Source organism: Fusibacter sp. QWL-12, assembly GCF_058683495.1.
Genome location: NZ_CM178745.1, coordinates 3,398,846 through 3,456,516 on the forward strand (window position 1 = coordinate 3,398,846; position 57,671 = coordinate 3,456,516).

52 protein-coding genes and 1 tRNA gene (2 of these 53 running past the window's edge) are annotated in these 57,671 nt (G+C 36.5%); 47 read left to right on the forward strand and 6 right to left on the reverse strand.

From position 1 onward, the window contains the following. From hisG to AC4PID_RS16415, 15 genes are all read left to right on the forward strand, one after another. Nucleotides 1-195, forward strand: the final stretch of a protein-coding gene (hisG, locus tag AC4PID_RS16345; protein WP_492133057.1) for an ATP phosphoribosyltransferase. The gene continues 414 nt to the left of window position 1, outside the view; the window shows 195 of its 609 coding nt (coding positions 415-609); its start codon lies beyond the left edge, outside the window; the stop codon is at nucleotides 193-195. Between the two features lie 4 nt (nucleotides 196-199). After that, nucleotides 200-1,477, forward strand: coding sequence for a histidinol dehydrogenase (hisD, locus tag AC4PID_RS16350; RefSeq protein ID WP_492133058.1), 1,278 nt, complete (start codon nucleotides 200-202; stop codon nucleotides 1,475-1,477). Next, entirely contained in the window at nucleotides 1,443-2,477 is a 1,035-nt protein-coding gene (locus tag AC4PID_RS16355; RefSeq protein ID WP_492133059.1) for a pyridoxal phosphate-dependent aminotransferase, read from the forward strand. Before hisD ends, AC4PID_RS16355 begins: the two co-directional genes overlap by 35 nt. Nucleotides 2,478-2,481: 4 nt before the next feature. Continuing rightward, nucleotides 2,482-3,087 carry an imidazoleglycerol-phosphate dehydratase HisB gene (gene hisB, locus AC4PID_RS16360; protein ID WP_492133060.1) on the forward strand — a complete coding sequence of 202 codons (606 nt, stop codon included), beginning with the start codon at nucleotides 2,482-2,484 and terminating at the stop codon, nucleotides 3,085-3,087. After that, a complete protein-coding gene (gene hisH, locus AC4PID_RS16365; protein WP_492133061.1) occupies nucleotides 3,084-3,677 on the forward strand; it encodes an imidazole glycerol phosphate synthase subunit HisH in 594 nt (197 codons plus the stop codon). The genes hisB and hisH overlap by 4 nt, the downstream gene beginning before the upstream one ends. Nucleotides 3,678-3,701: 24 nt before the next feature. Further along, nucleotides 3,702-4,424, forward strand: a complete 723-nt coding sequence (locus AC4PID_RS16370; protein WP_492133062.1) for a 1-(5-phosphoribosyl)-5-[(5-phosphoribosylamino)methylideneamino]imidazole-4-carboxamide isomerase — start codon at nucleotides 3,702-3,704, stop codon at nucleotides 4,422-4,424. After that, nucleotides 4,421-5,188 carry an imidazole glycerol phosphate synthase subunit HisF gene (gene hisF, locus AC4PID_RS16375; protein ID WP_492133063.1) on the forward strand — a complete coding sequence of 256 codons (768 nt, stop codon included), beginning with the start codon at nucleotides 4,421-4,423 and terminating at the stop codon, nucleotides 5,186-5,188. Before AC4PID_RS16370 ends, hisF begins: the two co-directional genes overlap by 4 nt. A 3-nt stretch (nucleotides 5,189-5,191) precedes the next feature. Beyond that, a complete protein-coding gene (hisIE, locus tag AC4PID_RS16380) occupies nucleotides 5,192-5,950 on the forward strand; it encodes a bifunctional phosphoribosyl-AMP cyclohydrolase/phosphoribosyl-ATP diphosphatase HisIE (protein WP_492133064.1) in 759 nt (252 codons plus the stop codon). Nucleotides 5,951-6,030: 80 nt separating this feature from the next. Then, nucleotides 6,031-8,226 (forward strand): bifunctional alpha,alpha-trehalose-phosphate synthase (UDP-forming)/trehalose-phosphatase, encoded by a 2,196-nt coding sequence (locus tag AC4PID_RS16385; RefSeq protein WP_492133065.1) that lies wholly within the window; start codon nucleotides 6,031-6,033, stop codon nucleotides 8,224-8,226. Between the two features lie 2 nt (nucleotides 8,227-8,228). Then, on the forward strand, nucleotides 8,229-8,732 hold the full coding sequence (locus AC4PID_RS16390) for an acyl-CoA thioesterase (RefSeq protein WP_492133066.1): 504 nt from the start codon (nucleotides 8,229-8,231) through the stop codon (nucleotides 8,730-8,732). Between the two features lie 190 nt (nucleotides 8,733-8,922). Further along, nucleotides 8,923-10,371 (forward strand): MBOAT family O-acyltransferase, encoded by a 1,449-nt coding sequence (locus tag AC4PID_RS16395; RefSeq protein WP_492133067.1) that lies wholly within the window; start codon nucleotides 8,923-8,925, stop codon nucleotides 10,369-10,371. A gap of 8 nt (nucleotides 10,372-10,379) precedes the next feature. Beyond that, nucleotides 10,380-11,483 (forward strand): hypothetical protein, encoded by a 1,104-nt coding sequence (locus tag AC4PID_RS16400; protein ID WP_492133068.1) that lies wholly within the window; start codon nucleotides 10,380-10,382, stop codon nucleotides 11,481-11,483. Between the two features lie 10 nt (nucleotides 11,484-11,493). After that, nucleotides 11,494-12,507: a GDSL-type esterase/lipase family protein gene (locus AC4PID_RS16405; RefSeq protein ID WP_492133069.1), complete on the forward strand. Its 1,014-nt coding sequence runs from the start codon at nucleotides 11,494-11,496 to the stop codon at nucleotides 12,505-12,507. A gap of 11 nt (nucleotides 12,508-12,518) precedes the next feature. After that, complete coding sequence (locus tag AC4PID_RS16410; protein WP_492133070.1) at nucleotides 12,519-12,986, forward strand: DUF4358 domain-containing protein; 468 nt, start codon at nucleotides 12,519-12,521, stop codon at nucleotides 12,984-12,986. Nucleotides 12,987-13,139: 153 nt separating this feature from the next. Continuing rightward, nucleotides 13,140-14,579, forward strand: a complete 1,440-nt coding sequence (locus tag AC4PID_RS16415; RefSeq protein ID WP_492133071.1) for an aldehyde dehydrogenase family protein — start codon at nucleotides 13,140-13,142, stop codon at nucleotides 14,577-14,579. A gap of 8 nt (nucleotides 14,580-14,587) precedes the next feature. Here the strand turns inward: AC4PID_RS16415 and AC4PID_RS16420 are convergent, their stop codons facing one another. Then, nucleotides 14,588-15,430, reverse strand: coding sequence for a class B sortase (locus tag AC4PID_RS16420; protein ID WP_492133072.1), 843 nt, complete (start codon nucleotides 15,428-15,430; stop codon nucleotides 14,588-14,590). A 63-nt stretch (nucleotides 15,431-15,493) separates the two neighbouring features. On the opposite strand from AC4PID_RS16420, the gene AC4PID_RS16425 reads away from it, so the two are divergent. The 3 genes from AC4PID_RS16425 (at nucleotide 15,494) to clpB (ending at nucleotide 19,772) form a co-directional block, all read left to right on the forward strand. Beyond that, complete coding sequence (locus tag AC4PID_RS16425) at nucleotides 15,494-16,528, forward strand: DUF2804 domain-containing protein (protein WP_492133073.1); 1,035 nt, start codon at nucleotides 15,494-15,496, stop codon at nucleotides 16,526-16,528. Between the two features lie 100 nt (nucleotides 16,529-16,628). Beyond that, nucleotides 16,629-17,021, forward strand: coding sequence for a DUF302 domain-containing protein (locus AC4PID_RS16430; protein ID WP_492133074.1), 393 nt, complete (start codon nucleotides 16,629-16,631; stop codon nucleotides 17,019-17,021). 144 nt (nucleotides 17,022-17,165) lie between these two features. Continuing rightward, nucleotides 17,166-19,772: an ATP-dependent chaperone ClpB gene (clpB, locus tag AC4PID_RS16435; protein WP_492133075.1), complete on the forward strand. Its 2,607-nt coding sequence runs from the start codon at nucleotides 17,166-17,168 to the stop codon at nucleotides 19,770-19,772. Nucleotides 19,773-19,861: 89 nt separating this feature from the next. On the opposite strand, the gene AC4PID_RS16440 is transcribed toward clpB, so the two are convergent. Continuing rightward, complete coding sequence (locus AC4PID_RS16440; protein WP_492133076.1) at nucleotides 19,862-20,629, reverse strand: TPM domain-containing protein; 768 nt, start codon at nucleotides 20,627-20,629, stop codon at nucleotides 19,862-19,864. Nucleotides 20,630-20,646: 17 nt separating this feature from the next. Further along, nucleotides 20,647-21,216 carry a LemA family protein gene (locus AC4PID_RS16445; protein ID WP_492133077.1) on the reverse strand — a complete coding sequence of 190 codons (570 nt, stop codon included), beginning with the start codon at nucleotides 21,214-21,216 and terminating at the stop codon, nucleotides 20,647-20,649. Nucleotides 21,217-21,390: 174 nt separating this feature from the next. Between AC4PID_RS16445 and AC4PID_RS16450 the strand changes: the two genes are divergently transcribed. From AC4PID_RS16450 to AC4PID_RS16475, 6 genes are all read left to right on the forward strand, one after another. Beyond that, nucleotides 21,391-23,199, forward strand: coding sequence for an SLC13 family permease (locus tag AC4PID_RS16450; RefSeq protein ID WP_492133078.1), 1,809 nt, complete (start codon nucleotides 21,391-21,393; stop codon nucleotides 23,197-23,199). 11 nt (nucleotides 23,200-23,210) lie between these two features. Beyond that, entirely contained in the window at nucleotides 23,211-23,609 is a 399-nt protein-coding gene (locus tag AC4PID_RS16455; RefSeq protein ID WP_492133079.1) for an ATP-binding protein, read from the forward strand. A gap of 13 nt (nucleotides 23,610-23,622) precedes the next feature. Then, complete coding sequence (locus AC4PID_RS16460; protein ID WP_492133080.1) at nucleotides 23,623-23,928, forward strand: STAS domain-containing protein; 306 nt, start codon at nucleotides 23,623-23,625, stop codon at nucleotides 23,926-23,928. A 14-nt stretch (nucleotides 23,929-23,942) separates the two neighbouring features. Beyond that, entirely contained in the window at nucleotides 23,943-25,109 is a 1,167-nt protein-coding gene (locus AC4PID_RS16465) for a SpoIIE family protein phosphatase (protein ID WP_492133081.1), read from the forward strand. 197 nt (nucleotides 25,110-25,306) lie between these two features. After that, entirely contained in the window at nucleotides 25,307-26,659 is a 1,353-nt protein-coding gene (locus AC4PID_RS16470) for a TldD/PmbA family protein (RefSeq protein WP_492133082.1), read from the forward strand. After that, nucleotides 26,659-27,975: a TldD/PmbA family protein gene (locus AC4PID_RS16475; protein ID WP_492133083.1), complete on the forward strand. Its 1,317-nt coding sequence runs from the start codon at nucleotides 26,659-26,661 to the stop codon at nucleotides 27,973-27,975. The genes AC4PID_RS16470 and AC4PID_RS16475 overlap by 1 nt, the downstream gene beginning before the upstream one ends. Before the next feature lie 152 nt (nucleotides 27,976-28,127). On the opposite strand, the gene AC4PID_RS16480 is transcribed toward AC4PID_RS16475, so the two are convergent. Next, nucleotides 28,128-29,237 carry an HD-GYP domain-containing protein gene (locus tag AC4PID_RS16480; protein WP_492133084.1) on the reverse strand — a complete coding sequence of 370 codons (1,110 nt, stop codon included), beginning with the start codon at nucleotides 29,235-29,237 and terminating at the stop codon, nucleotides 28,128-28,130. 250 nt (nucleotides 29,238-29,487) lie between these two features. On the opposite strand from AC4PID_RS16480, the gene AC4PID_RS16485 reads away from it, so the two are divergent. Continuing rightward, nucleotides 29,488-30,219: a phosphatase gene (locus tag AC4PID_RS16485; protein ID WP_492133085.1), complete on the forward strand. Its 732-nt coding sequence runs from the start codon at nucleotides 29,488-29,490 to the stop codon at nucleotides 30,217-30,219. Nucleotides 30,220-30,227: 8 nt separating this feature from the next. On the opposite strand, the gene AC4PID_RS16490 is transcribed toward AC4PID_RS16485, so the two are convergent. Next, nucleotides 30,228-30,998, reverse strand: a complete 771-nt coding sequence (locus tag AC4PID_RS16490; protein WP_492133086.1) for a nitroreductase family protein — start codon at nucleotides 30,996-30,998, stop codon at nucleotides 30,228-30,230. An 85-nt stretch (nucleotides 30,999-31,083) separates the two neighbouring features. Between AC4PID_RS16490 and AC4PID_RS16495 the strand changes: the two genes are divergently transcribed. From AC4PID_RS16495 to AC4PID_RS16570, 16 genes are all read left to right on the forward strand, one after another. Then, the gene (locus AC4PID_RS16495) at nucleotides 31,084-31,434 is read left to right on the forward strand and encodes a phage holin family protein (protein WP_492133087.1); all 351 of its coding nucleotides are present in this window, start codon (nucleotides 31,084-31,086) and stop codon (nucleotides 31,432-31,434) included. Between the two features lie 18 nt (nucleotides 31,435-31,452). Next, nucleotides 31,453-32,247, forward strand: a complete 795-nt coding sequence (locus AC4PID_RS16500) for an AAA family ATPase (RefSeq protein ID WP_492133088.1) — start codon at nucleotides 31,453-31,455, stop codon at nucleotides 32,245-32,247. A 23-nt stretch (nucleotides 32,248-32,270) separates the two neighbouring features. Next, nucleotides 32,271-33,110, forward strand: a complete 840-nt coding sequence (locus tag AC4PID_RS16505) for a mechanosensitive ion channel family protein (RefSeq protein WP_492133089.1) — start codon at nucleotides 32,271-32,273, stop codon at nucleotides 33,108-33,110. Between the two features lie 145 nt (nucleotides 33,111-33,255). Beyond that, nucleotides 33,256-33,672, forward strand: a complete 417-nt coding sequence (locus tag AC4PID_RS16510; protein WP_492133090.1) for a PTS sugar transporter subunit IIA — start codon at nucleotides 33,256-33,258, stop codon at nucleotides 33,670-33,672. A 36-nt stretch (nucleotides 33,673-33,708) separates the two neighbouring features. Next, a complete protein-coding gene (locus AC4PID_RS16515) occupies nucleotides 33,709-34,176 on the forward strand; it encodes a PTS sugar transporter subunit IIB (protein WP_492133091.1) in 468 nt (155 codons plus the stop codon). Then, on the forward strand, nucleotides 34,173-36,104 hold the full coding sequence (locus AC4PID_RS16520) for a BglG family transcription antiterminator (RefSeq protein ID WP_492133092.1): 1,932 nt from the start codon (nucleotides 34,173-34,175) through the stop codon (nucleotides 36,102-36,104). Before AC4PID_RS16515 ends, AC4PID_RS16520 begins: the two co-directional genes overlap by 4 nt. 25 nt (nucleotides 36,105-36,129) lie before the next feature. Next, nucleotides 36,130-37,749, forward strand: coding sequence for a phosphoenolpyruvate--protein phosphotransferase (gene ptsP / locus AC4PID_RS16525; RefSeq protein WP_492133093.1), 1,620 nt, complete (start codon nucleotides 36,130-36,132; stop codon nucleotides 37,747-37,749). A gap of 212 nt (nucleotides 37,750-37,961) precedes the next feature. After that, nucleotides 37,962-39,326, forward strand: a complete 1,365-nt coding sequence (locus tag AC4PID_RS16530; protein WP_492133094.1) for a M15 family metallopeptidase — start codon at nucleotides 37,962-37,964, stop codon at nucleotides 39,324-39,326. A 54-nt stretch (nucleotides 39,327-39,380) separates the two neighbouring features. Next, a tRNA-Gly gene (locus AC4PID_RS16535) sits at nucleotides 39,381-39,454 on the forward strand. Nucleotides 39,455-39,467: 13 nt separating this feature from the next. Continuing rightward, nucleotides 39,468-41,837, forward strand: coding sequence for an ABC transporter permease subunit (locus AC4PID_RS16540; protein WP_492133095.1), 2,370 nt, complete (start codon nucleotides 39,468-39,470; stop codon nucleotides 41,835-41,837). Nucleotides 41,838-41,839: 2 nt separating this feature from the next. Further along, on the forward strand, nucleotides 41,840-44,005 hold the full coding sequence (locus AC4PID_RS16545) for an ABC transporter permease (protein ID WP_492133096.1): 2,166 nt from the start codon (nucleotides 41,840-41,842) through the stop codon (nucleotides 44,003-44,005). Nucleotides 44,006-44,014: 9 nt separating this feature from the next. Further along, nucleotides 44,015-44,968: an ABC transporter ATP-binding protein gene (locus tag AC4PID_RS16550; RefSeq protein WP_492133097.1), complete on the forward strand. Its 954-nt coding sequence runs from the start codon at nucleotides 44,015-44,017 to the stop codon at nucleotides 44,966-44,968. Further along, entirely contained in the window at nucleotides 44,961-45,731 is a 771-nt protein-coding gene (locus AC4PID_RS16555; protein ID WP_492133098.1) for an ATP-binding cassette domain-containing protein, read from the forward strand. Before AC4PID_RS16550 ends, AC4PID_RS16555 begins: the two co-directional genes overlap by 8 nt. A gap of 217 nt (nucleotides 45,732-45,948) precedes the next feature. Beyond that, a complete protein-coding gene (locus AC4PID_RS16560; protein WP_492133099.1) occupies nucleotides 45,949-46,971 on the forward strand; it encodes a TAXI family TRAP transporter solute-binding subunit in 1,023 nt (340 codons plus the stop codon). A gap of 75 nt (nucleotides 46,972-47,046) precedes the next feature. Then, complete coding sequence (locus AC4PID_RS16565) at nucleotides 47,047-47,616, forward strand: DUF1850 domain-containing protein (protein ID WP_492133100.1); 570 nt, start codon at nucleotides 47,047-47,049, stop codon at nucleotides 47,614-47,616. Nucleotides 47,617-47,631: 15 nt separating this feature from the next. Next, entirely contained in the window at nucleotides 47,632-49,596 is a 1,965-nt protein-coding gene (locus AC4PID_RS16570; RefSeq protein WP_492133101.1) for a TRAP transporter permease, read from the forward strand. 86 nt (nucleotides 49,597-49,682) lie between these two features. Here AC4PID_RS16570 and AC4PID_RS16575 read toward each other — a convergent pair whose 3' ends face one another. Then, entirely contained in the window at nucleotides 49,683-50,090 is a 408-nt protein-coding gene (locus AC4PID_RS16575) for a VOC family protein (protein WP_492133102.1), read from the reverse strand. A gap of 220 nt (nucleotides 50,091-50,310) precedes the next feature. Here AC4PID_RS16575 and AC4PID_RS16580 point away from each other — a divergent pair, with 220 nt between their 5' ends. From AC4PID_RS16580 to AC4PID_RS16605, 6 genes are all read left to right on the forward strand, one after another. Further along, nucleotides 50,311-51,795 carry a methyl-accepting chemotaxis protein gene (locus AC4PID_RS16580; RefSeq protein WP_492133103.1) on the forward strand — a complete coding sequence of 495 codons (1,485 nt, stop codon included), beginning with the start codon at nucleotides 50,311-50,313 and terminating at the stop codon, nucleotides 51,793-51,795. Between the two features lie 88 nt (nucleotides 51,796-51,883). After that, nucleotides 51,884-52,564 carry an HAD family hydrolase gene (locus AC4PID_RS16585; protein WP_492133104.1) on the forward strand — a complete coding sequence of 227 codons (681 nt, stop codon included), beginning with the start codon at nucleotides 51,884-51,886 and terminating at the stop codon, nucleotides 52,562-52,564. A 135-nt stretch (nucleotides 52,565-52,699) separates the two neighbouring features. After that, nucleotides 52,700-53,572, forward strand: coding sequence for an efflux RND transporter periplasmic adaptor subunit (locus AC4PID_RS16590; RefSeq protein WP_492133105.1), 873 nt, complete (start codon nucleotides 52,700-52,702; stop codon nucleotides 53,570-53,572). Continuing rightward, entirely contained in the window at nucleotides 53,565-56,615 is a 3,051-nt protein-coding gene (locus AC4PID_RS16595) for an efflux RND transporter permease subunit (RefSeq protein WP_492133106.1), read from the forward strand. The genes AC4PID_RS16590 and AC4PID_RS16595 overlap by 8 nt, the downstream gene beginning before the upstream one ends. Before the next feature lie 64 nt (nucleotides 56,616-56,679). Continuing rightward, entirely contained in the window at nucleotides 56,680-57,042 is a 363-nt protein-coding gene (locus AC4PID_RS16600) for a rhodanese-like domain-containing protein (protein WP_492133107.1), read from the forward strand. Between the two features lie 185 nt (nucleotides 57,043-57,227). Next, nucleotides 57,228-57,671, forward strand: partial view of an NAD(P)-dependent oxidoreductase gene (locus tag AC4PID_RS16605; protein WP_492133108.1) — the 5' end (the start) only. It continues 879 nt past the right edge of the window; 444 of the gene's 1,323 nt are visible here — the first part of the coding sequence; its start codon is at nucleotides 57,228-57,230; the stop codon falls past the right edge of the window.

The following is a 57,671-nucleotide window of genomic DNA, read 5'->3' on the forward strand; positions in this document are numbered from 1 at the left end:
GAAATTGCACCACTGATTTCGCTTTCAGATTATATCGTTGATATCGTTCAAACGGGGGATACCTTAAGAGAGAATGGCCTTAAGGTTTATGAAAGCTATTTAAAAATTAAACCGCTTATCATTTCAAACCAAGTGAGCTTTCGTACAAAATCTGCTGAAATACAGTCATTTATAAAACTATGTGAGGAGAAATAAAGCGATGAAAATCATACAAACAGATAGGCTTAATGAATTAATGACTGAACTGAGCTTTAGAAGAGTATCTCAACTGGATCAGGATGAGAGTACCATAAAAAACATATTAACTAATGTGCGAATGAAGGGTGATGAAGCAGTTAAGTCTTATACATTACAGTTTGATGGACTCGATATTAATTGTCCAAGAATTCCAACGAATCAATTAAAAATAGCATATGAGAGTCAATCAGATGATTTTATCGATGCAATGAGAACGGCAATTCAAAATATTAAAAGATTTCATGAAATGCAAGCTTCTCAAAGCTATGAAATAAAGGACGAATCAAAATTTATGGGCCAGAGAGTATTACCGATAAGACGTGTTGGGCTTTATGTGCCAGGTGGTGAAGCGCTATATCCATCTACCTTACTCATGAATGTCATTCCAGCTCAAATAGCAGGTGTTAATCAAATCGCCATATTTACACCCCCTCAAGCATCTGAAGAAGCATTGAACTCGGTGTTGGCGGCAGCCTATCTTTTGGGAGTAGAAGAGGTTTATCAAATAGGTGGTGTACAAGCAATTGCGGTAATGACATATGGTACGCAAAGCATTGAAAGAGTAGATAAAATCTTCGGACCAGGCAACCAATACGTGACTTTAGCTAAGAAAATGGTTTTCGGTGAGGTCGGGATCGATATGCTGGCAGGGCCGAGTGAAATCCTAGTATTATCAGATGAAACAGTTGACTCAGAAATTGTCGCGTCAGACCTCTTGTCTCAACTTGAGCACGACACTTCGGCAATGGCGATTTTGTTAACTAAAAGTGAAGCAAATGGTAATCGCGTCGTTGAAGCGTTAAAGAGACAAATAGAGTCGTTGGCAAATCCCAGCATTGCGAAACAGTCCTTTGAAAAGGGTCTATTTGTTTACTTATATGATTCACTTGATCAAGCGATTACAATCATCAATGCTATTGGACCAGAGCACTTGGAACTGCTAGTAGAAAACGCGAATGATGTGTTTGAGAGATTTATAAATGCCGGAACGATCTTTATCGGTGCATCGACGCCTGAAGCACTTGGGGATTACTTGGCTGGACCAAATCATACTTTGCCGACAAACGGCAATTCAAGATTTAGTTCTTCACTTGGCGTATATGATTTCCAGAAAAGAGTCAATTATTTAAATTATACAAAAGAGGCATTAGATAGAGTGGCAAGTCAGGTAATAAAATTTGCGGAGATGGAGGGGCTAGAAGCACATGCAAATGCGATTAGAAGAAGAAATGGCAATTAAATTAGATGCAAATGAGGCGGATGAATCACTGTGGGATTATAGTGAGTTATGGCAAATTGGTGAACTATTAAAAGGAATGAATCGATATCCTGATCCTTATAATATCAAGTTCAAAGAAAAGTTAAGCAATCGTATTTCACGTAAAGAGGGACTGACCTTTACTGTAGATCAAATGATTATTGGCAATGGTTCTGATGAGCTAATCAAGCTCGTCATGGAGAGTTTTTTCACAGCTAAAAAGTTATCTTTTGCTGCTGATCCAGCTTTTTCAGAATATGAACGGTTAACGAGAATCGTGGGTGGCAATATTGAAAAGCTTGTTTTCGATAATTTGTTAATTGATGTTCCTGAATTTATATCTGAAATAAAAAAGGTCAATCCAGACGTCGTATTCTTTACTAATCCACAAAATCCAACGGGACAAATCTTCAATCTAGATGAAATTGAGAGTGTGGTTTCAGCAGTGCAAGGGATGGTCGTAATTGATGAAGCCTATATTGAATTTTCAAATGAAAGTGCGTTGGGATTGGTGTCGAAGTACGATAATCTGATCGTTATCAGAACTTTGTCAAAGGCGTTTGGACTGGCTGGCCTTAGACTTGGCTATGCAATTTCAAATGCGAAAAACATAAATAAGATGAATGATAATAAATTGGCGTATAACATATCGTGTTTATCAGAGACCGTAGGTATTTATGCACTAGATTATGAGACGAGAATTGAAAACTACATCGATCAGGTGATAAAAGTTAGAGATCTAGCAGTGGCACAACTAGATGAGATACAAGAATTAGAAGTCTATCCAAGTAGTGCTAATTTTGTGTTATTTACATTTGATGAATGGGAAAAGTATCAAAGCTTCAAAAATAGAGTTGAAAGGACCCCGATTCGTTTGCGTTTTTTTGATGATGGTCCAGAAAAATTGAAAAGGTCTGTACGAATAACGATTACCAATCTTGAATCCTATGAGGCTTTTTACAAGATTTTAAAGGAGTGCTGAATCGATGAGAGTTGAAGTAAAACGCAAAACGAAAGAAACGGATATCCAGTTAGCTTTAAGTCAAATTGAATTGGGTGAAAAAGATCAGTCAAATAAGATAGAGATAGAATCAAATGGTGGACCAGCCGTTGAATCGATCGGTTTATTTAGTCATTTTCTGAACGCATTTTTATTTTATGCAGGTTTGAAAGTTGAACTAATAGTCGTTGGAGACCTTTGGGTAGACGCACACCATACCATTGAGGATATAGGCATCTGCATCGGTCAAGCCTTTAGAAAATTATATTTGGAAATTGGTAGCTTCGAGCGATTTTCTGAATGCCTTTTACCGATGGACGAAGCTTTAGTAAGAAGTGCTTTAGACATAAGTGGCAGACCTTTTCTGTATATGGGTGGTTTCGAATCAAATACACTGAGCAATATTGAACAAAGCTATCTGGAATTTTGGAATGCCTTTGTCAGAGAAAGTCGTGTTTGCTTACATGTGGATGTCCTAAGGGGCACCAATCGTCACCATATGTTTGAAGGGGTGTACAAATCTGTCGGTAGATGTATCAAACGTGCGTTGGTCACTCAAACCAATATTCAAAGTACAAAGGGTGTCATATGATTATAGGAATCGTAAATTATGGGTTAGGTAATATAAGAAGTATAAAAAACGCTTTAAGTGATTATAAGGTTATACTCGTCGATAACGAAGAGAGTCTTATGGCTGTAGACGTTTTAATTTTACCCGGCGTGGGCGCGTTTGGATTTGCTATGGAAAATCTCAGATCACTTGGGCTTGTAAATGCCATTAGAGGTTTTGCGAAATCGGGTAAAAGGCTGATCGGGATTTGTCTTGGTATGCAGCTTTTGTATGAAAGTAGCTTTGAACACGGCGAGTTTGAAGGCCTGGGCATATTAAAGGGAAAGGTTATTGAACTCCCCAATACAGAAGTTATCCCACATATGGGGTGGAATCGATTGACGGTAGCCCAACCAAGTGAGGGGCTTTATACCAATCAATACATGTACTTTGTGCATTCCTATTACGTCGTCGAAGAAGATGAAGACCAAATCGTTGCAAGTACCTTCTATGGTGCAAAGATTCCCGCAATCGTTAAAAAGGACAATATCATTGGATTTCAAGGACATCCTGAAAAAAGTGGTAACGAAGGGCAACAGTGGTTGAAAATGGCGGTTGAAGGAAAGTTTTAATAAATGAAGCAAGGAGAAGCGTAGATGAAGCCATTAAACATAGAGATTATACCTGCAATCGACCTTAAGGGTGGTAAGGTAGTGCGTTTAAAGCAAGGCAATTATTCTGACGAGACCCTTTATGATTCAACGCCACAGGCTTTCATAGATCAGTGGTTAGAAATGGGTGTAAAAAGGTTGCATATTGTTGATTTGGATGCGGCGGTAAATGGGCAAAGTTCAATAGAAAATACGAAAAGCATTGAGGCAATTGCAAGTCGATATAAGAATCAGCTAAAAATTCAAGTGGGCGGTGGTATTAGAGATGAAACAACCCTCCAAAAATACTTCGATTTAGGGGCAGAAAAGGTAATCATTGGCACTTTGTTTTTTAAAGATTTTGTGCTATATGAGCAATTGTTTAATACCTACGGCGAAAAGATCATCCTTGCCTTGGATACGAATAACGGTTACGTGTGTCATAGCGGTTGGCAAACCAGTTCAAACGAAAAACTAATGCGTGTTTTAGAACAATATCGTGCAGTGTTACCCGTAGAGATAATGGTGACCGATATACAAAAAGATGGTATGCTCGAAGGTCCGAATTTTGAATTGATGTCACAGCTCGTTGCATTTGGCAAAAACAACAGGATTAATTTCATCGCTTCTGGTGGTATTAGTTGCTCGGCAGATATTGAAAAATTGGATGAGCTTTCAGTAAAGTCAGTGATTGTTGGGAAAGCATTATTGGAAAGGAGAATTGTATGAGTGATTTAGCAAAACGAATTATACCGTGTTTGGATATCGTTAATGGAAATGTAGCAAAAGGGATAAAATTTGAAGCTGTTAAAGCAATTGGTGATCCAATTGAACTAGCGGTTTACTATCAAAATGAAGGCGCAGACGAGCTTGTCTTTTATGACATCAATGCGACAGTCGAGATGCGATCAACGTTTATTAATCTTGTAGAAAGAATCGCCGAAACGATAAAAATCCCATTCACTGTCGGTGGTGGTATAAGAACGGTTGATGATATTTATAATGCACTTTTAAGTGGTGCAGATAAAGTTTCAGTCAATTCGGCAGCGATCCTTAATCCTGAAATCATCTATCAAGGTGCCAAAAGATTTGGCAATCAATGTATGGTTGCTTCTATGGATGTGAGAAAACTTGGAGAAGATTACTTTGTCTATACTCACGGCGGTAAAAACAGAACGACTTATAATGCTATCAACTGGGCAAAAAGATGTGAAGAGTTAGGCGCTGGTGAACTTGTGATTAATGCCATCGATCAAGACGGCGTTAAAAAGGGTTATGATTTAGCCTTGATGCAACAAATTAGAGAAGTGGTAAATATCCCAATTATTGCTTCAGGAGGCGCAGGTAATATGAAAGACTTTGAAGATTTGTTTGAGCTAGATGCAGCAGATGGTGCTATTGCGGCAAGTATTTTCCACTATAAGACACTTGCGATTCCAAGTTTAAAGTCGAGGCTTAGTAGAAGTGGCATCGTTATAAGAGAGGTGATGTAAAAGATGCAAGAGAAACAAGAGTCACAAGAGATGCGAGAAAATCAAAAATTGCAAGTTACGAATGATATAAGCGAAAGAAAATTGGGTTTATCTGATATTGAAATAACAGATAGTTTGAAATGGTCTAGCGATGGGCTGATCCCCTGTATTGTCGTAGATCAAAGATCCAAACAGGTTTTAATGCTTGCGTATATGAACTCTGATGCATTAAGCCAAACTTTAGACACGAATGTGATGACCTTTTATTCAAGATCACGAGCAGAGTTGTGGGTGAAGGGCGAAACTTCTGGGAATACTCAGAAGTTAGTAAGACTTTCAACTGACTGTGATAGAGATACACTAATCGCCTATGTGACCCCTAAAGGTCCAGCCTGTCATACGGGTGCCGTCTCTTGCTTTGAGACACAAGAAGACATCTATCGCAGTCAAGAAAATATATCAGAGATTTTACCGAATAATGATTCATATAGTATGCCCACTTTCTTATATGAACTAGAGTCTGTTATAAAGGAGCGTTACAACGAGAGAAAAGAAGGGTCATATACAACCTATCTATTTAATAGTGGTGTTGATAAAATACTAAAAAAAGTAGGCGAAGAAGCCTCGGAAGTTATTATTGCGGCTAAAAATATTGAAAAAGGGTCTAAAGAATTAATCAGTGAAGTTGCGGATTTAACTTATCATGTTATGACGCTTCTCGTACAGTCCGGTGTGTCAGTTTCATCTGTTTTAGAGGAACTTAAACAAAGGCATAAAGAGTAAAAATGTTTAAAATGCTTACTTTTTGGTATATATAGTTATGTCATTATATTAAATAGAATCGTAAAAGTAAGGAGTTAATTATGCAAAAGACAATCTTCGTATCAAATCGATTGCCTGTCACCTTGAAAAAAGAGGATGGGCATATTTCATATCATATGAGTATTGGTGGACTGGCGACCGGTTTAAAGAGCTATCACGAAAGCTCTTCGGCCTTATGGGCGGGATGGACTGGATTGCCATCTGAAGAAATAGATCAAAAGGAACATAAAGTTATTAATGAAAAATTGATTAACGATTATAAGTGTATACCAATTGATTTAAGCCAAAACGACATTGACCTATATTATTTTGGATTTTCCAATAGTACGATTTGGCCGCTTTTCCATTATTTCAATAATTATGTTGAACACAATCTAGCTCAGTGGGAAGCATATAAAGCAGTTAATGTTAAGTTTTATGAAACCATTAAACCCTATATAAACGAAAATGACATCATTTGGGTTCATGACTATCAACTGATGATGTTACCAGGTTTAATAAAAGAAAATCATCCTAATGTTAAAGTTGGATTCTTTCTTCATATTCCTTTTCCATCATATGAAATTTTTAGGACCGTTATGTGGCGAGAGGATATACTCAAAGGTATCTTAGGTGCGGATCTAATTGGATTTCATACTTTTGATTATGTGAGACATTTTCTTTCCAGTGCAAGACGATTGCTAGGCTGTGAACATCATCTTAACCAGATTACTTATGATGAACGTTATATTAAGGTTGATGTATTTCCGATGGGCATTGATTATGATTTCTTCACTAAGGTATTTGATGATGAGGAATATGAAAATAAGATCTCGGAGATTGAAGTTTCCCTTTCAGATCAAAAAATGATTCTTTCTATCGATCGATTGGACTACACGAAGGGTATACCGGAACGGATAAAAGCCTTTAGAAGATTTCTAGAGCTTAATCCAGATTATATGGGAAAAGTACGTTTAACACTGATCGTCGCACCATCCAGAGAAGCGGTTGACAGCTATAAGGAACTCCTCAAGGAAATACAAATACTCGTTAGTGAAACAAATGGCGAACTAGGTACGATTAAATGGCAGCCAATCATATTTTTCTTTCAGTCCTTTACTCAAAAGGAGCTCATCGCATTTTATCGTAAAGCGGATTTACTTTTGGTTACACCAATCAGAGATGGCATGAACCTAGTCGTTAAAGAGTATATTGCGGCGCGTACAGATCTGAAAGGTATGGTCGTTATCAGTGAAACAGCGGGCGCCGCCAGTGAACTGGGCGAATATTTCATCGTTAATCCTAACGATATTGATGAAATCGCAGTCGCTATTAAAGATGCAATGGAAATGATGCCATCAGAAAGAGAATCGATCAATAAAACCATGCACAAGAGGTTAAAACGCTATAATGTAAAGTTTTGGGCGGATGAGTTCATGAATACGCTTTCAGCAATTGAACCTGATCCGATTCAGCTATTGACACAAGTGGATCTAGATAAAAGCGCACAGCCCGTTATAACGAGCTATCAAGAAAGTAAAAAACGATTGATACTACTAGATTACGATGGGACGTTAGTCGGTTTTAAATCAATTCCAGAAAAGGCAAAGCCAGATAAGGAGCTAAAACAACTTTTAGAGAGATTAGCACAAGATGATAGAAATACCGTTGTAATCGTGTCTGGTAGAGATCATGTTACGCTTGATAAATGGCTAGGAGACCTAGATTTACATTTAATTGCTACACATGGACTCTGGATCAAGGAATTAAGTAAAGACTGGGAGATGACTCTGACACTAAACAATGACTGGAAGAACTCTATCTACCACGTTATGGAGGTTTATGCCGATCGTATGCCCGGTTCTATAATAGAAGAAAAAGATTATTCTTTGGCATTCCATTATAGACTTTGTGATCCAGATCTTGTTATGACCAAACTCCATGAGGTGAGGGAAGCACTTGCAGCTATGACACATTCAATGACCATAGGACTACAGGAAGGCAATAAAGTTTTAGAGGTCAAAGACAAACGTGTTAATAAAGGATATGGTGCGTCAGTTTTTCTTAAAAATACTGATTATGACTTTATAATGAGTATAGGGGACGATGTTACAGATGAAGATTTATTTGAAGTTTTAAATGATTCGCATTATAGTATTAAAGTGGGGCTTGGAAATTCAAAAGCAAGATATCGTTTAAGATCATGGCAATCCGTTAGAAAACTTCTCTCCAAGCTTTCAAACATAGAAAGGAATTAAGTATGACGAATCATTTATACGAGGCAATTGACTTTTCAAATATTGGGTTTTCTAGAGCAGAGACCTGCATGGTAACGGAACCAAATCATAGCAATATTTTTGGTAATGTACATGGTGGCGAACTGATGAAATTAATGGATAACATCGCTGGCATAGCTGCAGCAAAACACGCTAAGGGTATGGTTGTAACTGCAAGAGTAGACGAGCTGGAGTTTCATCGTGCTGTAAAAATCGGAGAGCTAGTAACTTGTGTTGGCCAGTTGGCATATGTAGGGAATGCTTCTATGCAGGTTTTAGTTACGGTATTGGTTTTAGACGTTCATAGTTCTAAAGAGCCTGAGGTTGCTTTGACTGCGTTCTTCACTATGGTTCATCTTGAGGATCAAAAACCAGCAAAAGTTGAGGCTTTAGTCCCTAAAAATGATGCTGAAGAATTTCTCTTTAATTTGGGAAAACAAAAGTATGAAGAAATAAAGCAAAAAAAGCAAAATAATGTAAAAAAATAATAAATTTTAATGATTTACAGGTATGTATTGAAGTGCTTTAAATGATATAATCATGATAAGTACTTCAATTTTTTTTTGAAACTTTTATAGACGATGATTCGTCATAATTGATGTAAGTTTAAGAAAGACTATTCAACCACATTGTAAACGGTTAACAATAGTGAAAATCTATTTTATTTAGGAGTTTTAGATGCTTTTTTCCAGCATTTCATTTATATATTATTTCTTACCGATCAGTATGGCTATGTATTTACTCACGCCAAAGCGTTTTAAGAATTTAACGCTATTGATTGTCAGCCTGTTGTTTTATTTTCTAGGTGAGCCGATTTATACATTGTTACTCGTGTTCTCTTCAGTATCGGATTACTTACACAGCCTATACATAGAGAAATATAGAGGCGAAAAAAAGGCAAAATATGCTTTGATTTCTTCTATCGTCATCAATTTAGGTGCACTTGGCTTTTTCAAATATATCGATTTTTTCATCACGATTATCAATTCCGTTTTGAAGTTGCAAATTCCCGTTCTAGGTGTTCCTTTACCTATTGGCATCAGTTTTTTCACATTTCAAACGATGAGTTATACCATAGATGTATATCGAGGAGATGTAAAGGCAGAAAGAAATTTCTTAAGTTTAGCGACATTTGTGTGTCTTTTTCCTCAGCTAATTGCTGGCCCGATCGTTAGATATTCAGATATCGCAACTGAACTGAACCAACGTGTATCTGATTTTAATAGAACAGCTGAAGGCATACAAAGGTTTGTAGTTGGTTTATCAAAAAAAGTTTTACTTGCAAATGGGTTTGGTGAATTTTGTAATTTATATCGTGCAGCAGAACAACCGAGTGTACTTTTTCACTGGATGTATGCCATCGCCTTTACGATGCAAATCTATTTTGACTTCTCAGGCTATAGCGATATGGCAATTGGAATGGGAAAAATGTTAGGTTTTACATTTCCAGAAAACTTTAATTATCCCTATATTTCAAAATCAATTACTGAGTTCTGGCGTCGTTGGCATATGAGCTTAAGCAAGTGGTTTAGAGATTATGTCTATATTCCACTTGGTGGGAATAGAGTATCTAAAATTAAATGGATTCGCAATATACTCACTGTATGGTTATTAACTGGTTTGTGGCATGGCGCAGCTCTTAATTTTGTCGTATGGGGAGGGTATTTCGGCGTTTTACTTTTACTTGAAAAGTTTGTATATGGCCGTCAACTAGATCGACTGCCATCCTGGATCAGACACCTCTATGTGATGTTTTTAGTTACTGTGAGCTTCGTTATTTTTAATGCAGATACGATGACGATTGCTTTAAATGATTTGGCAGGAATGTTTGGTATTTCAAATTTTGAGAATGAATTACCGTTAGTTTCTAAAGAGTCACTTTACTATCTAAAGAGCTATGGTATTCTGTTTGTGTTTGGATGTGTGGGTGCGACACCTGTTGTTAAGCAACTTACTCAAAGAGTAAAAGAAATATCCAGTCGTTCTTCCTCATCAACGACATTTGCTTTCAGTGGCTTTATGTCGTTATTTATGATAGAGTCAGTTGGAAGCATCCTATTGCTTATAGTAAATACAGCGAATTTAATCAGCGGTTCGTTCAATCCCTTTTTGTATTTTAGATTTTAGGAGGCGATATGAGAGCGAATCATTCCTTAGTCAATAAATTAACGGTAGCATTATTTTTTATAGTGCTGTTTGTATTCAGTGGTTTACAGCTACTGTTACCGGATAAAGATTTATCGCTTACCGAAAGAAGGCGACTAGAACAAATGCCTCAAATTAGTGCAGACGCAATTATGGAGAGAGAATTAACTGATAAACTTGAGAAATATCTACTCGATCAGTTTCCTGCAAGAGATCAACTCTTAAAGACAGATGCTTTTATCAAACAGTCTGTTTTTCAAAGACAGGATATCGGTGGTGTCTATAGATATGATATGTATTTGAGTAAGGTTTTATTTCCAGAAAAATCAAGTGATTTGGCTTATATCACAGATAAAATCAATGCGATATGTGACACCTATCTAGAGGGGATGCCGGTCTATATGACGATGGTACCTGATAAAGGTTTTTTTACTGCAAAAGACAGTGGGAGACCGCATTTGGACTATTACGCGTTTGAATCAGAGCTTAAAGCAGCATTAGATTCGGATTTAAAATTTGTATCCTTATTAGATACATTGCAAATTGAAGATTATTATAAGACAGATGCTCACTGGCGACAAGAGGCGCTTGAGCCAGTTGTATCAACCTTAAATAAAGAAATGTCAAATCCTATGTTAGTCGATGAAATTGATTATGATAATTTAGGTGATTTTAAAGGGGTATACTTTGACAAAATTTTCAATACGATAAGTCCAGATCAATTAATTGCAGTAAAAATGCCGAGTATAGCTTCTGCTAAAGTAAATTACATAGATGAGAAAATACAAGCATCTGTGTATAGAGTGGATATGCTTGACCATTTAGACCGCTATGATGCTTTTTTAGGCGGTCCACAATCTTTAATCTCTATAGAAAATCAAATGGCTCATACAGAAAAAGAGCTAATTATGTTTAGAGATTCATTTGGAAGTAGTATTGCACCATGGTTCATTCAAACCTACAAAAAAATTACATTAATTGATTTAAGATATATTGATATTAACAAATTAGATCAATATGTGACCTTTGCAAATCAAGATGTATTGTTTCTTTATAATACAACGGTGTTAAATAACAAAATCAACTTTAAATAGGTGGTCAGATATGAAACATGTCACAATAAAAGTTATGTTGTTAGTTGTTGCAGTCATTATTAATGGTTATATCATTTATAAACTCGAAGTAGATCGACAAACGGACTATGCTTATGAGGAAGGGACAAAACTGGTCAGTGGTGACTTGGCCAATGGTCATTTCGATGAGTCTCCTTCTGAAACAACATTGGATCAAACGAACTTAGACCCGCAAATCAGCGAAGCTTTGGCAGCATTAATTGAAAGTGAACCTAATGTTGAGGATTTAACTAATGAAAATAAGTTCTATGAAAAAGAAAGAGCATTAGCTGAAGCTGATGCGAATCAAGCAGAGTTAGAAAGAGCCTTAGCATATGATTACAGTCAACCTGTACAAGATTCAACGGTTGTGGGTGATGATTATTTTTCCGATGCTGTTTTTGTTGGCAATTCAAGAACCGAAGGCTTTATGCTCTATTCTGGTCTGAAAAATGTTAGGTCGTATACTTATATTGGTCTTAAGGTAGATACCATCCAAACGTCGAAGATTGCAAAACTTAATGGTGAAAAAGTGACCATTATGGATGCGCTCAAGTACAATAAGTTTGATAAGATTTATATTATGTTAGGTATGAATGAGCTTGGATGGGCATTTCCAGATAAGTTTAAAGAGGATTATGGCGATGTAATCGATCAAATCAAAATGACACATCCTGATGCGACGATTTACATTCAGTCCATTCTTCCAGTAAGCAAGGAAAAAGCATTACACGATCCTATCTACAATAACACGAATATTGACCGCTTTAATGTGCTGGTTAAAGAGTTGGCGATTGAGAAAGAGGTCTATTATTTAGATGTTGCAAGTGCAGTGATGGACAATGAAGGTTTTTTACCAGAAGGTGCTTCTTTCGATGGTGTTCATCTAAAACCTGATTATTGCAAGGTTTGGCTTGAGTACTTAAAAGCACATACCGTTGAGAGTCAAAAAATCGATGTGGTAGCAGGTGAAAACATATCAGAAAAGTTGAAAGTAAGGGATTAAGGAGAGTTAGGATGTTTAAAATAGGTCAAAAATTGATCGTGTTGTGCTTAGTTGTGATTTTTATTGTAAGTGGTTGTTCATCTAAAGTGTTGGATTTTGATATGCAAACAGTCATAGATTCACTTTCATCTAAAGACTATTTTGGGACGGATTTTTATGAGGTTGAAGGTTCTGTTCTAGTTCAAATGTATGGGATTGAAGTCGAAAATGTAACCGCTCTTGGATATGCAGGTAGTGGCGGAGTCGCAGATGAATTAACTGTATTCAGTGTTGAAAATGATGCCGATGCAGATACCATTCTGCAAATTGCAAAGGATAGAGTAACCGAAAGAATTGAAGCTTATAAAAGTTATAAGCCAGATGAAGTCTTTAAACTTGAGCATGCCTTTGTAGAAAAATATGATACTTTTGTAGTTGTTGGCGTGTGTTCAGATGGGGATACATTTAAAAAGGATTTAGAAGCAATTATATATAAGTAAGGCCCTTATCCTGAATTCGAAATTAGCGAGTTCAGGATTTTTTTTAGGCTACAATATTGCTTGTGGTTAAATCTGAGGATTCAACTTGTTTTATAAGAATTATTTTGGGTAACTAAATAATTAGGTTACACAGTTTATTCTTAGGAGGTCTTAATGAATTATAATCAAATTTATATAGGCGGCGAATGGGTATACTCAGATTCTCCTGCCATGATAGAGGTAGAAAATCCAGCAACTCGGAAAATAATAGGAAAAGTACCAGCTGGAAATGCAAAAGATGTAGATCGAGCTGTATTAAGTGCAAAGGCTGCTTTTGAAGCTTGGTCGGAAACGACTCTTGAAGAAAGAATCGTTACTTTGAGAAAAGTATATGATCATTTTGCAGCTAAAAAGGAGCAACTGATTCAGATGGAAGTCGCTGAGTTAGGTCAGCCGATTAGATGGGCTGAAAGAGCTCATGTTATTGGTCCGTTGGCGCGTTTTGATAATTATATCAAACTTATTCAAGACTATCATTTTGAAGAGAAATTAAAGCATGCGACGATTAGCCGCGAACCTATAGGTGTCATCGGGTGTATCACACCTTGGAACTATCCCCTTGGACAGGTGATGCAAAAGATTGTCCCAGCTTTACTTACGGGTAATACAGTAGTATTAAAGCCTTCACAAATGACGCCGCTTTCTGCGATGGTTCTAGCTGAATCCTTTCATGAAGCTGGTGTTCCTGCTGGTGTGTTCAATCTAGTGACAGGTCGTGGTGCAGAGGTTGGTAATGCATTGGCTTTACATCCAGATGTACAAATGATCTCATTTACTGGATCGACAACTGGCGGTAGAGAAGTTGGTAAGCTTGCTCTTGAGACAATTAAAAAGATCGCTTTAGAGCTTGGTGGCAAATCACCACTTATTGTACTTCCGGATGCTGATATATCTCTTGCAGTGGATACGGTTATAAGCTCTTGCTTCGATAATACAGGTCAGACCTGTGCAGCATTAACGCGTATGATCATCCCAAAATCGGATAAAGAAAAAATAGAGTCGTTGATCATCGAACGCTCAAAGGCATATACGGTAGGTGATCCAACACTTGTGGACACCAAGGTGGGACCTCTTGCAAGTGCGAAGCAGTATAAAAAGGTCAGTAAGTATATTGAAATCGGTATAGAAGAAGGGGCTAAGTTGATTGTAGGTGAAATGCCTGTTCCTTATGAAGCTCTGGGTGAGAACGGCTACTATGTGAAGCCAACTGTTTTTACAGATGTTGAAAACCATATGAAGATTGCCCAAGAGGAAATCTTCGGTCCAGTCATCTCTCTGATCGCCTATGATACAGTGGAAGACGCAATACGCATAGCGAATGATGTGCCATATGGTTTATCAGGTGCAGTTATCGGCCCATGGGATTTGGCCAATGAGGTGGCGACCAAAATAAAAACCGGATCGGTTTATGTCAATGATGGCAAAAGAGACATCAATGCGCCGTTTGGCGGTTATAAACAATCCGGTATAGGTAGAGAGGGTGGCATACAAGGGATTGAGGAATTCTTAGAGATAAAATCAATCTTCAATGAACCACAGCCTGAAAAACTTTAAATAAGTTTCTAGAACGATAACCATTCAGAGATTTCTGATAGTGGTATCGTTCTTTTTTTATACGCGTGCAGTAACAATCTAGCATTATCAAATTCATACGTGCAGGTAACCAGTGTTAAAAGGCTTAAATCCTCAGGTAATTCCAGTGGGTCATCGAAGATGGAATTACGTTTAAAATGCTTCGCGTATTCCACGAGCTCTCCTGGGTCGAGGTTAAAGCTGAGGTAGTAATTATATGCAGAGACCCGTTGTACGGCAAATAACTCATAGAGGACAGCTTCTCTAGAGGTAACGATAACGACGTATCTGTGACTGTTATAAAAGTCCTCGTCCTTATATTGATGCAAATCGTGGAACATGGTACCTTTAAACAAATAGTGACCGTAGATAGCATTGTGTGTGTCATATAGGTTGGGTGAATTTTTATAGTCTAAATAGATTGAACCATCCATATCTGGGCTGTTTTTATAATCGTATCTTAGGTAGTAATCGTTGTCTTTGCCCTGCACCAATGGATAATCGATGTTTGTTCCAGGTACTTTAAACCAACCGATAAAATCAGGGGACTCTTTCATGTATTCTGAAAAAGTCGTACTAAAAAAGGTATCAAAATCGAGATTATCATCTTCTGGTGTCGCATAGAGTGGTAAATTATTTGTGGTGTCAGTAATATCTGTGATTGCTTCAGATTGTGTCTCTGTTATAGAACCGGTTTCGGAACTTTCAATGGTTTGATCTGTATCCTGTGATGTGGTAGGCGAAGGCGCGTCCTTTCCACAAGAAATAAGGAGGAGTGACAGAGTAAATATGAAAATTGAGAGCGTAAGAAAACGGAGGCATTTATTGAACATATGGACCTTCTTTCAATCAAATGTGATATAGTATAAGTGGATCAAAACGCGAGGAGGTACAGGATGCAACAAGTTATGTTGGAACCAGGTGATTTACTAGATAACCGCGGTTGTCTTATCCAAAGCGGTTATTCGACTCAGCTCATTAAGAAATATCAAAGGAAACGCATTAAAGCACCTTTTTTTAAGATTAAAGAGTGGGATTATTATTTGATCTATAACGATGCTTATGGTATCGCAGTAACGGTAGCGGATAATAGCTATATGGGACTTCTCAGTGTCTCGTTACTTGATTTTACGAACAAATCAGAGACGACAAAAACCAAAATTTTACCGTTTACATTTGGAAAACTGAATATGCCCGAAGCCTCATATGAGGGCGAGGTGCTCTATCAAAAAGGCGAAATGGCATTTAAGTTTACGCACGGTTTTGGTAAACGAAATATTTTTGTGAGCTTCCCAAATTTTAAGGATAAAAGCAAACTTGAGATATCTATAGATTTGACGCATGCACTAGAGGATTCTATGGTGATTGCAACACCTTTTCCTGAGAACAAGCATGCCTTTTATTATAATCAAAAAATAACAGCGATGCCTGCAGAGGGTGTGGCGAAACTAGGCAACGAAATCATCACATTCCGAAAAACCAATGCCCTTGGACTTCTAGACTGGGGGCGTGGGGTTTGGACCTATAAAAACACTTGGTATTGGAGTGCCGCTCAAGGCTTTATTGGCGATGATGTGATCAGTTTTAATCTGGGCTATGGCTTTGGTGACACCTCAAAGGCGACTGAAAATATGTTTTTTATCAATGGCAAAGCTTCTAAGCTGACCGATGTCGATTTTAAAATTCCTATGACGTCAGAAGGGGAAGACTATCTAAGACCTTGGTTAATGAGTTCCTCTGATGGCACTTTTGAAGCTTTATTTACTCCGATACTAGATCGACAGGCTTTAATATCTCTTGGGGTTTTAGCAAGTGATCAGCATCAGGTGTTTGGGTATTTTGATGGCTTCGCTCTAATTGGTGACGCAAAGGATAAGGTTGATTTTAAACACTTTTTAGGCTTTGCTGAAAAGGTATATAATAAATGGTAGTATTGATTTATACCCATAATATGACTAAGTCACACAGTTCATAGATAGTAAATGAAGATTTCGGGTATAGCTTTAGTGAAGAGATTGAAAGGAGCTATATATGAATCAAACCATGACAAATGTCTATAAAGTAAAGTCAAATTACGATTTAACCGAATCTCATGAGAGATTAATTGAAACGCTGAAGCAAGTTGGATTTGGCGTTTTATGGGAACTGAATTTTAAGGATAAGCTGCGTGAAAAGGGATTAGAGTATAACGAAGATTTTTTAGTAATGGAGGTCTGTAATCCAGCAAAAGCAAAGGTTGTTTTGGAAGCCGAAATAGATATGGGCTTCATGCTGCCTTGTAAAGTTGGGATTCACACTGAAAACGGAAGCTGCTTCATTGGCCTTATGAAACCGTCCAGCATGGTATCCAATGAGTCATTGACTTCCCTTGCTAAAGAAGTAGAGGACGCATTAATCCTAGCCATCGATGGTGCCGCAAAATAATCAATCCATTTATACAAAAGATGAAAATTCATCATAATTTTTTTACAATTAGCCACCTTGACGCTAGGCGATGAGGTGGTATAATTATTTTAGAAGTTAGCACTCGACGCGGTAGAGTGCTAACAAAAAAAGGAGTGATGAATTATGAATGTAGAAAAAATGACTAAGAAAACGATAGAAAGCATTGAAAACGCACAGAGACTGGCAATAAAGTTCAGCCATTCTCAAATCGATATGACGCATCTTCACTATGGTTTGATAGGCGATGAAGGCGGTCTTATATCCAGTGTGCTTTCACAAGTAGGCATTGATCTACCTAAATATAGAAGTCTTGTACAGGATATTTTAGAAAAGATGCCAAAAGTAGTTTCTGAACAAAACGAAATCTATGCATCGAGAAAGTTTAACAAAATTCTAATTGATGCAGAGGATTATGCCAAACAGCTGAGTGATGAGTATGTTAGCGTTGAACACGTCTATCTATCACTCTTAGATAATCTTACTGGTGAAGATCAAAGAGTCGTTAAACAATTTAATATCACAAAGGAACGTTTTCTAGAAGCGCTCGCAAAGATACGTGAAAATAAGAGAGTTACTTCTCAAAACCCAGAAGACGGCTATCAAGTGTTAGATAAATACGGTAGAGATCTGGTGGAGCTGGCGAGAAGTGGTAAACTAGATCCGGTGATTGGTAGAGATGAGGAAATCAGAAGAGCCATTCGCATTTTATCTAGAAGAACGAAGAACAATCCCGTGCTGATTGGTGATCCTGGTGTTGGTAAAACTGCAGTTGTAGAAGGGTTAGCTTTGCGTATTCTCGCTGGTGATGTCCCAGATGGGCTGAAGGATAAAACGGTTTATGCGCTTGATATGGGCGCACTAATTGCGGGTGCTAAGTTCAGAGGTGAGTTTGAAGAAAGGTTGAAAGCAGTTCTCGATGAAATCAAGGATTCTGATGGTAAAATCATTCTGTTTATTGATGAGCTTCATACGATAGTGGGTGCTGGTAAGACTGAAGGCGCAATGGATGCTGGCAATCTACTTAAGCCATTGCTCGCTAGAGGTGAACTGAGATTAATCGGCGCAACGACGATAGACGAGTATCGTAAGTACATTGAGAAGGATGCAGCATTAGAAAGACGCTTTCAACCGATATTGGTGGGAGAGCCTTCAATTGAAGATACAGTTGCCATACTTCGCGGCTTAAAGGAGCGCTTTGAAATTCACCATGGGGTTCGTATCACAGACGGTGCAATTATTGCGGCTGCACAGCTTTCAGAAAGGTATATTCTTGATCGTTTCCTACCAGATAAGGCAATCGATCTTATGGATGAGGCGTTATCTATGCTGAGAACGGAGATCGATTCTATGCCACAGGAGTTAGATCAACTCAACCGTAAAATTATGCAAAAGGAAATTGAAAATCAGGCACTTCAAAAGGAAACCGATCGAGATGCAGTTGGAAGAAGAGATGCACTTGATTTAGAAGTTGCTGAACTCAAAGAACAGCTTCACGCTTTAAAGGGAAGATGGGAAGTCGAAAAAGCTGCGATCGACAAGGAAAAAAACCTTAAGAAAGAAATTGAAACGGTTAAGTATAAAATAGAGGAAGCTGAGCGAAACTATGATTTAGAAACCTTGGCGCAGTTGAAATACGGCGATCTCGTGAACTTAAATAATGAACTGGAAGCATTAAAGAACAATAAAGTGCATACAGAGCTTTTAAAAGAGGAAGTGACAGAAGAAGAAATCGCAGATATCGTGTCAAAATGGACGGGTATCCCAGTGGCAAAGCTAGTTGAGGAAGAAAAGGATAAACTTCTAGGACTGGACACACTCTTGCACGAACGTGTCATCGGCCAGGATGAAGCAGTTACTGCCGTTTCTGACTCTATAATACGCGCTAGAGCAGGATTGAAAGACCCATCTAAACCCATTGGATCGTTTGTATTTTTAGGTCCAACAGGCGTCGGTAAAACCGAACTTGCAAAAGCACTTGCAGAGGCTTTATTTGACGATGAGAATAACATCATTCGTATCGATATGAGCGAATATATGGAGAAGTTCTCAGTTTCAAGGCTGATTGGAGCGCCTCCAGGCTATGTTGGCTACGATCAAGGTGGTCAACTCACAGAAGCCGTTAGAAGAAAGCCATATTCAGTCATCCTTTTAGACGAGATTGAAAAAGCCCATCCCGATGTATTTAATGTGCTCTTACAACTTCTGGATGATGGTCGTTTAACCGATGGACAAGGACATCTTGTTGACTTTAAAAATACAGTCATTATCATGACCTCTAATATTGGCAGTCAAATTCTATTGGAAGATTTGTCGATAGAAGACGATGGTGTGATTAGTAGTATGGCAAAAGAAGAAGTCCTTAAGCTATTTCATAAGTCCTTTAAACCAGAATTAATCAATCGATTAGATGATATTCTACTTTTCACACCGCTTAACATCGAAGCGATTAAAGGCATTGTGAAACTTTCAATTGATTCAGTGAGAAATAGACTCAGCGATAGAAAAATTCAGCTAGAGGTGAGTGAAGATGCACTGGAGCACATCGCAAGAGAAGCTTATAATCCTGTATTCGGTGCAAGACCGGTCAAACGCTTTATCATGCATAACATCGAGACGAAGCTGGGTAAGTCAATTATCAGCGGTACGGTGAGTGAAGGGGATCAGGTTAAGATCGTCATAACAGAGCAGGGCTTGGCGTTTGAAATAACTAAGAGTGCTGTTGGTGATTAACATGGAAACTATAAAGTAAACAGGCATTAAGAACACAAATAAAAAGGAGAACAAACAGCTCTAAATGAGTTGCATGTTCTCCTTATTTTTTACCAAGATCTAGATGAACCGCCGCCACCACTGCTACCGCCGCCACCTCTAAATCCACCACCGCCGCCACTACGTGAGCTTCGAGCTGCAGTATAGATGATAAATCGAGTTAGTCTACCACGATTTAAGATAATGTCTAAGAAAATGATAATGATCACTATTACGATTAAAATCAATTTTCCCAAAGTCATTTCCGAATCGCTTGAACTAGAATTATCAGTTGGCGCGTAGTAAACGTTACTAGCAGATAGATCAGAAGCATCTAAATTATACTCCTTGTAAACTTCCTCTGCGAGCTTTAGGTAGGTACCTGTGACGCCTGCATCATAATCACCAGCTTGAAAGTTGCCAATCAAATAATCATCCTGTATACGTCCTGTTTTAGCATCGTTTAATGCGCCTTCAAGACCATAACCGACTTCGATTCTGGATTGACGATCCTCATAGGCGATAAGAAGGAGTAAACCGTTGTTCTTCTTAGAATCCCCGATGCCCCACTGACGAAATAGGCCATTTGCGTAGCTTTCAATATCCGCGCCATCTAAGGAATCAACGGTTACTACAACGATTTGAGCGCCTGTTTTCTCGGCAAGTGGTACTGAAGTAGACATGATTAGTTGTTCTGTCTCAGTAGAGAGAATGCCAGCGTAGTCAGCAACATAGAAATTATTGGTTGGTTCTGGATACTTATTTGCACCAAAGCTAGGTAATAGTAACAGAGTTAAGATGATACAAACAAGAGAAAAACTTTTAATAAAGCGTTTCATCAAACGACTCCTTGTCATTAGTTGTTAAAATCAACAGATGGCACTTGATCAGCACCTTCTTGTGCTTCAAAATAATCGACTTGATCAAATCCGAACATACCAGCAAAAATCATCATAGGGAATTGTTTAACGGTTCTATTATATTGATTTGCAACCGTGTTGTAGTCTTGTCTTGCTACTGCAATTCTGTTTTCAGTTCCTGCCAATTCATCAGATAACTGAATAAAGTTTTGGTTTGATTTTAAATCTGGATAATTTTCTGAAATAGCCAATAATCGACTTAATGAACCACTTAATTCAGTACTTGCTTCATCTTTTTCTTGTACTCCCGTTGCTCCTATTAGTTTTGATCTCGCTTCAGAAACACTTTCAAAAATTTCTTTTTCTTGACTTGCATAGCCTTTAACGGTTTCTACTAAGTTAGGAATTAAGTCATTTCTTCTTTGGAGCTGATTATCGATTTGACTAAGAGCTAAATTCACTTCTTCGTCTAAGCTTACTAATTGATTGTACTTTGAAACAAACATGCCTCCGAAGATGGCGATAACTACTACGATGGCAACAATAACGATTAATCCTTTTTTCATTTTACACCTCATGTTTATTTAATTTATATAGTTACAAATGAATTATACCTTTAAAAGATTAAAAAATCATTAATAGATGACTTAAAACTTGTTAAATCCTTAAGTTTAAGCTAATTTATGTTTGCTTATATTGAAATGGGTATAAAGGAGATATCTAACCTATTGGAGGCATTTATGGCGAAAAAAGACTTTCTTAAAAAAATAGTAATAAGTGTGTTTATATTAAGTGTCGTCGTCATTAGTCTTTTTATACTGTTCTCCTTAAATCCACCTAAGGGTGAGGTGTCGTATCCTTTAAGTGCGGAGTCTTATCAAGACGGTGATCAAACGAACCTTTTTTCGATTATAAAGGGCAGGTACGAGAAAGAGCCTTTTAATGGTGTTGCCACACTGATTTTTTTCTTAGCCATTACGCACTCTCTGTCCGTTAATTATTTTAGTACAAAAGCGCATCAATTAGATAAGGCTTTCGAACAGCTTAAGCTTGAAGGGAAGGTTAGTCGTGAAGATCGTTCAATGCAAGCAACTGTATTTCATTTCTTGGGTGAGATAGAGGTCGTCTTTGGACTTTGGTCCATCATCCTTGGGATTGCATGGGCAAGCTACTTTAACTGGGAATCTTTTGTCTATTACATCAATGATTTATCCTATGTTGAACCATTGTTTATCATCGTGATTATGATCATAGCCTCCAGTCGTCCAATTTTAAAATTTTTTGAATTGATACTTTGGCGAATTGTTAAGATTTTCCACGGCACCATAGAAGCTTGGTGGTTGGCGATACTGCTACTGTCTGCTTTTTTAAGTTCGTTTATTACAGGGCCAGCAGCAATGACCATCTGCTCAATGCTCTTGTCAGAGAAGTTTTTCGTTCTGAATCCTCCTAAATCGCTAAAGTATACGACGCTCGCGCTATTATTTGTAAATATTTCAGTAGGTGGTGCAATGACTAATTTTGCTTCGCCTCCAATATTGATGGTTGCAACGCCATGGAATTGGAGCAATGGTTTTATGGCGATGACATTTGGGTGGAAATCCATTATCGCCATTGCGATTGGAACAATTTCATATTTCTTCGTATTTAAATCAGAATTTAAAAAGCTTGAAAAGCCACATCATGATTTACAATTCAAACGCTATATTCAAAATAGATTTATCAGTCAAAAGGAGCTTGAAATCCTATTTGAAGACTTAGAACAAAATGTCGATCATCGGATGGGTTATTCAAGAGAACTCAGAGCGTTCTCAATTATTTTAAAGGACAATATGAAGGCAATTGCCAAACGTAAGCTCTCAAAAGATGAATACGAGTCCTTTGATGTGGACGCAGCCATAGATGAAAAGTTTGAAAGCATAGCTGAAAAGCAGTTTAGAAGAACCATTCCTGGGTTATTGCCCGTCAGTGAAAGAGATGAGTATTACGATCCTGATTGGGATAGACGAGATGAATATGTGCCTTATTGGATCATGGGTGTCCATATGCTATTTATGCTTTGGACGATTGTCAATGCACATGAGTCGGCTCTTTTTCTCGCAGGGTTATTATTCTATCTAGGATTTTATCAAATCACGTATTATTATCAAAACAGAATCGATTTTAGACCAGCATTGCTCGTTGGATTCTTCCTCGCTGGTTTGATTGTGCATGGCACCCTTCAGGAATGGTGGATTGCACCGATACTTGGTAATTTGCCACCTTTAGGGTTAAATGTCGCATCCATTGTTCTAACGTCTTTTAACGATAATGCTTCGATCACATATTTGAGCTCTCTCGTTCCGAATTTATCAGACACGCTTAAATATGCAGTTGTCTCAGGAGCGATCACAGGTGGTGGCTTAACCGTTATCGCTAACTCGCCAAATCCAATTGGTCAGTCCATACTAAAGCCTTACTTTAAAAATGGTATTGAAGCGGGAACTTTATTAAAATACGCACTATTTCCAACCGTTGTAGCGACAATTATATTCTTTATTCTTGGCTGATAGGAGGCACTATGGAGCTATTAAATACGGAAATTGAATCTAGCTTTGAAGCTGTTGATATGCTTGTTAATGATGCCGTTCAGCTGTTGGAGGACCAATTAAAGAGTTTAACGCATTCTCAAATTTTTAATATCAATTTTATGCTAAGAGAGATATTGAACAATGCCGTTGAACACGGCAATCACTTTGAGAGTCATAAAAAGGTGAGATGCATCATTACTTATGATGAACATCAATTAATTTTCGTAGTTAAAGATGAGGGAAAGGGTATTAATTTAGACGATATCCCTTTAAAACATGAACCAAAGGACCTTTTAAGACAAAGAAATAGAGGTCATGAAACCATTCGTGAAATGGCATTTGACGTTTTTATCAATCAAACAGAAGTAACGGTTATTCTTAAAATATAGTCAGGAGGCAGACATGGAAGAACAATTATTAGGAAATTGCATGAGATTAATCATCACAGAGGGTTTGACAGCAAATCGCGTTTCAGACTATACACAAAAAACAGAGGCAATGTTTGATTCTGATTCGAAATTTGATGCCATCGTTTTAGATCTATCGAGTACTAAAAATATCGACTCTGTAGGGGTTACTTTTGTAATTAGCTTGTATAAAGCATCAGAAGAACACAATAAAGCGTTTAGTGTGTCTGGTGCAAGTGAAGACATTATGAGCTTGTTTAGACTTATGAAACTCGATCAGTTTTTTGAACTAAACGAGTAATTCAGGAGGTAGGTATGGCCTATCATATATTAATAGCCGATGATGCAACCATGAATCGTTCCTTGATAAGGGATATATTATCTAAAAATCTTAAAAATGCGACCTTTTCTGAAGCTATTAATGGTACTGAGGTTTTAGAAATCGTTAAATATGGCGCAGTTGATTTGATAATCTTAGATTTGGTGATGCCAATCATGGATGGGTATGAAACATTAAGATGGTTGAAAAAGCATCCTGAGTTTCACGATATCCCAGTTATTGTGAACAGTGCAATTACGGAGATCAATTCTATTGAACAAACTCTAAAAGAAGGGGCAGTGGACTACTTCACAAAACCACTTTCACCAAATGATATGCAGATTATCTTACCGCTTAAAGCAAGAAATGCTTTAATGCTCTATGAACAGCAAAAAACGATTGTATCTCTTAACCAACAGATTAATGAAGAACTTAAAAATGCAAACACTTTTGCGAACATTCTTTTACCTAAAGAAAAGGGAATGAAGCAAATTGAGTTGTATTTAAAATATCACCCATCCTTAGGCATTGGTGGCGATTTTTTTGATTGTATTGAAATTGGAGATAAAGTTCATTTTATGATTGCCGATGTAACTGGTCACGGTATTGCAGCAGGAATGGCATCCTCTATGATTAAGGTGCTCTATCGAAAAATGATTGAAACACCAGATATTATGCCACATGAGGTGCTTGAAAAGATGAATCAATCTATCTTTGATATTTTTGATTTTGCTGGTAGAGACAATTACTTTGTCTTCACTGCTTTTGTAGGTGTATTAGACCATGGTGTTTTAAGCTATGCCAATGCAGGTCACCCTTATCCAATGATTTATCGAGCTGAACACGACCGATTTGTAGAAATCAGGCAAAACGGCTTTTTAGTAGGAATGCTTAAGAATGTAAGGTATCATACTGAGAATTTTCAAGTTGATCCTGATGACTTGATATTTTTATATACCGATGGTCTTTTCTGTGCTTGTGAAGGAAAGGACTTCACTGGGTGGGATAAAGTATTTACATTAAGTCGTCAATTGTCAGGAATACTCAAACAAAATCCAAAAGAGTTTCTTGAAGATTTGTTTTATGCTTTTCATATGATTCATAAAACCAGCGGAACGGACTTTACCGATGATGTTGCGATGATGCTACTTAAAGTGAAATAATGCGTTTTGTGAACCCTTTTATTATATGATTGATTCATATGGTAAAGGGGTTTTATTTAGGATCAATCTCGAGTGACATAAAATTCACTAATCGCAACTGCTTGAGATATATAAAAAAATTTGTTGATGTGCAAGGTTAGAAAGGTTAAACTTAATGTAACGGGTTACGAAATATTATTATATGATAGGAGGACTTCATGGTCGCAACTGAGTTGAAGCGCGCATTACCTAGTGAAGGGTTTTGTGATCTAAGATATCAAGAATATGAGTTAACAACGATAAAAGGAACAAAAAAAGAGATTGATACAGTCGCCGTCATCAAAAAAACAGGCGGAAACGTTCGAGTACTTACTGGAGGGGGCTTTGGTAGCTTCTGTTTTACGGATACTACTGACTTACCACTTGCTTTTAAGGAAGCCAAGTATGCCAGTGATCTGATCAAGGGAAATAAAGCGCTTGATCAATATGAAGTCAACGTTGATACCATTACAGTACATCCTGAGCTTGACCCTAGAACGATAGATATAAGTGATAAGCGTGCCTTAGTTGCGCACTATATTGACCTTTTTATGTCATATGATGAAATCGTCAACCTTGAGACAGAGTATTATGAGCAATTTACAAATACATTGATTCTTAACAATAAAGGTACCGAGGTACGCCAAGAAGAACTAATCTTAGGCATCAACTTTAGAATCACTTCTAAAAGAGGAGATTTAACTCAAATCACGAGATTGTCTTTTGGTGGTGGTGAAAACTATAAGGATCTCCTTGATAAGGAGGATGAAGTTCACGCAAAAGCCAAACAAACGATTGATCTCCTCGATGCTGAACCGGTTGTTGGTGGTAATTATGATGTGGTTTTAGACAGTGATGTAAGTGGCTTGTTTATTCATGAAGCATTTGGTCACTTGAGTGAGTCAGATAGTTTGATTGGCAATGAAACACTTGCAAAAACCATGACTTTGGGATCTGAATTTGCCTCTGAGATCTTTAATGTTATAGATGATCCTACACTTGATGGCTATCCAGGTAGTTACACTTATGATCATGAAGGGACTAAGGCAAAGAAAACGTACCTTATAAAAGAGGGAAAATTAAGCGGTAGATTACACTCGATGGAATCTGCAAGTCAGTTAGGCGAGATACCAACAGGACATGCGCGTGCTAAGCATTTTGGTTTCACACCAATCGTTAGAATGGGAAATATTTATATCGATAAAGGCAAAAGCACTTTAAATGAAATGATTCGATCAATTGATAATGGACTTTATTTATTTGGATCTGCTGGTGGTCAAACCAGTGGGGATACTTTTACCTTTGCTGTACAAGGCGCATACAAAATTGAAAATGGTGAGTTAACACATATGGTAAGAGATTTGGCCCTTACGGGACACCTTTTTTCAACACTAAAGAACATCGAAATGGTTGGTGATGAACTTTCATTTTCTAGATCAGGTGGTTGCGGTAAAGGTGGACAGATTCTAATCAAATCAGGTAAGGGATCAGTTCCAATCAAAATCAAAAACATGGGCATTGGAGGTAAATAATGAAACCGTTAATAGAAAAAGCGCTTAAAGTGAGCGATGCTGTAGAGGTTTATGAACGTCGTGTCTTTAGTACTTCAGTATCCATGCTTATGGGTGAACTCAATAGCATCGATGGTGAGAAGAAAACTGAGATTTCACTCAGAATCATCAAGGATGGGAAAATGGGTGCTGCGATAGCAACTGATATTGAAGATGAAAGTCTGATAGACCGAGCTTTAATCTCACTTGAACATCAAGGAAAATCTGCTGAGCCATTTGAGGTGCACGAACCAGCTCAAGTACTTTGTTATTCAGAGTTGGTCAGCGAGCTTTCTACTGAAGATTTGGTCCACCAAGTACAAGTTTTAAATGATAGAGTTCAGAGATTAGATGCAAATGTGAAGTTTGGTATAGAAGTAAATAAAACTTTATCTGAAATTCATATGGAAAACAGCTCGGGATTTAATGGTAGCTATAAGAAATCGATCTATGATTTAGGCGTCTTTACACTTAATGAAAAAGGCTTCTACAATGCAAGTTTAGAAAAAACAGGATGTGATTTCTCCGATATTACAGATGAGGAATTAAAAGGCTTATTAGAAAAGCACCATCTTGAAGCTCAGCCAGTAAGTCTTGAGAATGAAAAATTACCAGTCATCCTAAGCGGTAGTGTTATGGGTGCAATGATGCTTCGTGTACTAGGTGGTGTCAATGGTGGTAATGTCATTAAACACATCTCACCAGTAGAAAACAAGTTGGGTGAGAAGGTGTTCTCAGAAAACATTACCATCAGAGATGATGCGACACATGCTTATGGCGTCAACACTATGGCATTCGATGATGAAGGAACAACTGCTCAAAATACTTTGATTTATGAAAATGGTATACTCAAAAATTATCTTTTGAGTCAGTCGCATGCTAAGAAATTAAATGGCAAACCTACAGGAAATGCCATCAAAAGAGCCTTGTTTTCTAAGGAAATTGAAGACGCACCTACCGTATTTGAAACTAACTTGATCGTCGAAGGCAATAGTATACCAGATGAAGCACTTATAAAAGGAATTAAGCGTGGTTTGTTAATTACAGGTGTTATGGGGGCACACACAGGCAATATCATTCAGGGGGAATTTTCGCTTAATGTTTCTTCTGGTTTTTTAATCGAAGAAGGTAAACTCGTCGGTAAAGTTAAAGGCGCTATGATTGCTGGTAATATCTACGATATGTTTAAAGATATTGAAGCAGTTGGGACAGCACTTGAGCCAATGAGAGGTATATTCTATCATATGGGTTATTCGCCAATGGTTAAGTTTGGCGGGGTAAACATAGTAGGGAAATAAATAATAAAGTGACCATAAGAAAAGAGATGTTTTAAACGAATTAAGTTTAAACATCTCTTTTTATATGATTGGAGTCAGATATAAAATTGTTTATAATAACTTAAGCTATTTAGAAGTTAATGGTTATTATTCATATATAATTATGGTTACTATTATTCATATATAATTTTCGTAATGGTGAGATTTTGTGTTTCAAACATATTGATATACCCCGCATCGCTGGTATCTAGCTTACCATGCTTAAAGAGACGAATGACAGGGCGAAGTGGGTAAGACCTATTATTTTTAAGCACAACTGCTTTTTGATTGTTCGATAATAATACATGAGTACCTGCTGGATATGGGATAATGCATCTAGAAAATGCATTTGCGAGGTTAAAATCAAACAATCTACCTGCGTTTCCCATAATATATTCAAGTGCTTCATTATGTGGATAAGCGTTACGGTAGGGTCTATCCGATGTCATAGCATCATAGACATCCGTTAACATCAATATTTTAGCCAGCGGGTGAATTTCATTTTCTTTTAAGCCATTTGGATATCCTGAACCATCGATCCTTTCGTGATGCTGCATAACAATGGTTTTAATATGTGCATTTAAATTAGTATTATTGGCTAATATATCATAACCAATCTTTGGATGCTCTTTTAAGAGCTTCCAATGCTCTAGTGTTAAAGGATCATCGCTTTCAAAGATTTCCTTTGGTAAATCCTTATAACCGATATTTGCAAGAAGAGAGGCGATGGCAACGTTTTTCATATCCATCATAGACAAACCCATTTTAACACTGAGCATGATGGAGAGAACTGCGGTATTAATCGCGTGCTCGTACTGATAATGACTGTCTGTCTTTATGTCCATGATAGAAATCGTTAAATCAGTTGAATTTAATATTTCATCGATAAGGCTTTCAGAGACTCGATCGATACTGCTAATGAGTTCACGACCTGAATCACCGTATACAAGTTGCTGTTTTTGTTTGTTTAGCTCTTGATAGAAAGTGTCCATACAGTCTTTAACATCTGAAATAGCACGTTTTCTAAGCTCTGGATTAATAATATCCTTTACTTCTTCTTCTAGGTAAGCTTCTTCTTCAGCATTCTTAATATAAAGTGACTTAAAGCCCATATTTTTTATGCGCTGAGTCGTTTTATCATTTAGCGTCGCATTTTTCTTTAAAAGTATTTGATTGTTAAGGTTAACTAAGTTTTCAGCTAACACTTCATCTTCTGTTAAGTTATCTAAAGGTTTAAATCTCATAGGATGTCCCTCTGTTGGTTATATAATTAAAATAATTCTATAAAAATTATACGGCATAAACTCTGTTAAAACAATTAACAAGTTATAAAATTTATACCCAAAATATAGAATAATTCAACAAGTCCGTGTAAAATCAACGTTACACAGGTATTAAAATTCTTTTAAAAAAAGGTTGTTCGCATATAGTAAGTTTATATTATATGATACAATATTGGGGACACTTAAAGCAGTAATACAGGAAGGAATTAAAATGCAAAACACTATGGATTTACACACGCATACCATTGCTAGTGGTCATGCGTACAGTACTTTAACCGAAAATTTAAATGCAGCAAGAGAAAAGGGACTTAGAATTGTTGGGATATCTGATCATGCACCTGCTATGCCAGGTAGCACACATGAATATTATTTTAGTAATTTAAGGGTAATTCCTGAATATATTGATGGTATTAGAGTCTTAAAAGGGGTAGAGCTTAACATTTTAGATGGAGAAGGGAATATCGATCTGGATGAGAGAAGCTTAAGTTTCTTAGATTATGCCATTGTTAGCTTACATCCACCTTGTTTTGAAGGCGGTGATGCCAATTTTAACACAGATGCGATATTAAAGGCATGTGACCATCCGCTAGTGAAAATCATAGGACATCCAGATGATTCAAGATATCCACTTGATTATGAACGCCTTGCAATTGGTGCAAAGGAGAGAGGTGTATTCATTGAGGTGAATAACAGTTCGCTTTCTCCAAATGCATTTAGAGAAAATGCGAGAGAAAATTATCTTGAGCTTCTATCATTTTGTAAGCAGCATGAGGTTATGATTATTATTAACAGTGATTCGCACTTTCATCAGTACATCGGAGAAGATGGGTTTGCACAATCTATTCTTGCTGAGGCAGAATTTCCTGAACATTTAATTGCGAATTATACTAAGACTGAGGAAGTGGCCAACTGGTTGTCCGTATTTGAAAAAAATCGACGTTAACCGTCGATTTAGAATTCAGATTCAAAACTTTCTTTTTCTTTTGATTTGAAGAAATTTACACCATTTCCTCTAGGAAAAGAACCGCCAGCAGCAAGTTCGAAGTGCAGTTTAGCAATACCAAGATCGACCAAATCAGTTGCCTTCTTATCAGGTGTGTGAATACTGAGAGTTCCTTCTCTTAGTTCAAGATAGACAGGTTGTGAATTTACCGCTGACGGAGCTAGCATGATTGATTTTATCCCTGCTGACATCCAATCCGGTAATTCTGAAAGATCTCGATTGTTGATAAAACGTTCGAACGGCTTTGATTTTCTGTGTGATAAAGAGCGGATGATTTTTTCTTTTGTAGTTGCTTCAGAAGGGCTTATGCCGATTGGAATAACGCAAATGAGTGATTCACTTTCATCACATTTGAAAATTGGCTCTGTTTTATCGAAAGTACCAGCGACCCAACAGGTGCCTAGTCCTAGTCGCGTTGCTTCAAGCACAAGTCTTTCTCCAAAATAGCCACATTTCTCTTTTAGGTATATATCTGAAGTTGCACCTTTTAGTACAATTAAAGATTTTACTCCTGAAAATAAACCATAACTTTTACGCAAACCGTTAAATGCACGACCGGCATCTTCAATCAGCTGAATGCTCAATCCGGACTCGTGGTTGTATGCAACTATCTTTTCATTTAAATGGGACATAAGGTCTTTTGATAATGATTGACCATCAAACTGACGTCTAGAGATTCTTATTTTTATTGCATTGATTTCATCCATTTTATAAGTCATATTTATACCTCATTTCTGTATAAGAGAATAGCATAAATTTGTTAATTGGTAAACTATATATAATTGGTCAAAAATAGGAGGCATTATGAAAAAACTCATATTAAAATGGATTATTGCAGCTTTAGCCATCTATGCGACGGGATATGTCCTCGATGGTTTCACTATAAGCTCGCCAGAAGCAGCTATAATTGCTGCATTTGTTTTAGCGGTACTAAACGTGTTTTTAAAACCGATCTTAAAGATTTTAACATTTCCAATCACTTTACTTACTTTAGGCTTGTTTTTATTTGTAATTGATGGGGTATTACTTTTAATATTAGATCAATTTATAACCGGTTTAGCAATAGATGGCTTTGTTAATGCTGTGATTGCTTCAATTGCAATTTCATTGATTACAATGGTACTAAATGTCGTATTTGGATTAAACAAAGATTGATGTAATGAGAGGATCTATATGACACACACCGTCTATTTAGCTGAGATAATCAACTCGGAACTCAAAAATCAGGATTATAAATCTATAAAATATCCGAATACGGTTCCTTTGATTCAACATTTAAGTCGGTTTGAATTTACAAATCGCATTACAATTATATGTGGAGATAACGGAAGTGGAAAGAGTACATTGATTAAGGGCATAGCGGAACAGCTTGGCGCATATAAAATTGATGGGCTAAGTTATCAGACGGATGTTCGTTTATATGACTTTCTACAGCTGAAAACACGTAGAAAACCGAAACGTGCATTTCACTTTACTGGTGAGGATTTTATCAGATATATTGAATGGCTTGAAAAGACAAAGCAGGAATCTCGTGAAGCGATCGATGAAATCAATGAGAATTATGGAGCGGATTCCTATAGTGCGATGCTTGCGAGACAGCCACACGAAAGAACAATAGGCGATATCAAGCATATGTACGAAGGGAGTCTATCTCAACAATCTCATGGTGAAGGCTTCTTGAACTTTTTTAAATCTCGGTTAATTAAAGATGGATTGTATCTGATCGATGAGCCAGAGAGTGCACTTAGTTATGAAAATCAATATGTGATTTCCATGCTGATAAGAGAGGCGGCCAGCGAAGGTGCACAATTTATTATTGCGACGCATTCACCTATCATTACTGGTATACCTGAGGCTGATCTCTTTGAGATTAAAGATGGGAAATTGATAAAGACAGACTATGACAGTTTAGAAAATATCCAGTTTTTAAATCTATTTATAAGAAAACGTAAGTATTTGTTTGAATGAAGTACTATATGTGAGGTGAGGGGATGCAATCTGGTCTTTATATGAATTTGATTTGGACAATAGCTGTTTTTGCAGTAATTTATATTTCCAAAAATTTAATTCTTAGAACCATCCATAACAAGTGGTATCAAACCGACCGTTATTTTAAAGTAAAGCGTGTAATCAATACCATCGCTTTCTTAATGGTGTTGATTGCGCTCGCTTTGATTTGGGTGGATACAACCGGAAGTGTATTAACTTTTATAGGTCTGTTCTCAGCTGGTCTTGCACTCGCATTAAAAGAGTTGATTTTAAACATCGCTGGATGGATGTACATTTTGCTTAGACAGCCTTTCTTTGTTGGTGATCGAATAGAGATATCAGGCATAAAGGGTGATGTTATCGATCAAAATATATTCAAATTTAGAGTAGTAGAAATAGGTAATTGGGTTCATGCTGAACAGAGTACAGGAAGGATTGTACACATTCCGAACTATAAAATTTTTACGGATCCACTTGCCAATTATTCGCTTGGGTTTGAGTATATTTGGGATGAGCTCAGTGTTTTGATTCCCTTTGAAATGAACTGGCAAAAGGCAAAAAAAGTCATGCAAGGTGTCCTGGAAGATATGACTGAGGACTTTTCGGTAGACATGCAAAAGCAAATTAAAAAGACCTCGCGCAAGTACCTAATTTACTATAATAATTTGACCCCCATTGTCTATACGGATGTCATAGATAGTGGCGTAAGGCTGACGATGAGGTATGTTTGTAAGCCTAAGGATCGAAGAACAGTTAATGAAAAGTTATGGGAAGCTCTATTAATTAAGTTTGAGAGTGAATCTGATATTGATTTTGGATATACCACAATTAGACGCGTATAATTTTTACCCTTACTTAAATGAAAATTTAAGTAGGGGTATTTTTATGAAAAAATTAAAGCGTTTTACCTTAATGATACATCAAAAACATATATTTAGTTTAAATATTGATGTATAGTATAATAAACATGCATACACGGAGGAAAGTATGAGGAAATATTACGTTATTACACATGGCGCCATGGCAAATGGCCTAGCAGACACGATAAAAATGCTGATTGGAGATAAAAAGTCCATCACGCCGATTGCAGCTTATATGAGTGATTTATCACTTGAAGAAGAAGTTTTAGAAGTTGTTAATGACATTGAGTCTGAAGTTGAAGTGATTGTATTTACTGATATCGCGCATGGCAGTGTAAATCAGTTTTTTGTTCCTTATTTAAAGTATGCCAATTTTCATCTTATTACTGGAATCAACTTGGCAATTGTACTATCCGTAATGCTTTTAGATTCTGATGAGCCAATTTCAAGAGAAAGTATTCTAAGGGAAGTTGAGTTCTCTAGAGAACAAATTATTTATATGAACACGCATATTATTAAAATTGATGATGCGGATGAACTGTAACTCAACCCATTAAATACGATAAGAAAGAGGCTAAAAGTGTCTATTATACACGTGAGAATTGATGATCGTTTGGTTCACGGTCAAGTTGCAATGATTTGGACCAATGTATTGAGTGCGACTCGTATTATGGTTGTAGATGATGAAGCATCTAAATCAGATATAAAAAAAATGTCTTTAAAATTAGCGACACCAAATGGCGTAAGCCTTTCTGTGTTGACGATAGAGGCTGCTTCAAAGCGAATTCATGAAGGCGTATATGAAGGTCAGCGCGTCCTCTTGGTTATCAAATCGCCTGAGAATTTACTAAGATTGATCAAATCTGGCGTCGATATCACTGAAGCTAATTTAGGTAATCTTACAGCAAAGGATGGATGTCATCATTTTAGCAATACAATTATCATGAATGATGAACAGGTTAATGTCTGTAAACAGTTGAGAAAGCTAGATGTAAAGCTGACGATGCAATTACTACCTTCGGATGATGACTCGGAAGTGATCATATGATTGATCAACTTGGAAAGCGTGAAATACTGATAATCAAGCATCTAATCAATGCGAAAAAACCTTTAAGTAGTGATATCTTAGGTGTTATTCTCGGTACTTCTCCTAAAACCATCCGATCAAGTATGACCTTTATTGGCGAAATACTTAAAATCGCAGGCGGCGCAAAAATCATTTCTAAAACTGGGAGTGGTTATGCGATAGAAGTAGAGGATGAAAACGAGTTTAGGGTATTCATGCAGACGTTTAATGCCAAATATTTGGATGCCTACTGGATTCCAACACATACCTCTTCACGAGTAGCCTATATTATGAGAAGACTGCTAATGGCGCGTGAACACATTAAAATGGAACAATTGATGGAAGAGCTTTACGTCAGTCGAGTCACCTTATCGAAGGACCTAAAGGAGGTAAGAAAACTACTTGTAACCTATCATTTGAGACTTGAGCATCGTGCCAAATATGGACTTATGATTATTGGCAGAGAATTTCATATCAGAGTTGCTTTGGTAGACTATCTTGATGTAGATGAGGATGCCAATACATCCATACATTATGATGAAAGAACCCTTTATCTTAAAGATCCTAAAATGCTAAATGATGAAACCATTCGTGCATTGATAGAATATCAAATTTCAATTTCAAATAATTCGTTACGTAAAATTATAAAATACATGATTGTTACTGAGTACAGACTTAAGAGCAAGCACTTTCCAGTTATTTTGCCAGATGACTTTGTCAATATAAAGCAAAAAGTAGAATATACGGTTGCTACTAAAATCGTAAATGCGTGTGCATTAAACTGGAATGAAGACGAAATCGGACTACTTGCAGTCCTTTTTATTTCAAGAAGAAACATAATGAAAAATGAAGCTTTTTCGTTTCGATTGGACACACAAGCAATCGCTTATAGTGAGGGGATTATCCAGTTTTTAAATGAATCGCTGTCAATTGATTTATCTGAGTTTGACTCCTTTAGAGATGAATTGGCAAAGCATCTCAGAGGCATGATCTATAGAATTACCTTTGGTATAGAAAAAAGAGATGTGGGAATCTTGGAAAGCAAAGGGAGTAATCCTGCATTTGAATATGCAGTTGTCGCTTGTAAATGGTTGAGCGAGATATTGAATCAAAGTATTCAAGAAACTGAAATTGCATTTTTATCCTATCGATTTTATATGTTCTATAGACTTTTAACAACAAAAGAAAAATCGAATGTTTTGATTGTACTATCTAGTGGCAAGAATGCTTCTGATTTATTTATATACGAGCTTCTAGGGAATTTTGGAACTTTTATTGAGACTGCTGATGCTGCGGAGTTTTATGAGATTCCCTTTATCAATATGGAAAAATACGACCTAATATTAACCGATATTCCTGCGATACAATTCAATGTAAGCATACCCGTTAAGCGGGTAAACTATATATTCGATGACAATGATCTTCAGAAAATAAAGAGCTTTTTTGTGCATTCTCAAATCAATTCGGAACAATTCCTGTCTTATTTTTCTGAGGCACATTACTTTAGAGAAGTGGACTTGGAAACAAAAGAAGAAGTAATTGAATATATGCTTCAAAGCATGTCCATAGAGGATGTAGATACCAGACGAAAAATTCTTCAAAGGGAAAAGACTTCTTCTACTGAACGTGGCAACAGTGTGGCGATACCACATACCAATTATTTGTTTATTGAGTCACCTAAGATTGCAATTTGCTTACTAAAAAAACCGATCATCTGGCATAGAGAATACTGTCAATTGGTGTTTTTAGTGCTAAATGGCAAGCAAGAGAAAGAACCCTTTATCGCTCTTAGCATCGCTAAAGCGGCAACTGGTAATATACAATTTGTTTACGATATGATTCGAACTAAGAATTTTAAAGAAGCGCACGAGGTTCTTGAAACGTTTATTGAATCATTTGAGTTATATTAATAAAGTATGGGGAAGGAGTTTTGAAATGATTAAAGGGATTGCAGCATCAAAGGGTTATGCGATTGGTAAAATTAAAGTGATGCGTCACATAGAGTGGACGGTAGATTTAACGCCTGCAGTTGATTGCGAAAAGGAGTTAACTGAACTTAAGAAATCTGTTGAAGCTTCAAGAGAGCAATTGAAAGCAATTAGGGATAATACGGCAAAAAATATAGGTGAACATGAAGCAATGGTTTTTGATTCACATATGATGTTTTTAGACGATCCTGAGTTTGTTGGTGCTATGGAAGAAGCAATCAAATCAGAATCGAAAAGAGCGGTTGCTGCGGTTGAACAAGTTAAGAATTTCTTTAAATCTATGTTTGAACAAATGGACAATGCTTACATGAAGGAACGAGCAGCTGACATTGTGGACGTTTCCAATCGATTAATTAAAAACCTGCTTGGACTTCCAACAGATAACGGTAACCTAGAACCGAACACCATTATCGTAGCGCATGATTTAACACCTTCAGACACAGCTCAACTAGATAAGACAAAAGTAATTGGTTTTTTAACCGATATCGGTGGCACAACTTCTCATAGTGCAATTATGGCTAGAAGCCTAGAAATATGTGCAGTTGTCGGATTGGGTGATATCACTGATAAAGTAACTGATGGGATGGTTTGCATCATGGACGGTGTTAAAGGTGAGGTTATTTTAAGTCCGTCACATTCACAAATAGAAGAATATGAAGCACTTGCGGAAGCTTATAGAAAGAAACGAGAAGATTTAAAGAAATACAAAGACATTAAGCTTTCATATAAAGATGGTAGAGAAATTTTAGTTGCTGGTAACATTGGTTCTGTTAAGGATTTAGATACGGTTATTGAAAATGGTGCTGACGGTATAGGTTTGTTTAGAACTGAGTTTGTCTTTATGGATCGTGCTTCAGCACCTACAGAAGATGAACAATACGAAATTTACAAAACGGTCGCTGAAAGAATGAGCGGTAAGCCAGTTGTGATCAGAACTTTAGATATCGGCGGTGATAAGCAAATCGATTACCTAGAAATGGAACCAGAAATGAACCCATTCTTAGGCCTAAGAGCCATTCGCTTGTGTTTTAAGTATGTCGATTTGTTTAAAGCACAAATCAGAGCCCTATTAAGAGCAAGTATACACGGTGATGTTAATGTTATGTTACCAATGATTGGCGCTGTAGAAGAAATCAAACAAGCCAAAGCAATCATAGAAGAATGTAAAGCAGAGCTTAGAGCTGAAGGAATTGACTTTAATGAGGAGATGCCAGTGGGTATTATGATTGAAATACCTGCAGCAGCGGTTGCAGCTGATATATTAGCTGAGGAAGTTGACTTCTTTAGTATTGGAACCAATGATTTAATCCAATATACTCTTGCAGTTGATAGAATGAATTCTAATATTTCTCATTTATACAATCCTATGAATTCATCTGTATTAAGATTAATTGAAATGACGATAAAAGCTGCTCATAACGCAGGTATTTGGTGTGGTATGTGTGGTGAAATGGCTGGGGATTTACGAGCAACAGAAGTATTGCTCAGTATGGGCTTGGACGAGTTTTCTATGTCTGGATCATCTATTTTAGATGTAAAAGAGAAAATTTTTACGCATTTAAAGTAGAACACAATTAGTGATAAATTCGATTAATTTCAATCGTATTACAAGGACTTTGGCCTTCGGGACCAAAGTCCTTTTTAATTACAAAAAAATCACAAGTCCGTTACATTGCCACAATTCTACAGGTAAATATGCTATTATGATTTTACACTAAATATAGAATTGTAATGATTCAAACATACAAATATAACTTTTGAGGGAAAGGTTGGTATAATTTGATAAATAAGATAAAGAGTTTGGCGCTAATTTTAATCGTTTCCGGTGCACTAATCACATCTGGTATGATGCCATCATTTGCTGATGCAAAATGGTATGATACGGATATGAATGAAGCGAATAGTTGGCTAATTATCCCAGAGGATATGATGCAAGAATCCTACGATAGCTTTATTACAAGAGGCGAGTTCGCTGAAATTTTAATAAGAGCTTATCTGAGTAGTGGCGGTAATTTTGACAATTTAAAGTACGATGCTTATTTTGATGATACTGAAACCATTTATCCCGACTTAGTTTATTATTTGCAGATGGTTTCAGGTTATCCTGATGGTACTTTTAAGCCAGAGGGTAAGATTAAAAGAGAAGAAATGTTTGTGATGATTGATAAGTTCACACTATTGATTTCACGTCAAAAGCCTGCTGATGTAACTGAAGAATCACTATTAAAAAGCAGAGCCTATTTAGAAACGAGAATCAGTGACTCTGCTTCGTTGAATGATTGGTCAGTACCTTCAGTAGAAAGATTAATTCGACAAGGTATAATAAGTGGTAGTGGCACTGGTTTGATCTCCCCAAAAATAAGTACTACAAGAGCGCAAGCTTTAATCATGGTAAAGAAAGCAATTAGCTTGTATCGATATTCACCAATTAGTTCAAAACAAATGTCTTACCGTTTAAATGAAGTTGCATATATGGAAGTATATAGTGATCCAACTAACTATTTTACTTCTAGAGGTAGTTATTCAAGAGGCAATTGGAATAGCTCAAATGATAATAATGATAACAATAATTATAGTAGAAATTATCGACCTCGATCACTTGAAGAGATTTATACGCCAGAACAATTACTTGTTATGTTAGGTAATAATTCGGTTAAATACGCACTCGTTTTTGGGTCAGCAGATGCAGCACGATATCAAACCGCTGAAGAAGCACAAAAACATATGGTGAGTATAGCGGTTGACGTTTGGGTTTTAAATAGCAATGGCACAAAAACTAAAGGTGTTAAATACCTTACAGTGAATGAAAATATAGCTGGCATAGTAAAAGACGTTTTCCAAGAAATATTTGAAGGTCCTGAAAAGTTTCCAATCAAAAATGTAGGTGGCTATTCATGGCGTGCAAGTGAAACATCGGAACACAGATGGGGACTAGCGATTGATATTAATTCAAATGAAAATTATATGATTAAGCCCGATGGTACAGTCGTTGCAGGTTCGTTTTGGATGCCGGGAAGTGATCCATATTCTATAAAACCAGAGGGTGATGTGGTTAAGGCTTTTAAAGCACATGGTTTTACATGGGGTGGCGATGCTTGGTCATCAAGTAATGACTACATGCACTTTTCGTTTTTAGGTTGGTAAAAAAATAATTCAATTTTCAGATAATTATGTTAAAATACCCTTATAGGAATAATTGCGGGTGTAGCTTAGTGGTAGAGTTCTGGCTTCCCAAGCCAGATGTGTGGGTTCGATTCCCATCACCCGCTCCAATTGAGGGGACATATGAAAAAACATCTAAGTATTTTGGCAGCTTCGTTAATTATTATTGCGATTACCTTTCAGTTATTTAAACCAAGTGAACATTTACCACAAGCTATTGATCAGAATTTGGTCGAGCATGTAGTAGAAAATTTATCAAGCGGTACATACTTAGGCAGGAAAGCCGGTACAATTGAAAATAAAATGGCATTGGACTATATCGAGTCTCAATTTTTAACGCTCGGACTGTCTTCTTACAGACAATCCTTTGAAGCGTTGATTCCCGAGACCGAATATCAGTCCAATTTTTCATTTTTTGACCCAGTACTTCAAACAGAAGAGGTATTGAAGCCTCACAGGGATTATAAAATGCTAACATGGGGGCCGTCAGGAAGCTTAGCTTATAACGGTGATATTGTCTTTGCAGACAATAATGTTTATAAGGTTGATCCAGAGCAATTGAATGGGAAAATAGTTGTAACACAAGGAACGCCTTATATCGGTGATAGCTTAGAGCAGATTATTAATGCAGGTGCGGTAGGCGTTTTTTATTATCTTGGAAACAATGAAATCGATGTAATAGCAACTAAAAACTTAGATTTAGGTAATAAAACGGGGGACCAGTTCGCACTGGGATTTATTAGTAGAGAGCGTTATTTTGAGTTTAAACAAATCGCAGCACAAGATAAAATTATTTCGAAAGAAATATTGCCTTCTGGTACAATACACGGTTTTATAAGAGACGTTGATTTTAGTCACCCTATTTCATTTGATCCAATTACTACTGAAAATATGTATTTGACGTTAGACGCTCAGGTGGGAACTTTTGAAGACTATTTAAAGGCACATAAGGGTGAAGACTTTGTCGTACTTCAGGCATCAGCGGACCATGTTGGCAATTTGTTTGAGCCACTAGATGAGCATGAGTATTACCCCGGTGCTGCTCATAGTGCAACTGGCGTTGGCCTTTTAATAGATGTCGCCAATACGGTTAAAGATAAAAGTGCAGATACAAATATCATTTTCGCCATCACCAATGCTGATGATACTGAAATGCAAGGTATTCGTCGAATGATGACAGATTTCAACTCAGTTTTAGACAAGACGCTATTTGTAAGCTTGGTTGATATTGGTGGTTTAAACTCAGATCAGACTTATTTGGGTGGTGTCGGTGAAGGGAATGAGATTTATCTTTCCAAAGTGGTTGCATTGGGCTCTCGAGAAGCTATACCAACTATTTCATACAGAACTTCTCTATCTACTACAAATCCAGATATTTCTTTAATAATGATGAGTCAAAACAATTCTAATGCGTATACTGTATTAGATCGTTCTGATGCGGTTGACTATGAAAACGTAAATAATGTTGGTCGACTCCTCTATAAGTGGTTAGGTACCACCTATTACAGTTATAATGCTTTTACTGGAATTCCTGAGATCCTTAGAATTGGCTTTATAGTTGTATTATTGATATTGCTATTAAATTTCATTTTAGAATCCTATAAAGATCACTATCAGATTTTGAAACGGATTTCACTATCTAGAATATTTTTATTTGAAAAGTGGCTGTTAAGCTTATTGACAGCACTAGTCATTATTCTTCTGATGATTTTTGTGACCCTATTGCCACGTGATTTAAATTTTGGCACTTATGGGGGGCGTTTTACGACGAATTTTTCATTTGACGTCATCATTCAGCAAATGGGGGATTTTATTTTAAACTTTAAATATTCAGGTGTAAAAGATACTGAGTTTGTTATGAGAACTTTTAAAAATAGCTTTATTTTATTGGCGGTTTCATCTGTTTTTTCATTGGTATTGGGTAGCTTGAAAGGGGTATTCGATGCTTATAGTAATAAAGAAAATACAGAGGTGAGAAGCTTTACAAGTCTTGTGATCATGTCAGTTCCAGATATCATTTGGATTTTGATTTCGCATCTCATCATCATTGCAATCGGTAAAAAGATGGAACTACCGGTGCTAAGACAGGTTGTATTTCCAATATTAACGCTCACCATTATGCCTATGGTTTATTTAAGTCGTATTGCTTATCTTTCATTTATTGAAGAAAAGGGAAAGCCTTACTTTATTGCGCTATTATCAAGAGGGATTAAGAAACGATCGATTTTCTTTGGACATATGCTTGTTCCAACTTTACAAAAGGTATTTACCTCATATCTTGGTATTTTGCCACTTATGATCTCAAATATGATCATCATTGAGTATCTGTTTGATTATAAAGGACTAGCTAATTTTGTACTAATAGCCGATCGAACACAGGATCAAACAACCTTTATAGTTCTATTAGTTGGTATAAGTATTCTTTATCTATTATTCGCCTGGATGACGAAGCTCGGGATCTACTCACTGACATCTAGAAGAAGGAGGCGATAATCATGTTTAAGAAATTACAATTTTTCCTTAGCCTCTCTATTGTGATTATTATTATCTTAATGATGTTTGTACCAGCACTATTTACAAATATCAACCCCTATGCAACTGAGGGTTTGAGATCTTATGTTGATGATGCTGGAACTTTTCATCTTGAAAAAGCACCATTTAAGCCTCAAAGTGATATATGGATGGGAACCGATGAGTTAGGCAGAAGCATATGGGCTTTAATTGTATATGGGACAAAATTAACCATTTCATTGGCTGGTTTAATTGTTGTCTTAAGATTTTTAATTGCAATTCCTATTGGCATGCTTGCTGGATTTGGTTCAGTTAGTGCACATAGCATCATTGATAAAATGAATCGGTTTTTAGGCACGATACCAACGTTGTTGCTTAGTATATTAATTCTAAGGATGGATTTCTTTACGAATTTAGGTAAGTCACAATCGATTGTTTCTTTTGTTATTGTACTTAGTATTATAGGTTTCGCTAAACTTGCAGTTGTAATTGAAGAGCGTGTTAAAGCCATTAATAACGAACCTTTTGTAACCGGTGATATCGCTCTTGGAAAAAGACCATTTCAAATCGCTACAACTACAATTTTGCGTCATTTATATCCAGAGCTAATAGCGATGTTTTTTATGGAAATTGCTAGAGCGCTTACTTTATTGTTGCAACTCGGTTTATTCGCCGTATTCGTTGGAAATGTTAAGTTCATTGAAGATAGCTCAAATGGGAACATAAAGACAATGAACGTTTCATATGAACCAGAATGGGCAAGTATGCTCGGTGCTGCAAGAATACATTTGCGATCAGCTCCTTGGATTGTATTTTTTCCGTCACTAGCCTTTTTTATAAGTGTACTTGGATTCAATGCCTTTGGTGAGAGTGTTAGAAAACTCTTAAAGGGTGAATTGAAGATGAACAGAATCAAACCCATTTTGATGACTCTTATTCTGGTTCTTATTGTATTTATATCAGGATATCAACTTATTGACTGGTTTAGCATTCAAAACAGTTACTCTTCTGAAAAAGTAGTAACAGATCAACTTATGCTTGAAGATGGTCCTATTTTACTTGGTAATGGCAATGCTGTAAAAGCGGCAGATTGGATCAGCTCAGAACTTGATACAAGAGGATTTTCACCTTTAAAGGGTAGTAGTTATATTGACCCATATGAGTTAGAAAATGGTTATTATGCTATTAAGGACGAGGTACTCCTAAACCAGAATAATTTTAAAGGCAATTATGAATGGGTTGGATACGGTAATTATGACATAACCGCAGAAATTATTGACCTAAAGGAAAGTGATGTTCTTAATTTAAAAGCTGAAGATCTCTCACTTTATTCTGGAAAGGTAATCTTACTAAATGGTGGGTTTTATAATCATGAAGCTATCGTAAAAGTTACTGAGCGTCTATTATCCAGTTCTGAAATCGGTGGCATTATATGGTTGAAACCGCTAAACGAGGTTGAAATCAAATGGGTTTCAAAACAAAGCTTCGATGTTCCTGTATTATACGTTGCTAATGACACTGAACTTAAAAATGGTGATCAAATTATAGTCCAATCAGAAATGGGGACGTTAGGTAGTTCTGGTAATAATATATATGGCATTTTAAAAGGAACCAACTCGAATCTAGGTGAAGAAGCACTCATCTATGGTTTTGGATATAACGCTATGGATCAAACCAATTTTAATGAACAAATGTCATTTAATTTATCGTTGATAGATGCTTTGATTAAAGATGAAGCAAACCGAAAAAGAACCATCATCGTTCTATTTTTTGATGGGAGCTCAAATTACCAATTTGATGGTAGAGTTAGCTATGCGAATCAATCTCTATATCCACAAAAGGATATTTTACTTTATTTTGATATGACGCATATAGAAGCTGGCGAAACTGGGACGATTATTTTTAATCAAGATCAATCACCGATATCAAGATATTATGCCTATACTTTTGCCGTTCAGCTTGAAGAAGCCTTCAATGATATATCGGATTCTGTTGTGAAAAATCAAAGGACTTGGAAAAACGATGACTTATTGTACTTATCAAAGGGGATACCAACATTGACAGTAGGTTTTACAAGTGATGTATATGGTGAAACTTTACCAAAACTGGGAAGTATCATTTCTAAAGTCATCCGAAAAAACAATTACTAAGGGGTAATCATGTTAGAAATTGAGAATCTTAGAGTAAAACTCAATCAAACCGAAATCGTTCGAGGGATTAGCTTCAATCTGGAAAAAGGAAAAATTCTCAGTGTTCTTGGTGAATCTGGATCTGGCAAAAGCGTAACGGCCATGTCCATATTAAAGCTTTTTGAAGAGAATAAATCAGAAATTTCAGCAGATTGGATGAAATATGATAATTACGACTTGAATAGTGTCAGTAAAAATCAGTTAGAGAGCATTCGCGGAAAGAACATCGCATATATTTTCCAAAATCCAATTGATGCATTAAGCCCTTATAGAAGGATTGGACATCAATTCAAGGAAGTTTTAAAATCTCATCAGATGACTTATGATAAACAGGAGGTTCTCAACTGGTTAGAGCTCGTTGGTCTTGGTAAAGAAAAGGCTTATATTTTAAGGAAATATCCGCATCAGCTAAGTGGCGGACAAGCTCAAAGAGTAACTATTGCTCTTGCATTATGTCTTAATCCTGAGGTGATCATCGCTGATGAACCCACCAGTTCAATAGATGCTTCACTAACAGACACGATAATAGATTTATTAGTCAGCATCAATCAAAAGATGAACATATCCATTTTATTTATCACGCATGATTTTGATCTTGCAACACGAATCAGTGATGATATCCTTATTTTATATGGCGGACTCGTTATGGAGTATGGTGAAAAAGCGAATATTATTAATCAACCAAAGCATCCATATACGGTAGAGCTATTTAAATGTGTCCGATCAATCAATAGTAGAGAAGAGCAATTGTATGCACTTTCGGGATATGCGCTCGATCCAAAAGGCTTTAAAAATGAATGTCCGTTTGCTGAAAGATGTCATCATGTTAGAGAAGCTTGCTATCAAAAGGTACCGCTGTTAGCATTTGATGAATATGGGACACAGATTAGATGTGTGCTATATGATGAGGTGTTGAATGAATAAAGATAAGATTATACTATCAGTAATAAACGCAAGTAAATCATACTATACAAAGGGGAGCGTATTTGGAAAAGCGGTTGAGATTAAGGCAGTAAATCGCGTATCGTTTGATTTATATGAAGGTGAGACCTTAGGTTTAATTGGAGAAAGTGGCAGTGGGAAAACAACTTTATCCCATCTTTTGCTAAAACTCGTTCAACATGACTCCGGTGAGTTTAGGTTTAGAGAGGATGTTGCTACTCAGTTTAGAAAATCGGTTCAAATTGTTTTTCAATACACTTATGGTGCATTAGATCCTCTTAAAACTGTAAGACAGTTGATGATAGAACCGCTTAAAATTCATCAAATATGTGACCACAATGATTACGAACAAAGGATCATTGAGTTATTAAATCAAGTTGGACTATCTGAAAAACTACTTGATCGAAAAATCTCTGAGATCAGTGGTGGGCAAAAGCAACGTTTGGGAATAGCGAGAGCTTTAGCAACTCAACCTAAAATCATCGTATTAGACGAACCGGTTTCAGCACTTGATATATCTGTTCAAGGACAGATCATCAATTTACTTAATGATTTAAAAAAGGAACTAGGGTTAACCTATTTATTTATTACACATGATTTAAAAATTGCTCGACATTTATCGGATCGACTTGCTGTAATGAAAGATGGATCAATCATTGAGATTGCTAAAACAGATGAACTAATAAATGCACCGAAGGCAGATTATACAAAACAATTGATTAGAACCATAAATAGAATAGGGTAGGATATGTTATAAGACCTTCACAATATGAAGGTTTTTTTTATTTTATTTTAAAGTATGTGAATAAATTTTAAATAAATTTTGTAGTATTTTGTAACATTTTGTAGGATTGTGTAGGGTTGATGATATAAATAAGCGAATCATGTATTTGTATGCGTACATGAATTCTTTGGGGAGCATACAGGGTTAGGTTAATAAAAATGTTGAGCAGGAGGAAATTATGAAAAAAGCAATATCGTTATTATTGGTTTTACTATTAATGTTCACACTTGTAACAGGCTGTTCAAACAGCGAACCAGCAACGACAGAAGCAACAACAGCTGCTGCAGCAGGCGAAACAACAGCAGCAAATACAGAAGAGCAAGTATCATTTGACAATATCTTTGTTAATATCGGTACTGGTGGAACTGCAGGGACTTACTTCCCACTTGGCGGTGCTTTTGCTGAAATTTGGAACAACAACATTAAAGGTATCAATGCTACTGCACAATCAACAGGTGCTTCTGTTGCAAACATTAACCTTTTAATCGATGGTGAAGTAGAAGTTGTTATCGTTCAAAATGATACAGCTCTTTACGCTCATGATGGCGTTCAAATGTTTGATGGACAACCTTTTGATAAATTAAGAGGTCTCGCAACACTTTATAGTGAGCCATTACAAATCGTTACAACAGATCCAACGATCAAAACTGTAGCTGACTTAAAAGGCAAAAAAGTAGCAGTAGGCGCAATTGGTTCTGGTGTTGAAGCTAATGCTAGACAAATTATAGCAGCAGCGGGTATGGATTTTGAAAAAGATATCGATCCTAAATTCTTATCATTTGCTGAAGCATCTTCAGGTTTAAAAGATAAGCAAGTAGATGCTGCATTCTTAACAGCAGGTATTCCAACAGCTGCAATTCAAGATCTTTCAGCTCAAAACGATGTGTTTATCGTTGCTATAGATGGCGATGTTGCTGCTACACTTAAATCAGACTATAAATTCTTTACTGATTATGTGATTCCTGCAAACACATACAAAGGTCAAACTGAAGATGTACCTACATTAACTGTTAAGTCTATGCTTTGCGTATCAGCTGATATGGATGAAAAATTAGCATACGAATTAACAAAACAAATTTACGAAAACCTCGATAGAGTTGTATTGGCTCATAACGTAGGTAAATATATTACAAAAGAGACTGCTCAAGATGCAATGTCAGTGCCATTACATCCAGGTGCAGAAAGATACTTTAACGAATAAGAGAGATTTATTATTAGGTAGGGTCTAGTTAATCTCCCAAGTTTTCCCCAAAATAAAGAAGAGAGAAGGGAAGCTTTGTTTAGAAAAGTAATCATCGGATTATTGAGTGCACTTCTATTGGTGGTATTGGTTTTAACTGGTCTTCATGAGCGGACTGTAGTAATAATTGAAGACATTAAAACTGGCGAAAAACATGATTTTTTTCCTGAGGATGATCATTTTATCTTAGGATATACACATTCTGTTTTGTTAACGCCTGTAGAAGAGTATTTTGAAATCGATAAAAATAACAACCTTATACTCCAAAAGACGATATATGAGTCTTTTGGAGTAGGGCTTCCTTATGAACAAGAAACTGATGCGGAATTTGAAATAGTGGATGGTAAGTTTATATTATATTTGGATCGGACGTTTGAACAAGTCAATATGATTGCATCACCAATACCAAAGCATTTAATTAAGGTAAATGGTGAAAGTACTTATATCGCTGAAATGTTCAGTAAGGAAGAAATAGATGTAACAAGTGAAGCGTTTAAATCGCTTATTAAGGAAGACGAGGAACGAGAAAAGTACACGCACGATATAAAGATATATGCAATAAGAAAGAAAGTATTTGAAATAGGCAACTACCATGTTGTCTTATAAGGAAGGATCGGTGTCATGTCTGACTTAAAAGATAAAAATACGACAGCAGCGCCATCTGATGTAAATGCAGATGAACTGCTCAGAAAATATGACAAGGGATCAGATTACCGAGTATTAAGTGGTGTTCAAAATAAGATGATTGTTATTTTGCTTGCTTTGTTTTCATGTTTTCAGCTTTATACTGGAATCTTCGGTGTGCTGGATGCTATGTTGCAAAGATCGATACACCTTGCTTTCGGCTTAACGTTGGTTTATTTGTTGTATCCATCATCAAAGAAATTTTCAAGAAGCAAACTACATCCTTTAGATGTCTTTTTAGCAGTGTTGGCTGCTGGTGTTTGTCTCTATGTTTTCTTCAACTACAAGCAATTGGTATTGCGTGCAGGCCGTGTTAGCACAACCGATATGATCGTTGGATTGATAGCTATTTTCTTAGTTTTAGAAGCAGCTAGAAGAGTAATTGGGTGGCCAATGGTTATTATCGCATGCGTGTTTATCGCATATGCTCTACTTGGACCACACATCCCGGGACCTCTTGCACATAGAGGTGTCAAAGTTAGTAATTTAGTTCAGCACTTATATTATACTACTGAAGGAATATTTGGTTTACCAATTGGTGTATCATCTACCTTCATATTTATGTTCCTTTTGTTCGGCGCATACCTCGGCAAGACTGGTATGGGAGAGTTTTTCATCGATATATCTAACTCAATCGCTGGTAGTGCACCAGGAGGACCTGCTAAAGTTGCAGTTATCTCAAGTGCAACAATGGGGACTTTATCAGGTTCGTCAGTTGCTAATGTAGTAGGAACCGGTAGTTTTACAATTCCTATGATGAAAAAGTTAGGATATAAGCCAGAGTTTGCAGGGGCTGTAGAAGCCACTTCTTCAACTGGTGGACAATTAATGCCACCAATCATGGGGGCTGCGGCATTCCTAATGGCTGAGTTTACAAACATCCCATACGTGCAAATTATTGGTGCTGCTGTAATTCCTGCACTCCTTTATTACTTTGGCGTTTGGGCAGGCGTTCACTATGAAGCTAAAAAACAAGGATTGAAAGGTTTACCTAAGGATCAAATCCCTAAAGCAAGTAAGGTAATGAAGGAAAGAGGGCACCTCATTCTGCCAATTATCGTTGTTATATATTTACTTGTAAGTGGATATACGCCAATTAGAGCGGCTTTAGGTGCAATTTTATCATCAATCTTGGTTTCAGCGATTAAAAAAGAAACAAGACTTTCACTTTTAGATATTTTCAATGGGCTTGTAGAAGGTGCAAAAACAGCATTAACAGTTGTTGCTGCCTGTGCAACTGCTGGTATCATCATTGGTGTCGTTACTCAAACAGGATTAGGACTTAAAATGGGTTCCTTACTTGTTAGTGCGGCTTCAGGTAAGTTGTTCTTAACACTTATTTTTACTATGATAACATCATTAATTCTGGGTATTGGCGTACCAACAACTGCAAACTATGTCATCACATCTACAATTGCTGCACCAGCATTATTAATGCTTAATGTACCAATTATTGCTGCTCATATGTTCGCATTTTACTTTGGTATAATCGCAGATGTAACACCACCAGTTGCTTTAGCGGCGGTTGCTGCATCTGGCGTGGCCAAGTCTGAGCCGATGAGAACTGGTATTCAAGCTTCAAGACTTGCAATTGCAGCGTTTATTATTCCTTTTATTTTCGTTTATAGCCCAGAGCTACTTTTGGTAAACGTTACACCACTTTCTTTAATTTTCATTCTTGTGACAGCTATTATCGGTATCATTGCTGTTGCGTCTGGATTAACTGGCTATTTCCAAACTAAAATGAACGCAGTTGAACGAATCTTGTTCATCGTAGGCGGTGTAATGATGGTAACAACGCATTTAACCTTTAACCTAATTGCTGCAGTTGCTCTACTTGGTGTAGGGATACTACAATTTAGAAAAAAAGGGTTACAAGGTAAGGAAGTTTTAAGTGCATAATTAATACGAGAAATTCCCCTTCTTATAGACAGAGAGTTGACTACCCACAATAGTCAACTCTCTGTATTTTTTGTTTAAATTAATGATTATTCCTTTTGATAGTTGAAGCTCCACGAAACACCAAACTTATCGGTAAGCGCACCATAGATCGCACCCCAGAAAGTATCCTGAAGTGGCATTTTAATGGTTGCCCCTTCAGACATTTGTGCATAAACTTTACGTATAGAATCTTCGGTATCTAGATTAAGATTAACTTGAACATTGTTTCCTATGATAGGATCGTTGTCGCCCATCGTATCTGAGAAATAAAAGAACTGACCGTCCACCTCAAGTTCAACATGAAGAATTCTATCTTTCAAAAACTCTGGAAGATCTGGCTCTGATTGATCTTTGTAACGCATAATTTCGCTGACTTTGCCGCCCAAGATAGCCTGATAAAATACGACCGCTTCTTCACACTGACCGTCAAAATATAAATAAGGAACTACTAGCATAAAGGTCTCCTTTCATGTTTTAAGATGTTATGTATTTATCCAAATGTTGGTTGTGAAAACATAAATTTCATCATGAAGTTCTTTGTAGTAATTGACCATATGATTGTTATATAAAAATGTATTTTTAATAAGAGTTTTACTAAAAAATAACAATTTGCCATAAAAAATTTTCTGAATATTATGATATAATCAATAAAAAGATTTTTCAGGGGGAAATATCATGTTTAAAAAGAAAAATAATTGTGCGGAAACACACGGAATTATTGATTATGTTGAAGCTAAATTTCAAGGTAAAACAATTGAAGAACCGCCACTTGAATATCATATTCATCAGCGATTTTTTGAATATTTTAAAAAGCTTTTCAAAAGTGAATCAAAGATGAAAGAGGCTGCGACACAATTGTTAACATCGGTTATCAAACTTAGTTCTTTTGATGTAGAATTATCACACAGTGCAAGAAAACTGACAGATTTTGCAAACGAACTTTCGGATCTTAGTGATTCTAATTTGGCTATCGTAGAAGAAACGACAGCGAGTATGAATACCTTTACCGATGCAGTATTATCAAATTCTGAAAAACTGAATATTATAAGTGATGATGCTAAAAACATCTTGGAAAGTAACTATGCCTCTGTTGAACAAATTAAGGAAATCAATCAGTTAAAAAACGTTGTTATTGATAATACAAGTGACATGCAATCAAAAATGCTACAGTTAAGTGAGTATACGAAACGAGTAGAAGAAATCGTTGCAACCGTCGGTTCAATTGCTGCACAAACAAACTTACTTGCACTAAACGCTTCAATTGAAGCAGCAAGAGCAGGAGAACATGGCAGAGGCTTTGCTGTTGTTGCAGACGAAATTAGAAAATTAGCTGAAGGAACAAAAGAAAGTCTTTCACATATGAGCGGAATTGTTAATGATATTAGAATGGCTACTGATTCAGGTAACATTAGTATGAAAAATAATCTTGATTCAACTTATTTAATTGGAAGCAAAATTGATATCGTTTCTAATACAATTGAATCAAATGTTTCTTTGCTTAACAAAACGGTAAGTGATATTCAGACGATTAATGATGCTATGTTAAAAATACAAGCGACTACTGAAGAAATTAATCAAGCAATGGAATCCTCAACTGCTGATGCAGAAAAGTTGAGTGATATGACTGTTTCGATAAAGAAAACTGCAGATATTAGTTATAAACAAGCAACTCGAATTTCAGAGATTGATGACGAACTTTCTAAGATACTACATGCACAGATGGATGTTATAAATCAAAGCGCAAATCATATTAGCAACCAAGATATTGTAGAGAATATAGATCTAGCAAAAAAAGCCCATATTAATTGGTTGAGTAGTTTAGAGACAATGGTTAAAACGATGACTGAACATCCAATTCAAATCAATTCTAACAAGTGCGCTTTTGGTCATTTCTATCATTCTTTGAACTTATCTAACTCTCTCATTGAAAAGCAATGGCGTGAAATAGGTGTGTTGCATGAACAATTCCATGGGAAAGGAAGTACCGTAATTGATGCAATAAAATTAAAAAATGACATTTCTGCTATACAAGCGTTAAATGAAGCTCATGGTCTTTCAATTGAACTTTTTGAACGCCTTGATGAAATTATCAGCATTATATCCAATAATCAATCAGAAATTTTCAAAAAGGGAATTCAGCCCATACAAATTGCAATATAATTAACGAATCCTTCACATAAGTATAAACTGATTTTAATCAGGACTTTATATGCTTCTTCTAGAATGTAACTATAGGAGGAAGCAAATCATGATTAAAACGATTATATTTGATTTTGACGGCACAATTATTGATACAAATACATTAATTGAAGAAGGATTAAATCATTTTGCATTAAGATATAGAGGTTCAACCTTAAATAAAAACGAACATAAATTTCTTGTAGGTAAAACATTAGAAGATCAATTGGGATATATAAGTGAACAACATAAAAATAGTATGACTGAACAGTTTAAAATATGGTACAGGCATCATCACAATCAAAAGGCTAAAGCTTTTCCACAAATGGTAGAACTGGTACATGGTTTAAAGCAGTTAGGATATCAATTAGCCATTGTAAGTAATAACAGCACTCAAAGTGTTGAACATGGTTTAAGACATTTAAAATTGGAAAGCTATTTCGATTATATCCTTACCCGAGATCATGTGACAGAAGTAAAGCCTTCGCCTGAAGGTTTGGAGGTTATTCTTACCTTTACTGAATCTAAAACAAATGAGGCTATTTTCATAGGAGATGCTGCAACCGACGTATTAGCAGCGAAAGCAGCGGGTATAAAAAATGTACTTGTAGGATGGAGCCATCTTGATGTGGATGATATATTGAAACTTGAGCCTGATTATGTTATTTCCTCAGCACTTCAACTTTTAACTGTTGTAGAATCAATTAATGAAACACATAAACAAAGTTTTCATAAAAGAATTGCTGTCTAGCAGTTCTTTTTTATTTTTTGATGATTTAATGGATGTAAAATTTACATAGATATAAATAAAATAAAAACTATTAAATGAGACAAATGCCTCGCAATTGGGTATAATAGAGGATATGAAATTATGTGGAGGCTACAAATGAGAGGATTAAAGGGTTTAAAAATTATAGGTATTTGTTTGATGGCTACTGCTGTTTTATCAGCCTGTCAATCCGATGATTCACCTAAAGCGATAGATAAGGTTAAGCAAGTGACCGTCGTAACATTAGAAGAATCTGCTTATAGAGAAACCTTGGTATACGATGCAGCAGTGAGTGCTGATCAAATCACACCATTAAACCCAAGTCGTGATGGTGAAGTCGAGACACTATATAAGCAAACCGATGAAAAAGTTAAAGCTGGAGATAAGTTGTTAACGCTAAAAGCTTATGCAAAAGGTGAAACCAATTTAGACATCTATGCGCCATATGATGGTTATGTTGCAAGTGTATTAACGAGTGAAGGTAGTTTGGTTTCATCTGCTTATCCTGCAATAGTTGTAAGAAGCAGTACGCAAAATTTAAAGTTTGCAATCACACTTGAGGATGTAAAAAAAGTTCAAAAATATGGAGAGCCTCAAGTAGAGGTTCAAGCGGATGGAAAAACCTATGAAGCAAAGTTTAAACAGCTCAGTCAGCTACCAGATAGTACTTCATTGATGTATCCAATTGAGGTTTCTATAACCAGTGACGATCAATTGCAAATCGGTGAAATTGTAAAAGTGAATCTCCTATTATCAAGGGTAAATGGCGTCTGGTTACCAATTCCGTACATCCAAAATGATGGGGATGATTATGTCTACATCGTAAATAACGATTCGAGAGTAGAGCGACGCAATATAGTATTAAAAGAAGTCAACAATGAATTGGTACATGTTACAGGGCTAAATGATGGCGATCGAGTTATTACAATTGGGAATGCCTTTGTAAAAGAAGGACAGCTGGTAAATGCTAGGGAGGCAACCAATGAATAGATTAATAAAGGCTGCAATTACAGAGAGAAAAGTTACATTTCTCTTGGCGATTATGATCTTTTTTTATGGTATGTATTCCTATTATTTTATTCCTAAACAGGAAAATCCAGACACATCTAGTCCGGCGGCTCAGATTGTAACCATCTACCCAGGGGCGACTGCAAAAGAGGTTGAAGAACAGGTAACCATAAAAATTGAAGATGAGCTCTCAGCTTTAGATGGAATAGAAAATATCGTATCTTACTCAAATCCAAATGTGTCAGTCGTTATCGTTACTTTGAATTATGAGGTTGATTATGATGAACAATGGGCAAGAATGCGTGTTTTATTAGATAAAATAAAACCCAATCTACCATCAAATGTTTATGATTACCAAATCGAAACTGAATTAACAAAATCAGCTGGTATTATTTTGAGTCTTTCAGGTGAAAACCATACCTATGAACAGCTTGCCACTTATGCAGATACATTTAAAACTAAGTTAAGCTCAGTTGATGGCGTCTCTCGCGTTTATGTTGAAGGTGCACCAGATAAAGAGTTACAAATTAAACTAAATTTGCATCAGTTGAATCAACTCCCATTATCCATAAAGGATATATTTGATTTAATTTCAGCGCAGACAGTAAACATACCTGTAGGTGAGCTAGAAACGGCATATGGTTCAATTGGAGTTAAGCATAACTTACAAAATGATCAAAAATCTGCGTTTGAGTCTATGATTGTTTATGGCTCATCGGAATCGGGAAGTATGATCAAGTTAAGTGATATTTCAGACATAGAAATGGGCTATGCAAGTAATCAGCATAGTTATAAGCATGGTGAAGACAACGCAGTGCTCGTCACGGTTTATTTTGACGCCAATCAAAATGTTATCCTAATAGGGGATGATGTGCGATCGGTGATCGACGATGAAAAAGAAAAATTCCCATCTGACTTGCATGTAAATGAAGTCCTCTTCCAACCAGAGGAAGTAAGTCGGTCGATTGATGGCTTTTTAATGAACCTGCTCCAAGGGATTGGCTTTGTCGTTATCGTTGTTTTAATAGGCATGGGCTTTAGAAATGCTTTTGTCGTTTCTATAGCAATTCCATTGTCGGTTACAATGACTGTCATTATGATGAAACTGATCGGAGTTGACATACAACAAATGTCAATTGCTGCATTAATCATTGCGCTTGGGATGCTGGTTGACAACTCAATCGTCATTAGTGATGCCATTCAATTAAAGCTCAATGAAGGATTGTCAATAACACAAGCGTGCTATGAGGGAACTGTGGAACAAGCGACTCCAGTTTTGACCTCTACTTTAACGACCGTTGTTGCATTTGCGCCTTTGATCATATTGCCTGGTGAAGCTGGCGAATTTGCAAAATCTTTACCACAGGTTGTAATTATCGCTTTAATCGCATCTTATATTGTGGCGATGTTTGTGACACCTGCACTTGCCAGTTTTGTATTTAAAGCAAATAGAACCTCACAATATGAGAAGCACAGATTGAGAAGACTGTTTGAATATGGATTAAAAGGTTCTATGCGTCTTCCAAAGTTTTCATTGTTTATCATTTTGATGATATTAGCAGCTACGGTCTATGGTGCTACCTTCTTATCAATAGAGTTGTTCCCATACACGGATAAAGATTTGATCTATATTGATGTTTTTTCAGAAAAGAAAGGTGATTTAGAATATACACAGTCACTTTCTGATGAACTGTATGCGATTTTAAAACAGGAGCAAGGTATAACCGATATCAATTCATCTATAGGTGGCGGATTCCCTAAATTTTATCTCACAGTAGGTGTAAGACCTGAATCAGCCGATTATACTCAAACGTTAATAACTTTCGATCTGAGCCAATCTGATGGCTATAACAGTAGGGAAGACTTCGCTTATCATCTACAAACACTTCTCGATGAACAATTGAAAGGTGGATTTGCTACAGTAAGTTTATTAGAAATCAATCAACCAGGACCTTCTTTAGATATACGGGTCTCAGGGGATTCTCTTGATGAAGTGAGGGCAATCTCTGATGATATCTATGGCGCATTACTAGCTCGTGAAGAAACCATTAACGTGCAGACTGATAGTGCCAGCTACCGCTATCAATACCTTTTAGATGAAGATCTATCAAAGATGAGTCAATTTGGTTTAAATGCTTATGATGTACAGCTTCAGACCGCACTCGCAGTCAATGGGATGACAGTTGCAAATTTACCTTCAGAGGAACCAATAGCGGTTGTATTAACCGGCGATATCAATTCTATCACTGATTTAGAAAATTTTTCTATAAAGTCAAGTGCAACAGGTGAAAAAACACTATTAAAGCAGTTCGCTGACATTTCACTAAAGAGTGAGCTCAATACGATTAAGCGATATAATAGACAACCATCAGTATCGGTCAGTGCAAACGTAACGCCAGGGTACTCTGTAGGTAACCTTCAAGGATGGGTACAAGATTCACTAATCCCATCTTTGGATACAGAAGGGGTTCAGATAAGTTATGGTGGCGATCAAGAAATCTTCGATAAATATATTTCTGGTTTACTAGGGGCAGCAGGAGTGGCTGTAGTGATAATCTATATCATACTTTTGATTCAGTTTAACTCATTACAACAGCCTTTGATCATATTAATGACTGTTCCACTATCTGTTGTTGGATCAGTAGTTGCCCTACTTATTTTTAATCAAAGTGTGACTTTTACAGTCGGTTTAGGTGTTGCGAGTTTAATTGGTGTTGTCGTCAACAATGCAATTCTTTTGATCGAATACATTAATAGAGAGCGAAAATTGGCGCATGATGTCTATAATTCATGTTTGAACTCAGTAGGTAGAAGATTTAGACCAATAATGCTCAGTACCATAACGACGGTTATTGGACTGGTACCGATGGCGCTTTCAGGAAGCTCATTTTTTAGCCCGATGGCAATGGCTTTAATGGGTGGGTTAATTGTTTCAACGCTTTTAACCTTAATTGTAATTCCGCTGATCTATTATCAATTGCATAAAAGAGAGGACTTTATCAAAGAAGATAAAATTATATCTTGATTGAAACTAAGGAATATGTTAAACTCCAAATGTACCCCCTGCCTAGGGGGATGGAGGTTGAATAATGGAAATACTAATAGGATTAACGGTTCTGTATATTTTATTTGTTGGTTATAGCAAATTAACAGCACCAAAGGTAAACCAAGTTAATGGTCGTCAATTAACAGAAATGTTAGAAGACAAAAAAGTTAAGAGACAATATATTGATGTAAGAACAACAGGTGAATTTAGTTCGAGAAAAATCAAGGGATTTAAAAACATTCCATTGGATCAATTGTCGAAGAGAAAAAATGAAATTGATCCAGAAATGGAAGTGGTTGTAATGTGTGCTTCTGGAAGTAGAAGCATGAGAGCCGTTAAGATACTCAATAAAATGGGATATAAAAACTTAACCAACGTTAAAGGTGGTATCTCATCTGTTCACTAATTGATGAACAAAAGTGTCGTATAATTTTGTAGTATTATGATGTGTATTAAAATCCAGTCTCTCAAAGCAGAGATTGGATTTTTTATTTTATAAATTATTTATTGATGAACCGCGATAATTCATATATTATAGGTCTATTATTACTTTTTATGAAAGAGGCAGTTGAAATTAAGGAGTTAAGTTGTATGAGAAATGAAGAAATGTTTGAGATCGCCAATACATGCATTGGATGTAAATCTGCCAAGTGTCAGCTTGGTTGTCCTATAAATACACCCATCCCTAGAGTAATCGAACTTTATAAGGCAGATAAAATTCAAGAAGCAGGTAAGCTTTTATTTGATAATAATCCACTTTCGTTAATTTGTTCATTGGTATGTGTACATGAAGAGCAATGCATGGGAAATTGTGTTTTAAATAAAAAGGGAACTCCTGTGGCGTTTTATAAGATAGAAAAGGAAATCTCAGAAGCATACTTGAAAAATAATAAATTGAGTAAAGGACAGAATAAATTAGGTAGGATTGCTATAATTGGAGGAGGACCAGCAGGGATTACAATATCTTTTATACTCGCTAGTTATGGGTATGATATCACATTATTTGAGGCACACAACCGGATAGGTGGCGTTATG

What these genes read in the sequence shown, in the direction of transcription:
- hisD (WP_492133058.1), top strand. Translation starts at nt 200, where the DNA reads ATGAAAATCATACAAACAGATAGGCTTAATGAATTAATGACTGAACTG.
- AC4PID_RS16355 (WP_492133059.1), top strand. Translation starts at nt 1,443, where the DNA reads ATGCAAATGCGATTAGAAGAAGAAATGGCAATTAAATTAGATGCAAAT.
- hisB (WP_492133060.1), top strand. Translation starts at nt 2,482, where the DNA reads ATGAGAGTTGAAGTAAAACGCAAAACGAAAGAAACGGATATCCAGTTA.
- hisH (WP_492133061.1), top strand. Translation starts at nt 3,084, where the DNA reads ATGATTATAGGAATCGTAAATTATGGGTTAGGTAATATAAGAAGTATA.
- AC4PID_RS16370 (WP_492133062.1), top strand. Translation starts at nt 3,702, where the DNA reads ATGAAGCCATTAAACATAGAGATTATACCTGCAATCGACCTTAAGGGT.
- hisF (WP_492133063.1), top strand. Translation starts at nt 4,421, where the DNA reads ATGAGTGATTTAGCAAAACGAATTATACCGTGTTTGGATATCGTTAAT.
- hisIE (WP_492133064.1), top strand. Translation starts at nt 5,192, where the DNA reads ATGCAAGAGAAACAAGAGTCACAAGAGATGCGAGAAAATCAAAAATTG.
- AC4PID_RS16385 (WP_492133065.1), top strand. Translation starts at nt 6,031, where the DNA reads ATGCAAAAGACAATCTTCGTATCAAATCGATTGCCTGTCACCTTGAAA.
- AC4PID_RS16390 (WP_492133066.1), top strand. Translation starts at nt 8,229, where the DNA reads ATGACGAATCATTTATACGAGGCAATTGACTTTTCAAATATTGGGTTT.
- AC4PID_RS16395 (WP_492133067.1), top strand. Translation starts at nt 8,923, where the DNA reads ATGCTTTTTTCCAGCATTTCATTTATATATTATTTCTTACCGATCAGT.
- AC4PID_RS16400 (WP_492133068.1), top strand. Translation starts at nt 10,380, where the DNA reads ATGAGAGCGAATCATTCCTTAGTCAATAAATTAACGGTAGCATTATTT.
- AC4PID_RS16405 (WP_492133069.1), top strand. Translation starts at nt 11,494, where the DNA reads ATGAAACATGTCACAATAAAAGTTATGTTGTTAGTTGTTGCAGTCATT.
- AC4PID_RS16410 (WP_492133070.1), top strand. Translation starts at nt 12,519, where the DNA reads ATGTTTAAAATAGGTCAAAAATTGATCGTGTTGTGCTTAGTTGTGATT.
- AC4PID_RS16415 (WP_492133071.1), top strand. Translation starts at nt 13,140, where the DNA reads ATGAATTATAATCAAATTTATATAGGCGGCGAATGGGTATACTCAGAT.
- AC4PID_RS16420 (WP_492133072.1), bottom strand. Translation starts at nt 15,430, where the DNA reads ATGTTCAATAAATGCCTCCGTTTTCTTACGCTCTCAATTTTCATATTT.
- AC4PID_RS16425 (WP_492133073.1), top strand. Translation starts at nt 15,494, where the DNA reads ATGCAACAAGTTATGTTGGAACCAGGTGATTTACTAGATAACCGCGGT.
- AC4PID_RS16430 (WP_492133074.1), top strand. Translation starts at nt 16,629, where the DNA reads ATGAATCAAACCATGACAAATGTCTATAAAGTAAAGTCAAATTACGAT.
- clpB (WP_492133075.1), top strand. Translation starts at nt 17,166, where the DNA reads ATGAATGTAGAAAAAATGACTAAGAAAACGATAGAAAGCATTGAAAAC.
- AC4PID_RS16440 (WP_492133076.1), bottom strand. Translation starts at nt 20,629, where the DNA reads ATGAAACGCTTTATTAAAAGTTTTTCTCTTGTTTGTATCATCTTAACT.
- AC4PID_RS16445 (WP_492133077.1), bottom strand. Translation starts at nt 21,216, where the DNA reads ATGAAAAAAGGATTAATCGTTATTGTTGCCATCGTAGTAGTTATCGCC.
- AC4PID_RS16450 (WP_492133078.1), top strand. Translation starts at nt 21,391, where the DNA reads ATGGCGAAAAAAGACTTTCTTAAAAAAATAGTAATAAGTGTGTTTATA.
- AC4PID_RS16455 (WP_492133079.1), top strand. Translation starts at nt 23,211, where the DNA reads ATGGAGCTATTAAATACGGAAATTGAATCTAGCTTTGAAGCTGTTGAT.
- AC4PID_RS16460 (WP_492133080.1), top strand. Translation starts at nt 23,623, where the DNA reads ATGGAAGAACAATTATTAGGAAATTGCATGAGATTAATCATCACAGAG.
- AC4PID_RS16465 (WP_492133081.1), top strand. Translation starts at nt 23,943, where the DNA reads ATGGCCTATCATATATTAATAGCCGATGATGCAACCATGAATCGTTCC.
- AC4PID_RS16470 (WP_492133082.1), top strand. Translation starts at nt 25,307, where the DNA reads ATGGTCGCAACTGAGTTGAAGCGCGCATTACCTAGTGAAGGGTTTTGT.
- AC4PID_RS16475 (WP_492133083.1), top strand. Translation starts at nt 26,659, where the DNA reads ATGAAACCGTTAATAGAAAAAGCGCTTAAAGTGAGCGATGCTGTAGAG.
- AC4PID_RS16480 (WP_492133084.1), bottom strand. Translation starts at nt 29,237, where the DNA reads ATGAGATTTAAACCTTTAGATAACTTAACAGAAGATGAAGTGTTAGCT.
- AC4PID_RS16485 (WP_492133085.1), top strand. Translation starts at nt 29,488, where the DNA reads ATGCAAAACACTATGGATTTACACACGCATACCATTGCTAGTGGTCAT.
- AC4PID_RS16490 (WP_492133086.1), bottom strand. Translation starts at nt 30,998, where the DNA reads ATGACTTATAAAATGGATGAAATCAATGCAATAAAAATAAGAATCTCT.
- AC4PID_RS16495 (WP_492133087.1), top strand. Translation starts at nt 31,084, where the DNA reads ATGAAAAAACTCATATTAAAATGGATTATTGCAGCTTTAGCCATCTAT.
- AC4PID_RS16500 (WP_492133088.1), top strand. Translation starts at nt 31,453, where the DNA reads ATGACACACACCGTCTATTTAGCTGAGATAATCAACTCGGAACTCAAA.
- AC4PID_RS16505 (WP_492133089.1), top strand. Translation starts at nt 32,271, where the DNA reads ATGCAATCTGGTCTTTATATGAATTTGATTTGGACAATAGCTGTTTTT.
- AC4PID_RS16510 (WP_492133090.1), top strand. Translation starts at nt 33,256, where the DNA reads ATGAGGAAATATTACGTTATTACACATGGCGCCATGGCAAATGGCCTA.
- AC4PID_RS16520 (WP_492133092.1), top strand. Translation starts at nt 34,173, where the DNA reads ATGATTGATCAACTTGGAAAGCGTGAAATACTGATAATCAAGCATCTA.
- ptsP (WP_492133093.1), top strand. Translation starts at nt 36,130, where the DNA reads ATGATTAAAGGGATTGCAGCATCAAAGGGTTATGCGATTGGTAAAATT.
- AC4PID_RS16540 (WP_492133095.1), top strand. Translation starts at nt 39,468, where the DNA reads ATGAAAAAACATCTAAGTATTTTGGCAGCTTCGTTAATTATTATTGCG.
- AC4PID_RS16545 (WP_492133096.1), top strand. Translation starts at nt 41,840, where the DNA reads ATGTTTAAGAAATTACAATTTTTCCTTAGCCTCTCTATTGTGATTATT.
- AC4PID_RS16550 (WP_492133097.1), top strand. Translation starts at nt 44,015, where the DNA reads ATGTTAGAAATTGAGAATCTTAGAGTAAAACTCAATCAAACCGAAATC.
- AC4PID_RS16555 (WP_492133098.1), top strand. Translation starts at nt 44,961, where the DNA reads ATGAATAAAGATAAGATTATACTATCAGTAATAAACGCAAGTAAATCA.
- AC4PID_RS16560 (WP_492133099.1), top strand. Translation starts at nt 45,949, where the DNA reads ATGAAAAAAGCAATATCGTTATTATTGGTTTTACTATTAATGTTCACA.
- AC4PID_RS16570 (WP_492133101.1), top strand. Translation starts at nt 47,632, where the DNA reads ATGTCTGACTTAAAAGATAAAAATACGACAGCAGCGCCATCTGATGTA.
- AC4PID_RS16575 (WP_492133102.1), bottom strand. Translation starts at nt 50,090, where the DNA reads ATGCTAGTAGTTCCTTATTTATATTTTGACGGTCAGTGTGAAGAAGCG.
- AC4PID_RS16580 (WP_492133103.1), top strand. Translation starts at nt 50,311, where the DNA reads ATGTTTAAAAAGAAAAATAATTGTGCGGAAACACACGGAATTATTGAT.
- AC4PID_RS16585 (WP_492133104.1), top strand. Translation starts at nt 51,884, where the DNA reads ATGATTAAAACGATTATATTTGATTTTGACGGCACAATTATTGATACA.
- AC4PID_RS16590 (WP_492133105.1), top strand. Translation starts at nt 52,700, where the DNA reads ATGAGAGGATTAAAGGGTTTAAAAATTATAGGTATTTGTTTGATGGCT.
- AC4PID_RS16595 (WP_492133106.1), top strand. Translation starts at nt 53,565, where the DNA reads ATGAATAGATTAATAAAGGCTGCAATTACAGAGAGAAAAGTTACATTT.
- AC4PID_RS16600 (WP_492133107.1), top strand. Translation starts at nt 56,680, where the DNA reads ATGGAAATACTAATAGGATTAACGGTTCTGTATATTTTATTTGTTGGT.